The sequence below is a fragment of the Collimonas fungivorans genome (genome assembly GCF_028292705.1).
Lineage (GTDB): Bacteria > Pseudomonadota > Gammaproteobacteria > Burkholderiales > Burkholderiaceae_D > Collimonas > Collimonas fungivorans_B.
This window is the reverse complement of record NZ_JAQGLV010000159.1, coordinates 1-48,754: the sequence shown is the minus strand read 5'-3', so window position 1 is coordinate 48,754 and position 48,754 is coordinate 1. Positions and strand designations below refer to the sequence as shown.

General features: G+C 60.8%; 42 protein-coding genes. 24 read left to right on the top strand and 18 right to left on the bottom strand.

Annotated elements, in window-relative coordinates; translation table 11 throughout:
• The 3 genes from polA to JWQ61_RS08485 form a co-directional block, all read left to right on the top strand.
• The coding region (polA, locus tag JWQ61_RS08495; RefSeq protein ID WP_304360139.1) for a DNA polymerase I at positions 1-1,461 on the top strand (1,461 nt) is incomplete at its 5' end.
• A gap of 63 nt (positions 1,462-1,524) precedes the next feature.
• The gene (locus JWQ61_RS08490; protein ID WP_304360138.1) at positions 1,525-2,439 is read left to right on the top strand and encodes a dienelactone hydrolase family protein; all 915 of its coding nucleotides are present in this window, start codon (positions 1,525-1,527) and stop codon (positions 2,437-2,439) included.
• A 189-nt stretch (positions 2,440-2,628) separates the two neighbouring features.
• Positions 2,629-3,390: a ZIP family metal transporter gene (locus JWQ61_RS08485; protein WP_257722415.1), complete on the top strand. Its 762-nt coding sequence runs from the start codon at positions 2,629-2,631 to the stop codon at positions 3,388-3,390.
• Positions 3,391-3,398: 8 nt separating this feature from the next.
• On the opposite strand, the gene JWQ61_RS08480 is transcribed toward JWQ61_RS08485, so the two are convergent.
• The 3 genes from JWQ61_RS08480 to JWQ61_RS08470 all read right to left on the bottom strand — a co-directional run bounded on the left by JWQ61_RS08480 (position 3,399) and on the right by JWQ61_RS08470 (position 6,508).
• Positions 3,399-4,265: a sulfurtransferase gene (locus JWQ61_RS08480; RefSeq protein ID WP_304360137.1), complete on the bottom strand. Its 867-nt coding sequence runs from the start codon at positions 4,263-4,265 to the stop codon at positions 3,399-3,401.
• 68 nt (positions 4,266-4,333) lie between these two features.
• Positions 4,334-5,248, bottom strand: a complete 915-nt coding sequence (locus JWQ61_RS08475; RefSeq protein ID WP_304360136.1) for a DMT family transporter — start codon at positions 5,246-5,248, stop codon at positions 4,334-4,336.
• A gap of 156 nt (positions 5,249-5,404) precedes the next feature.
• The gene (locus JWQ61_RS08470; RefSeq protein ID WP_014004720.1) at positions 5,405-6,508 is read right to left on the bottom strand and encodes an aromatic ring-hydroxylating dioxygenase subunit alpha; all 1,104 of its coding nucleotides are present in this window, start codon (positions 6,506-6,508) and stop codon (positions 5,405-5,407) included.
• Between the two features lie 223 nt (positions 6,509-6,731).
• Between JWQ61_RS08470 and JWQ61_RS08465 the strand changes: the two genes are divergently transcribed.
• The 4 genes from JWQ61_RS08465 (at position 6,732) to folE2 (ending at position 10,811) form a co-directional block, all read left to right on the top strand.
• The gene (locus JWQ61_RS08465; protein ID WP_061538930.1) at positions 6,732-6,998 is read left to right on the top strand and encodes an exodeoxyribonuclease VII small subunit; all 267 of its coding nucleotides are present in this window, start codon (positions 6,732-6,734) and stop codon (positions 6,996-6,998) included.
• A gap of 95 nt (positions 6,999-7,093) precedes the next feature.
• Entirely contained in the window at positions 7,094-7,954 is an 861-nt protein-coding gene (locus tag JWQ61_RS08460; protein WP_304360135.1) for a polyprenyl synthetase family protein, read from the top strand.
• A gap of 16 nt (positions 7,955-7,970) precedes the next feature.
• Positions 7,971-9,842 (top strand): 1-deoxy-D-xylulose-5-phosphate synthase, encoded by a 1,872-nt coding sequence (dxs, locus tag JWQ61_RS08455; protein ID WP_304360134.1) that lies wholly within the window; start codon positions 7,971-7,973, stop codon positions 9,840-9,842.
• A gap of 165 nt (positions 9,843-10,007) precedes the next feature.
• Positions 10,008-10,811, top strand: a complete 804-nt coding sequence (folE2, locus tag JWQ61_RS08450) for a GTP cyclohydrolase FolE2 (protein ID WP_304360133.1) — start codon at positions 10,008-10,010, stop codon at positions 10,809-10,811.
• A 56-nt stretch (positions 10,812-10,867) separates the two neighbouring features.
• Here the strand turns inward: folE2 and JWQ61_RS08445 are convergent, their stop codons facing one another.
• A complete protein-coding gene (locus JWQ61_RS08445; RefSeq protein ID WP_304360132.1) occupies positions 10,868-11,425 on the bottom strand; it encodes a cob(I)yrinic acid a,c-diamide adenosyltransferase in 558 nt (185 codons plus the stop codon).
• 110 nt (positions 11,426-11,535) lie between these two features.
• Between JWQ61_RS08445 and JWQ61_RS08440 the strand changes: the two genes are divergently transcribed.
• The 5 genes from JWQ61_RS08440 to glcF all read left to right on the top strand — a co-directional run bounded on the left by JWQ61_RS08440 (position 11,536) and on the right by glcF (position 17,870).
• The gene (locus JWQ61_RS08440) at positions 11,536-12,945 is read left to right on the top strand and encodes an FAD-binding oxidoreductase (protein WP_304360131.1); all 1,410 of its coding nucleotides are present in this window, start codon (positions 11,536-11,538) and stop codon (positions 12,943-12,945) included.
• Positions 12,946-12,968: 23 nt separating this feature from the next.
• Entirely contained in the window at positions 12,969-13,856 is an 888-nt protein-coding gene (locus JWQ61_RS08435) for a LysR substrate-binding domain-containing protein (protein WP_304360140.1), read from the top strand.
• Positions 13,857-14,011: 155 nt separating this feature from the next.
• Positions 14,012-15,511 (top strand): FAD-linked oxidase C-terminal domain-containing protein, encoded by a 1,500-nt coding sequence (locus tag JWQ61_RS08430; RefSeq protein ID WP_304360130.1) that lies wholly within the window; start codon positions 14,012-14,014, stop codon positions 15,509-15,511.
• A gap of 16 nt (positions 15,512-15,527) precedes the next feature.
• A complete protein-coding gene (gene glcE, locus JWQ61_RS08425; protein ID WP_304360129.1) occupies positions 15,528-16,601 on the top strand; it encodes a glycolate oxidase subunit GlcE in 1,074 nt (357 codons plus the stop codon).
• Between the two features lie 33 nt (positions 16,602-16,634).
• Entirely contained in the window at positions 16,635-17,870 is a 1,236-nt protein-coding gene (glcF, locus tag JWQ61_RS08420; protein WP_304360128.1) for a glycolate oxidase subunit GlcF, read from the top strand.
• 31 nt (positions 17,871-17,901) lie between these two features.
• Here the strand turns inward: glcF and JWQ61_RS08415 are convergent, their stop codons facing one another.
• From JWQ61_RS08415 to JWQ61_RS08390, 6 genes are all read right to left on the bottom strand, one after another.
• Positions 17,902-19,083: a porin gene (locus JWQ61_RS08415; protein WP_304360127.1), complete on the bottom strand. Its 1,182-nt coding sequence runs from the start codon at positions 19,081-19,083 to the stop codon at positions 17,902-17,904.
• 28 nt (positions 19,084-19,111) lie between these two features.
• Positions 19,112-21,526, bottom strand: a complete 2,415-nt coding sequence (locus tag JWQ61_RS08410; RefSeq protein WP_304360126.1) for a glycoside hydrolase family 31 protein — start codon at positions 21,524-21,526, stop codon at positions 19,112-19,114.
• A 20-nt stretch (positions 21,527-21,546) separates the two neighbouring features.
• Entirely contained in the window at positions 21,547-22,818 is a 1,272-nt protein-coding gene (locus tag JWQ61_RS08405; protein WP_304360125.1) for an MFS transporter, read from the bottom strand.
• Between the two features lie 61 nt (positions 22,819-22,879).
• Complete coding sequence (locus JWQ61_RS08400) at positions 22,880-23,833, bottom strand: aldose 1-epimerase (RefSeq protein ID WP_304360124.1); 954 nt, start codon at positions 23,831-23,833, stop codon at positions 22,880-22,882.
• 19 nt (positions 23,834-23,852) lie between these two features.
• Positions 23,853-25,208 carry a glucarate dehydratase gene (gene gudD, locus JWQ61_RS08395; protein ID WP_304360123.1) on the bottom strand — a complete coding sequence of 452 codons (1,356 nt, stop codon included), beginning with the start codon at positions 25,206-25,208 and terminating at the stop codon, positions 23,853-23,855.
• A gap of 140 nt (positions 25,209-25,348) precedes the next feature.
• A complete protein-coding gene (locus JWQ61_RS08390) occupies positions 25,349-26,422 on the bottom strand; it encodes a LacI family DNA-binding transcriptional regulator (RefSeq protein WP_304360122.1) in 1,074 nt (357 codons plus the stop codon).
• A gap of 139 nt (positions 26,423-26,561) precedes the next feature.
• Here JWQ61_RS08390 and JWQ61_RS08385 point away from each other — a divergent pair, with 139 nt between their 5' ends.
• From JWQ61_RS08385 to JWQ61_RS08370, 4 genes are all read left to right on the top strand, one after another.
• Positions 26,562-27,359, top strand: a complete 798-nt coding sequence (locus JWQ61_RS08385) for a DeoR/GlpR family DNA-binding transcription regulator (protein ID WP_304360121.1) — start codon at positions 26,562-26,564, stop codon at positions 27,357-27,359.
• Between the two features lie 250 nt (positions 27,360-27,609).
• A complete protein-coding gene (glpD, locus tag JWQ61_RS08380) occupies positions 27,610-29,145 on the top strand; it encodes a glycerol-3-phosphate dehydrogenase (protein ID WP_304360120.1) in 1,536 nt (511 codons plus the stop codon).
• Between the two features lie 114 nt (positions 29,146-29,259).
• The gene (gene glpK / locus JWQ61_RS08375; protein ID WP_041741227.1) at positions 29,260-30,756 is read left to right on the top strand and encodes a glycerol kinase GlpK; all 1,497 of its coding nucleotides are present in this window, start codon (positions 29,260-29,262) and stop codon (positions 30,754-30,756) included.
• Positions 30,757-30,851: 95 nt separating this feature from the next.
• Entirely contained in the window at positions 30,852-31,565 is a 714-nt protein-coding gene (locus tag JWQ61_RS08370; RefSeq protein WP_041742976.1) for an MIP/aquaporin family protein, read from the top strand.
• Positions 31,566-31,647: 82 nt separating this feature from the next.
• Here the strand turns inward: JWQ61_RS08370 and JWQ61_RS08365 are convergent, their stop codons facing one another.
• The 3 genes from JWQ61_RS08365 to JWQ61_RS08355 are packed head-to-tail and all read right to left on the bottom strand — an operon-like array spanning position 31,648 to position 34,350.
• Positions 31,648-32,142 carry a glutathione peroxidase gene (locus JWQ61_RS08365; RefSeq protein WP_061538948.1) on the bottom strand — a complete coding sequence of 165 codons (495 nt, stop codon included), beginning with the start codon at positions 32,140-32,142 and terminating at the stop codon, positions 31,648-31,650.
• The gene (locus JWQ61_RS08360) at positions 32,139-33,275 is read right to left on the bottom strand and encodes a PilT/PilU family type 4a pilus ATPase (protein WP_304360119.1); all 1,137 of its coding nucleotides are present in this window, start codon (positions 33,273-33,275) and stop codon (positions 32,139-32,141) included. Before JWQ61_RS08360 ends, JWQ61_RS08365 begins: the two co-directional genes overlap by 4 nt.
• A 31-nt stretch (positions 33,276-33,306) precedes the next feature.
• Positions 33,307-34,350: a type IV pilus twitching motility protein PilT gene (locus JWQ61_RS08355; protein ID WP_092396626.1), complete on the bottom strand. Its 1,044-nt coding sequence runs from the start codon at positions 34,348-34,350 to the stop codon at positions 33,307-33,309.
• Positions 34,351-34,472: 122 nt separating this feature from the next.
• On the opposite strand from JWQ61_RS08355, the gene JWQ61_RS08350 reads away from it, so the two are divergent.
• Both JWQ61_RS08350 and proC read left to right on the top strand, forming a co-directional pair.
• A complete protein-coding gene (locus JWQ61_RS08350; RefSeq protein WP_304360118.1) occupies positions 34,473-35,213 on the top strand; it encodes a YggS family pyridoxal phosphate-dependent enzyme in 741 nt (246 codons plus the stop codon).
• The gene (gene proC, locus JWQ61_RS08345) at positions 35,203-36,027 is read left to right on the top strand and encodes a pyrroline-5-carboxylate reductase (protein ID WP_304360117.1); all 825 of its coding nucleotides are present in this window, start codon (positions 35,203-35,205) and stop codon (positions 36,025-36,027) included. Before JWQ61_RS08350 ends, proC begins: the two co-directional genes overlap by 11 nt.
• 96 nt (positions 36,028-36,123) lie before the next feature.
• Here proC and JWQ61_RS08340 read toward each other — a convergent pair whose 3' ends face one another.
• The 4 genes from JWQ61_RS08340 to recG form a co-directional block, all read right to left on the bottom strand.
• A complete protein-coding gene (locus JWQ61_RS08340) occupies positions 36,124-36,447 on the bottom strand; it encodes a YqjD family protein (RefSeq protein WP_304360116.1) in 324 nt (107 codons plus the stop codon).
• A 70-nt stretch (positions 36,448-36,517) separates the two neighbouring features.
• The gene (gene ubiA, locus JWQ61_RS08335) at positions 36,518-37,372 is read right to left on the bottom strand and encodes a 4-hydroxybenzoate octaprenyltransferase (RefSeq protein WP_304360115.1); all 855 of its coding nucleotides are present in this window, start codon (positions 37,370-37,372) and stop codon (positions 36,518-36,520) included.
• Positions 37,373-37,474: 102 nt separating this feature from the next.
• A complete protein-coding gene (locus JWQ61_RS08330; protein ID WP_041742977.1) occupies positions 37,475-38,422 on the bottom strand; it encodes a LysR substrate-binding domain-containing protein in 948 nt (315 codons plus the stop codon).
• 82 nt (positions 38,423-38,504) lie between these two features.
• Complete coding sequence (gene recG / locus JWQ61_RS08325; protein WP_304360114.1) at positions 38,505-40,634, bottom strand: ATP-dependent DNA helicase RecG; 2,130 nt, start codon at positions 40,632-40,634, stop codon at positions 38,505-38,507.
• 193 nt (positions 40,635-40,827) lie between these two features.
• Between recG and queA the strand changes: the two genes are divergently transcribed.
• The 5 genes from queA to secF all read left to right on the top strand — a co-directional run bounded on the left by queA (position 40,828) and on the right by secF (position 46,662).
• Entirely contained in the window at positions 40,828-41,847 is a 1,020-nt protein-coding gene (gene queA, locus JWQ61_RS08320; RefSeq protein ID WP_304360113.1) for a tRNA preQ1(34) S-adenosylmethionine ribosyltransferase-isomerase QueA, read from the top strand.
• 26 nt (positions 41,848-41,873) lie between these two features.
• Positions 41,874-43,001: a tRNA guanosine(34) transglycosylase Tgt gene (gene tgt / locus JWQ61_RS08315; protein ID WP_304360112.1), complete on the top strand. Its 1,128-nt coding sequence runs from the start codon at positions 41,874-41,876 to the stop codon at positions 42,999-43,001.
• Positions 43,002-43,212: 211 nt separating this feature from the next.
• Positions 43,213-43,566: a preprotein translocase subunit YajC gene (gene yajC / locus JWQ61_RS08310; RefSeq protein ID WP_304360111.1), complete on the top strand. Its 354-nt coding sequence runs from the start codon at positions 43,213-43,215 to the stop codon at positions 43,564-43,566.
• Positions 43,567-43,773: 207 nt separating this feature from the next.
• Complete coding sequence (gene secD, locus JWQ61_RS08305) at positions 43,774-45,639, top strand: protein translocase subunit SecD (protein ID WP_304360110.1); 1,866 nt, start codon at positions 43,774-43,776, stop codon at positions 45,637-45,639.
• 78 nt (positions 45,640-45,717) lie between these two features.
• Entirely contained in the window at positions 45,718-46,662 is a 945-nt protein-coding gene (gene secF / locus JWQ61_RS08300) for a protein translocase subunit SecF (protein WP_304360109.1), read from the top strand.
• 66 nt (positions 46,663-46,728) lie between these two features.
• Here the strand turns inward: secF and purB are convergent, their stop codons facing one another.
• Entirely contained in the window at positions 46,729-48,096 is a 1,368-nt protein-coding gene (gene purB, locus JWQ61_RS08295) for an adenylosuccinate lyase (RefSeq protein ID WP_304360108.1), read from the bottom strand.
• 263 nt (positions 48,097-48,359) lie between these two features.
• Between purB and JWQ61_RS08290 the strand changes: the two genes are divergently transcribed.
• A partial coding sequence (locus JWQ61_RS08290) for a glutathione S-transferase N-terminal domain-containing protein (protein WP_304360107.1) occupies positions 48,360-48,754 on the top strand: 395 nt, incomplete at its 3' end.

Here is a 48,754-nt window from a genome sequence, read left to right as displayed (position 1 = left end):
ACCCTGCTCGAATCGTATGTGTTCGAATCGCACCGCAGCCACGACATGGACAGCCTGGCGCTGCGCCACCTGAACCACCAGACCATCACCTTCCAGGAAGTGTGCGGCAAGGGCGCTTCGCAAATCGGTTTCGACGAAGTCGAGATCGGCCGCGCCACCGAATACGCGGCCGAGGATGCCGACATTACGCTGCAGCTGCACCTGACCATGTGGCCGCACATCGCCGACGACGCCAAGCTCAGGTTCATCTACGAAAAAATCGAAGTGCCGACTTCGGTAGTGCTGCAAAAGATCGAGCGCAACGGCGTGCTGATCGACGCCAGCCTGCTGGCGACGCAATCGAACGAGCTGGGCAAGCGCATGCTGGAGATCGAGCAGCTGGCTTACGAACTGGCCGGCCAGCCGTTCAACCTGAGCTCGCCCAAGCAGCTGGGCGAAATCCTGTTCGACAAGCTCAAGCTGCCGGTGGTCAAGAAGACGCCGTCCGGATCGCCATCCACCGATGAAGAAGTGCTGCAGAAACTGGCGGAGGATTATCCGCTGCCGAAAGTGCTGCTCGACTATCGCAGCCTGTCCAAGCTGAAATCGACCTATACCGACAAGCTGCCGAAGATGGTCAACCCGAATACCGGCCGCGTGCATACCAACTATGCGCAAGCGGTGGCGGTGACCGGGCGGCTGGCGTCCAACGATCCCAACTTGCAGAATATCCCGATCCGCACCGCCGAAGGCCGGCGTATCCGTGAAGCGTTTGTGGCGCCGCCGGACAGCGTGATTGTGTCGGCCGACTATTCGCAAATCGAACTGCGTATCATGGCTCACATATCGGGTGATGAAAACATGCTGCGCGCCTTTGCCGAAGGCGTGGACATTCACCGTGCAACCGCCGCCGAGATTTTCGGCACGCCGGCAGCCGAGGTCAACAGCGAGCAGCGGCGTTATGCCAAGGTCATCAACTTCGGCCTGATCTACGGCATGAGCGCATTCGGCCTGGCCGGCAATCTCGGCATCGAACGCGCCGCCGCCCAGATGTACATCGAAAAATATTTCATGCGTTTTGCCGGCGTCAAGCAGTTCATGGACATGACGCGGGTGGAAGCCAAGTCGCAAGGTTACGTCGAGACCGTGTTTGGCCGCCGCCTGTGGCTGCCGGAAATCAATTCACCCAACGGCCAGCGCCGTCAGGGCGCCGAACGCGCCGCGATCAATGCGCCGATGCAGGGCACGGCGGCTGACCTGATCAAATTGTCGATGATCGCAGTACAGGGCTGGATCGAAACAGAACGGTTAAAATCCAAGATGGTCATGCAGGTGCACGATGAGCTGGTGCTCGAAGTGCCGCAGGACGAACTGGCGCTGGTGCGGGAAAAGCTGCCGCAGCTGATGGCTGGCGTGGCTGAACTAAAAGTGCCGCTGATTGCCGAAGTCGGAGTGGGCAAGAATTGGGACGAGGCGCATTGAGGACGGCGTGTCGCTTAGCGTTGCCGGTGCGATAGCTGAAGGTTAATTTTAAAGGAGAGCTTGATGCCGAATTTGAAAGAAGAGTTCGATAGCCTGGTGGCCAAAACCAGCTTGTCGGACGGCGTGGACCGCCGTACTTTCATGAAAACCGCCTTGGGCACCGGCTTCGCCGCCGCCGTGCTGCCGGTGACGGCGCAGACCATGATCAAGACCGATACCGAGGGCCTCACGGCCGGAGCGCTGGAGATCGAAGAAAACGGCTTGAGCGTGCCGATCTACCGCGCGCAGCCGGAGGGCAAAACCAATTTGCCGGTGGTGCTGGTGGTCTCGGAGATTTTCGGGGTGCACGAGCATATCGCCGATATCGCAAGGCGTTTCGCCAAGCTCGGTTACCTGGCGATTGCGCCGAATCTGTTCAAGCGCCAGGGTGATCCGGCCGCTTTTGCATCCATCCCGGAACTGTACGTCAACGTGATTTCCAAAGTGCCGGACGACCAGGTGCTGGGCGATCTCGATGCCTGCGTGGCCTGGGCCAAGAAAAATGGCGGTAATGCCAACAAGCTGGCGGTTACCGGTTTTTGCTGGGGCGGCCGCATCACCTGGCTGTACGCCAGCCACAACCCCAAGGTCAAGGCTGCCGCGGCATGGTACGGCGGCCTGGTCAGGGGCAAGGACCCCGAAGGCAAGACAGAGGCCGAGATCAAGGCATTGACGCCGAAGCAGCCGGTCGACATCGCGTCGACCCTGAAAGTGCCGGTGCTGGGTTTGTACGGCGCCAAGGACCAGGGCATTACGCAGGACCATGTGGCGCAGATGAAGGCGGCGCTGGCCAAGGGCAGCAGCAAGTCGGAAATCGTGGTGTATCCGAATTCCGGCCATGCGTTCAACGCCGATTACCGGCCCAGTTATGTCGAAGCGGATGCAAAAGATGGCTGGAAGCGCGTTTTGGCCTGGTTCAAGGAACACGGCGTGAGCTGACGCCTGTGTGTTTGCCTGCGCTTGTATCTGGACGCCTGCCGTCCAGATACAAGGATATTTGCTAGCAGCCCCCGAGCCCCGATAAGCAGTTAAATTTGCTGAAATGCAGCAGCTGTGCTTTAATTTGCAACCTTGTTGCATGTAAAGCTGTTTGCCGGAGCAAAAAAAATTAATTCCACACTTGTTTCAATCCTCCTGGCGACCATGATCGCCGGCCTTTTCAGCATTACCGCCGCTGCCGTTTTTTCGTTCGCGCTGCTGTCCAAGATGGTTGAGCGCATGGTCAGCCTGTCGGTCGGCATCATGCTGGCGACTTCCCTGCTGCACGCCTTGCCGGAAGCCTTCGAATCGAAGGCCGACAACCATACGCTGTTCGCCGTGCTGCTGGGCGGCCTGCTGGCGTTTTTTGTGCTGGAAAAATTCGCCATCCTGCGCCATTCGCACCATCACGAGGACGACGGCCACGGCCATCACCACGGGCATGACAAGAAAGAGGCGGGCAAAGCCGGCTGGATGATCCTGGTGGGCGACGGCTTGCACAATTTTACCGACGGCATCCTGATCGCCGCGGCCTTCCTGGCCGATCCGCACCTGGGCCTGATCACCGGCCTGGCCATCATCGTGCATGAGATCCCGCAGGAAATCGGCGATTTCATCGTGCTGCTCAATGCCGGTTTTTCGCGCACCCGCGCTTACGTGTATAACCTGATCTGTAGCCTGATGGCGGTGGTGGGCGGCCTGCTCGGCTACTTTACGCTGGAGCGCGGCATGGAATGGATTCCCTACGTGCTGGTATTTGCCTCGTCAGGTTTTATCTACATTGCCGTCAGCGACCTGATGCCGCAGATGCAGCGCCGCGCAACCCTGCGCGAAACCATTCCGCAGATCCTGCTGATCGGGGCGGGCGTCGCCATCGTGCTGTTCCTGACGCGCCACGCCCACCATCACTAAAGACCCGCTTATACGCCCTTGGCCATCGGCCGCTTCGGGTCTGAGCACCACTCGCTCCACGAGCCCGGATACAAGGCAGCGCCGTGCAAGCCGGCGATTTCCAGCGCTAGCAGGTTGTGGCAGGCGGTGACGCCTGAACCGCATTGCATGATTGCGGCTTGCGGCTCGCTGATCAGGGCGCCGAATTCCTCGTGCAATTGATGGCCCGGCTTGAAGCGGCCGTCCGCCAGCAGATTGTCTTTGAAGAAACGATTCTTGGCGCCCGGAATATGGCCGCCAACCGGATCGATGGTTTCATTTTCTCCGCGAAAGCGGTCCGGCGCGCGGGCGTCGAGGATAGTCCGCCTTGGGTTGGTCAGGTTGTGCAGGATGTCATGCGCATCGACGCTGGTGGTCAGCGGCGGCTTGGCGCTGATGCTGCCGGCTGCGGGAGCCGGCTCGGCCGTCGACAAACTGCCTGCGGCCGCTTGCCAGGCCGCCAGGCCGCCGTCCAGCACCGCCGCCGAACTGTGGCCGATGGAGCGCAGCAGCCACCACAGGCGGGCCGCATACATGCCGCCCTGGGCGTCGTAGGCGACGACCTGGGTATCGTCGCTGATGCCCCATTGCCGCAGCGTTGCCAGCAGCGCATCTGTTTCAGGCAAGGGATGGCGGCCCTTGAAGCTGCCGTCGGCTGCCTGCTTGGCGCCGGACAGGTCGCGGTCGAGGTTGGCAAAACGGGCTCCAGGAATGTGGCCTGCATCGTATGCCGTCCTGCCGGCAGCGGCATCCACCAGGTCGTGGCGGCAATCGAGGATGACCCAGTTGGGGTTTTGCGCATTCTGCAGCAGGTTCGCGGCAGAAATCAGCGTCTGGTAGGGATGGGCTTGAGACATGGCATTCCTTTTATCAAGTGTGTGTCAGGTGATGCAGGGCAACGCTCGGCAGCTCATCAAGGACCGGTTTAGCTGGCCACCGTTTTTTCCTCATGCAAGGAGCTGAGCGGACGCGCCTTCTTTTGATTATAAAACGTTGCCAGCAAACCGCTGATAAGGATTACAGCAGTGCCAAGCCAGCCGCGCCAGTCCATCTGGTCGTGCCAGATGAGGATGCCCCAGATGCTGGAAAAGACGATGCCGGTGTATTGCAGGTTCGCGGTCAATAGCGGATTGCCAAGGCGGTAGGCGCGCGTCATGGCCATCTGGGCCAGGGTGGCCGACAGGCTCAGCGTAATCAGCAAGGCCAGGCCTTGCGCGCTATGCGGGTGCCAGAGCGGGACGCCGCCGCCGGACAGCAAGATGCTGCCCGCCAGGCCGGCGAGGGCGCTGGTGCCTGAAAAATAGAAGACCACCCGGTATTCCGGCTCGCCCAGCTTGCCCAGGCGCCGCACTTGCAGGTAAGCCACGGCCGAGAGCAGGCCGGAGGCCAGCGCGATCATGCCGCCGGTGGTCTGCTCGGCGTCGAACGATGGCCGCAGCAACAGCATCACGCCGATGAAACTGAGCAGGATGGTGAACGCCATGCCCCATTCGAAGCGGCTGTTGCCGCGCCACCAGGCGGCGCCGAACAGGATTGCCGCCAGCCATATCGAGGACGTGTAGTTGAGGGTGGTGGCGGTAGCCACTGGCAGCAGGCTGAAGGAATAGAACCACATCGACAGCGCAATCACGCCGATCACGCCGCGCCACAGGTGCTGGCGCGGCATGGGGGTCTTGAGGGTGCCGCCTTTCAGCAGGATCAGGACGACGATGAACAGCATGCCGATCAGGCCGCGGCTCAGCACGATTTCGGCGATGGAGTAATGATCGGCGGCGAGCTTGACGCAGACTCCCATGATTGAAAACATGAGGCTAGCGAACAGCATCCAGAGTGATTGCATGGGGCGGGAATGAAGTAGAAGAGCGGTGCTGCTATTCTGACTGATTCTGGTCGCAGTGCATGCCGGCGGCGCTAAATAATGGCAAAGGGCCGGGGTTGGCGCGCTTCAGCCTGCGCACCAACCCCGGCCCCCGTTATCTATCTGATCCGGGAATGCTCAGGCCAGGCCATCCTGGCTCCGGTACCACTCGTGGAAATGCTGCATGCCGTCTTCCATCGGCGACTGGTAAGGGCCGACTTCATTGACGCCGCGCTCCATCAGGATGCGCCGTCCGGCATCCATGCGCAGTGCAATTTCATCATCTTCGACGCAGGTTTCCATGTATGCGGCACGTTCCGCCTCGACCATTTCGCGTTCGAACAGCGCAATTTCCTCGGGGTAGTAGAACTCGACCACGTTGGTGGTCTTTTGCGGGCCGCGCGGCCACAGCGTCGACACCACCAGCACGTGGGGATACCATTCCACCATGATGTTGGGATACAGGGTCAGCCAGATCGCGCCGAACTTCGGCGGTTCGCCGTTGCTGAACTTGAGCACTTGCTCCTGCCACTTCTTGTATGCCGGCGAGCCGGATTTCGCCAGCCCGTGGTTGACGCCCACGGTCTGCACGCTGTAATCCTTGCCGAATTGCCATTCCAGGTCGTCGCAGCTGACAAAGCTGCCGAGGCCCGGATGGAACGGCTCGACGTGATAGTCCTCCAGGTAAACCTCGATAAAGGTTTTCCAGTTGTAGTCGCATTCGTGGACTTCGACATGGTCGAACAGGTAGCCGCTGAAATCGAGATCCTTGGCCACGCCCAGCTGCGCCAGTTTCTCGCCGACATGGAAGGCGTTTTGTTCAAACAGCAAGCCGTTCCAGTTTTGCAAGGGCGTCCTGGACAGGTTCATGCATGGCGTCTCGCCGAAATGCGGCGCGCCTATCAGTTCACCCTTGAGGTCGTAGGTCCAGCGATGGAGCGGGCAGACGATGTTGCGGGCATTGCCGCGGCCGTCGAACATTTTTGCCTGCCGATGGCGGCAGACATTGGATACCAGCTCAATCCCCTGGGGATTGCGCACCAGCATGCGGCCCTCGTTTTCAGAAGCCAGCGTGGCGTAATCGCCGACGTTGGGCACCATCAGTTCATGGCCGACGTAACGCGGGCCATTCTGAAACAATTGCTGGATTTCGCGCTTTAACAGCGCTTCGTCAAAGTAGACGTTGACCGGAAGTTGCGCATCGGAGCGCGCGAGCTTGGTTATAGAAGCCAGATCGGACATCCCTCCACCCCCAAATGTGTTGTATCAACCTAAGAGAGAAAGAATCCGCAAAAACCTGTGTTCAAATAATATGAAACGGAAATTTTGGACAGAACCGAGGATTATCCCATAAAAATGCCAATTTTGGCGCTGTTTTACGCTTTTTATCCAGATAAAGCCCTCGAATTTCAACGGCTTATAGAGCTTTGCTCTAAAATAGCGAACTAAACTATTTATAGCCACTATGCCAAAAAATCCGATTTCCGCCAGCAGCCCTGCCTCGTTCGAACAAGCGATGGCCGAGCTGGAGCAACTGGTCGCCCAAATGGAAGCTGGCGAGTTGCCGCTGGAAGCATCCGTCGCCGCCTATAAACGAGGATCGGAGCTGGTCAAGTTTTGCGCCGTGCAACTCGAAAAGGTCGACAGCCAGGTCAAAGTGCTGGAAGGCGACATGCTCAAACCCTTTGCCGGTGAAGCCTTGAAAGACCATAGCAGCGGGGCCGACGAATGACCGCAGCGCAATTGTCAAACCCGACACCAAACCCGGCATCAAGCCTGGCCCCGGAGCTGGCTTTCGCCGCCTGGATGCGTCAGGTGCAGCTTGATATGGAAGTTGCTCTTGGGCAGTTTTTGCCGGCCGAAACCAGTATCCCGGCCAGGCTGCACCAGGCCATGCGCTATGCCGTGCTGGATGGCGGCAAACGGGTCCGTCCCTTGCTGGTATTTGCCGCCGGGGAACTGTTTGCAACGCCGCTCACCATTGCCCAGCGCGCCGCCGCCGCAGTCGAAATGATCCACGCTTATTCGCTGGTGCACGACGACATGCCCTGCATGGACGATGACGCCTTGCGCCGCGGCAAACCTACCGTGCATGTGCAATACGATGAAGCGACCGCCTTGCTGGTGGGCGACGCCTTGCAGTCGCAGGCATTCGTGGTGCTGGCCGAAGCCGGCGCGGAAATCGGCGCGGAAATTGATTCGGCGCGCCAGATCGTCATGCTGCGCCTGCTGGCGCAAGCCTCCGGTTCGCTCGGCATGTGCGGCGGCCAGGCGATCGACCTGGCCAGCGTCGGCCTCAACCTGTCGCTGGCAGAGCTGGAACAGATGCACAAGCTGAAAACCGGCGCCTTGTTGCGCGCTTCGGTATTGCTGGGAGCATGGGGCGGCAAGGCCTTGGCGCCGGCTGAAATCCAGGCGCTGGAAGCCTATGGCACCGCCATCGGCCTGGCGTTCCAGGTGGTGGACGATATCCTTGACGCCACCGCGGATTCCGCGACGCTGGGGAAAACCGCCGGCAAGGATGCCGCCGACAACAAGCCGACTTATGTCTCGATCCTGGGTTTGCCGGAATCGCAGGCGCTGGCAGAAAAATTACGCAACGACGCCCACCAGGCGCTTGCGATCTTTGGGAACAAGGCACGCCGCCTGCGCGAGCTGGCGGATTTGATCGTGCAACGCAAGGCTTAGAACAGAAGGCTTAGATATGGAACTACTCAACACAATCGACAGCCCGGCAGACCTGCGCAAACTGACGCGGGCGCAACTCAGGCCGCTGGCCGACGAGCTGCGCGAATTTGTCATCGAATCGGTGGCGCAGACCGGCGGCCACCTGTCGTCCAACCTGGGCACGGTGGAACTGACAATCGCGCTGCACTACGTTTTCAACACGCCGGAAGACCGCGTGGTGTGGGATGTCGGCCACCAGACCTATCCGCACAAGATCCTGACCGGCCGCCGCGACCGCATGCACACGCTGCGCCAGCACGATGGCATTTCCGGTTTCCCGCGCCGTAGCGAGAGCGAATACGACACCTTCGGCACCGCCCATTCATCGACCTCGATTTCCGCCGTGCTGGGCATGGCGCTGGCCGCCAAGACCAAAGGCGAAACCGACCGCCACGCGATTGCCGTGATCGGCGACGGCGCCATGACTGCCGGCATGGTGTTCGAAGCCATGAACAATGCGGGCGTGTATGACGACATCAACATGCTGGTGATCCTGAACGACAACGACATGTCGATCTCGCCGCCGGTCGGCGCCCTCAACCGCTACCTGGCGCGCCTGATGTCGGGGCAGTTCTATGCGCAAGCCAAGAACGTCGGCAAGTCGATACTGCCAGGCCCGATGCGGCAACTGGCCAAGCGTTTCGAAGAACACGCCAAAGGCATGGTGGTGCCTGCCACCATGTTTGAAGAATTCGGTTTCAACTACATCGGCCCGATCGACGGCCACGACCTGGAATCGCTGATCCCGACCTTGCAAAACCTGAAGAACCTGAAGGGGCCGCAGTTCCTGCACGTGGTGACCAAGAAGGGCCAGGGCTACAAGCTGGCGGAAGCCGACCCGGTGCTGTATCACGGCCCCGGCAAGTTCAACCCGGCCGAAGGCATCAAGCCGGCCACGGTCAGCAAGATGACCTACACCCAGGTATTCGGCGACTGGCTGTGCGACATGGCGGCGCAAGACGACAAGCTGATCGGCATCACCCCGGCGATGTCGGGCGGATCCGGCCTGGATACTTTCGCCCAGCGCTTTCCGCAACGTTTCTACGACGTCGGCATCGCCGAGCAGCATGCGGTCACTTTCGCCGCTGGCCTGGCTTGCGAAGGGCTGAAACCGGTAGTGGCGATCTACTCGACTTTCCTGCAGCGCGCCTACGACCAGCTGATCCATGACGTGGCGCTGCAGAACCTGGACGTGACCTTTGCGCTCGACCGTTCCGGCCTGGTCGGCGCCGACGGCGCTACCCATGCCGGCAACTACGACATGGCGTACCTGCGCTGCATCCCTAACATGGTGGTGATGGCGGCATCCGACGAAAACGAATGCCGCCAGATGCTGTCGACCGCGTATCACTACAACGGCCCGGCGGCGGTGCGTTATCCGCGCGGGGCCGGCATCGGCGCCGCCATCGTTCCGGAATTGACCACATTGCCTTTGGGTAAAGGCGAAATCAGGCGGCAAGGGCAGAGCGTAGCGATCCTGGCTTTCGGTTCGATGCTGGCGCCAAGCGTGGCAGCGGGCGAACTGCTCGACGCCACGGTTGTCAACATGCGTTTCATCAAGCCGCTGGACGTCGACCTGGTGCTGGAGCTGGCGCAAAGCCACGATGCGCTGGTCACGGTAGAGGAAGGTTCCATCATGGGCGGCGCCGGCTCTGCGGTAGCGGAAGCGCTGGCGGCGGCAGGATGCGTCAAGCCGCTCTTGAATTTGGGCTTGCCGGACCGATTTATAGACCATGGCGACGTCGGCCAGCTGCTGGCGCAATGCGGCCTGAATGCGGAAGGTATCGCTGCATCGATACGCCAGCGCTTCGGCAAGGACCAGCCGCGCCTGGTCGTCAACCAGAATTAAGCAGGCCTGGCCGCCTGCCGTTCTCAAGCAATTCCAGCCAGGACGCTGCCGCCGAGGCGGCAGCGCTCAAGCCACCAATATCCAATCATCCCGGTTCGCCTGCCGAGCAAGCAGGCGCAGCGGGACCAGATCGCTCCCATGCGATCTTTCATTCAAAGGTTAAGCATGAATACTCGTGACCACAATCTGACGATTCCAGACGTGCAAAGCAGCGTCGACACCCGCCACCTGGCGATCCAGCGCGTTGGCGTAAAAGGCGTGCGTTATCCGGTGACCGTGCGCACCGCGGCCACCGCGCAGCCGACCATCGGCAGCTGGAACATGTACGTGCATCTGCCGGAACAGCAGAAGGGCACCCACATGTCGCGCTTCATCGCCTTGCTGGAAGGCCTGCAAGGGCCGCTGGATGTTGCTTCGTTCGGCGACCTGATGCGCAAGATGGTGACCCTGCTGGACGCCGAACGCGGCCGCATCGAGCTGACTTTCCCGTATTTCATCAACAAGACAGCGCCGGTCTCCGGCGTGCAGAGCCTGATGGATTACGAAGTGGGCCTGACCGGCGAGATCAGCCAGGGCCAGCTGGAAATCACGTTGAAAGTGCTGGTGCCGGTGACCAGCCTGTGCCCTTGCTCGAAGCAGATTTCTGCCTACGGCGCACACAACCAGCGCTCGCACATCACCGTCAACGCAGTGCTGGACGGCGAGATCCAGGTCGACGAGCTGATCGCGAAGATCGAAGCGCAGGCGTCATGCGAACTGTTCGGCCTGCTGAAGCGCCCGGACGAAAAATACGTGACCGAGCGCGCTTATGAAAATCCGAAGTTCGTCGAAGACCTGGTGCGCGACGTCGCGGTGGCCCTGAACAACGAGCCGCGGGTGCTGGCCTATGTGCTGGAAGCGGAAAACTTCGAGTCTATCCACAACCATTCGGCGTATGCATTGATCGAACACGACAAGCGGAGCAAATAAGCGCGATTGATCCAAAGCGGGCGGGATGATGTCGATTGCGGCCTCATCCCGTTCTTTTACGTATCGCGCAAGCGGTCCTTCTGCCACAGCACATCGCTGCCGCCATCCGCGCGGTTCAGCACCCGCGACAGCACGAACAGCAAGTCCGACAGGCGGTTCACATACTGCCGCACTGCCTCATTCACCGTTTCACTCTTGCCCAGGCTGACGATGCTGCGTTCTGCGCGCCGGCAGACCGTGCGGCAGACATGCGCCAGCGCCGCCGGGCGGTTGCCGCCCGGCAGGATGAAATCCTTGAGCGGCGGCAGGTCGGCATTGTATTTTTCCAGCAGGTCGTCGAGCCGGGCCACCTGCGCCGCGCTGACCAGCGCATAACCGGGAATGCACAGTTCGCCGCCGAGATCGAACAGATCGTGTTGTATCGATAGCAATGCTTCGCGCAGTCCCACGGCCAGTTGTTCGCACAGCAGCAGGCCCAGTTGCGAATTCAGCTCGTCGACATCGCCGATGGCCTGGATGCGCAGGCTGTCCTTGTCGGTGCGGCTGCCGTCGCCGAGGCCGGTCGTGCCTTTGTCGCCGGTGCGCGTGGCGATCTTCGAGAGTCGGTTGCCCATGTTTTTCTGCTTTTTTCCGGTTGGTTCGGGGTGGAATGCGGGTGCTTGTACTTTACACCAGCAGAGCGCGGTCCCGCAGAGTAAAATTCAGAGGATAAGGAGACCTTCCAATGAATCACATAGCCGATCTCGCCGCCCTGAAGAAACCGTTGCCCGACGCCTTGCTTGCCACCCTCGGCGCCCTGTTTGGCGAACGTTTCTCGACCGCCGTGGCGATGCGCGAACATCATGGCCGCGATGCCTCTTCGTATGACCCCATGCTGCCGGATGCCGTGGTATTCGTCGAATCGACCGAAGAGGTGGCCGCGCTGGTCAAGCTGTGCAGCGAATATGTGGTCCCGGTGATTCCTTTCGGCAGCGGCACTTCGCTGGAAGGCCATGTGCTGGCGCTGCAAGGCGGGATTTCCATCGACCTGTCGCGCATGAACCGCTTGCTGGCGATCCATGCCGAGGACCTGACGGCGACGGTGCAGACCGGCGTCACCCGCAAGCAGCTGAACCACGAGATCAAGGACAGCGGCCTGTTCTTTCCCATCGATCCCGGCGCCGATGCCTCGATCGGCGGCATGGCGGCGACCCGCGCTTCCGGCACCAACGCCGTACGCTACGGCAGCATGCGCGAGAACACGCTGGCGCTGACGGTGGTGACCGCCGACGGCCGCATCATCAAGACCGGCACCCGCGCCAAAAAATCGGCGGCAGGCTACGACCTGACGCGCATCTTCGTCGGCAGCGAAGGCACGCTGGGCGTGATCACCGAAGTGACCGTCAAGCTCTATCCGCAACCGGAAGCCATTTCCGCCGCGGTCTGTTCGTTCCAGAACATCGCCGACGCCGTCAACGCCGTGATCCAGACCATACAGCTGGGCGTGCCGGTGGCCAGGGTAGAGCTGCTGGATGAAAACGGCGTGCGCGCCATCAATGCGCATTCCAAGCTGGCGCTGCCGGAACAACCGCTGCTGCTGTTTGAATTCCACGGCAGCGAGAATGGCGTCAAGGAACAGGCGGAGCTGGTGCAGGCGGTGGTGGCTGAACATCACGCTGTAGGTTTCGAATGGGCGACCCGGCCGGAAGACCGTTCGCGCTTATGGACCGCGCGTCACAACGCCTATTTCGCCTTGCTGCAATTGCGCCCCGGCAGCCGCGCGATTTCCACCGATTGCTGCGTGCCGATCTCGCGCCTGGCGGAATGCATCCTCGAGACCAAGGCCGATTGCGAGGCCAACGGCATGGTGTATTCGATCATCGGCCATGTCGGCGACGGCAATTTCCATGTGCAGATGCTGGTCGATCCCGACGATGCCGCCGACATTGCGCGCGCCGAGGGCGTCAATGCGCGCATGGTCAGCCGCGCCATCGGCATGGACGGCACTTGCACCGGCGAGCATGGCGTCGGCCTGCACAAGATCGATTTCCTGATTGAAGAGCATGGGGTGGAAGCGATCGCCACCATGCGTGCGCTGAAACATGCATTTGATCCGAAGAACATCATGAATCCCGGGAAAATAATCCGGTGGTAAGTCCAATGTCGAATAAGACCCCATTGGTCAATCGCCTGCCGCCTGTGCATGCCTTGTCCGCGTTTGAAGCCGCCGCCCGCCATCGGTCATTTGCACTGGCGGCGGACGAGCTGTGCATTACGCCGTCGGCGCTGTCGCACCGCATCCGTTTGCTGGAAGATTTCGTCGGCGAGCGCCTGTTCTCGCGCGAAGGCAGGACGGTCACCTTGTCCGAATTCGGCCACCGTTACCTGGAAGTGGTGCGCAGCGCCTTGCGCACCTTGACTGAGTTCCCGCTGCCGCAGCGTAACGCCCAGGTGCAGCCGCGCGTCAAGATCACCGCGCCGCCGACTTTTGCCCGCCAGCTGCTGATTCCGCACCTGCACGGGTTTGCCAGCCGGCACCCCGAGATCGTGGTCGAGATATTCCTGTCGGTGCCGCTCTACGACCTGAGTCTGACCGAGAGCGACCTGGAAGTGCGTTTCGGCGCCGGCAAGTATCCCAACACCACCACCGAGAAACTGTTCGAAGAACCTACCTTTGCCGTCGCCAGCCCCGCATACCTGAAGAAAGTCGGTCCGCTGCACCAGCCTGCCGACCTGCGCAAGGCAAGCCTGCTGCGTTCGGCCCTGGAGCCTTGGCAGCCATGGTTCCAGGCGGCCGGCCTGGACTGGCCCGAGCCGTCCTCCGGCTTGCGCGCCGACGACCTCGGCCTGTTGCTGGAACTGGTGCGCCATGGCCATGGCGTCGGCCTGACCCGCAAGCATTTTGCACAGCAAATGATTGCGCAAGGGGAAGTGGTGCAACTGTTCGACATCAGCCTGACTTCGCCGCCCCATGCCTACTACCTGGTGTACCAGCAAAAACCGCAGGAACGGCCGGAAGTGACGACTTTCATCGAATGGATGAAGGATACTTTCAGCCGCATTTGAGCTGCATTGCCGGCCGCCTGAAAATATTTCACCTGCGCGGCGCAAGCTTTTCAGGCGGATATCCGAGGAAGTTGTTCTGTAAAAAACACAATATCGTTATACTCGATAACAGAAAACACACCCTCCGATAGCCAGCCTGCCAATGGGAAAATAGAATGAACGCGGAAACAGCAGCGCCCGCCGAGTCCACCTTTAGCCCGGCCCGCCAACAGCAGGTAGTCAGTGCTTTACGGGCGCTGCTGCCGGCACACGCGCTGTTATCCAATATCGAAGATACCCGGCCCTACGAATGCGATGGCCTGGCCGCCTATCGGCAGACACCGATGGTAGTGGCGCTGCCCGAGAACGAGGAACAGGTGGTGGCCATCCTCAAGGCTTGCCGCGATCTCAAAGTGCCTATCGTGCCGCGCGGCGCAGGCACCGGGCTGTCCGGCGGCGCCATGCCGATCGCCGACGGCGTGGTCTTGTCCACCGCCAAATTTACCCGCATCGTCAAGCTTGATCCGTATGCACGGACTGCGGTGGTGCAGCCGGGCGTGCGCAACCTGGCCATTTCCGAAGCGGCGGCCGCGCATGGCCTGTATTACGCGCCGGACCCGTCGTCGCAGATCGCCTGCACCATCGGCGGCAACGTGGCGGAGAATTCGGGCGGCGTGCACTGCCTGAAATACGGTCTTACCGTGCATAACGTATTGCGTGTGCGGATGGTGACCATTGAAGGCGAGGTGGTCGAACTCGGCAACGCTGCGCTGGATGCGCCCGGCCTCGACTTGCTGGCGGTTTTCATCGGCTCTGAAGGCATGCTGGGTGTGGTCACCGAGGTCACGGTCAAGTTGATTCCCAAACCGCAGGCGGCGCGCGTCATCATGGCTTCGTTCGACGACGTGGTGAAGAGCGGCAACGCGGTCGCCAACGTGATCGCCGCCGGCATCATCCCGGCTGGCCTGGAGATGATGGACCGCACCAGTTCGCGCATGGTGGAACCCTTCGTCAAGGCCGGCTACGATATCGACGCCGCCGCCATCCTGTTATGCGAATCGGACGGCACCGCAGAAGAGGTGGAAGAAGAAATCGGCCGCATGAGCGCAGTGCTCAACGCCAGCGGCGCCACCCGCATCGAAGTCTCGACCTCCGAGGCGGAGCGCCTGCGTTTCTGGTCTGGCCGCAAGAATGCCTTTCCGGCAGCCGGCCGCATTTCACCCGATTATTACTGCATGGACGGCACCATCCCGCGCAAGAACCTGGCCCAGGTGCTGCTGGGCATCGAACAGATGGAAAACAAATACGGCCTGCGCTGCGCCAATGTGTTCCATGCCGGCGACGGCAACCTGCATCCGCTGATTCTGTTCGATGCCAATGTGCCGGGCGAATTCCATCGCGCGGAAGAGTTCGGCGCCGAGATCCTTGAACTGTGCGTTGCCGTCGGCGGCACTATCACGGGCGAACACGGCGTCGGCATCGAAAAGATCAACTCGATGTGCGTGCAGTTTTCACCGCTGGAGCGCGAGGCTTTCTTTAATGTCAAACGCGCCTTCGATACTGCATTCCTGTTGAACCCGGACAAGGCGATTCCCACTTTGCAGCGTTGCGCCGAGTACGGCAAGATGCATGTGCAGCGCGGCCAGCTGAAATTTGCGGAACTCCCCCGCTTCTAGAGCAGACCAGAACAATATGGATCCAGAATTATTCAAGCAGCAGGCCAAGGGGCAGATTCTCGCTGCTGCGGCAGAGCGCCGGCAGCTGGAAATCCGCGGCGGCGGCAGCAAGCGCTGGTACGGCCAGCAGGTGCAGGGTGAACTGCTGGATACGCGCGGTTACAGCGGCGTCATCGATTATGAGCCGACCGAACTGGTGATTACCGCGCGCTGCGGCACGCCGCTGGCCGAAATCGAAACGCTGCTGGCGCAGCACAACCAGATGCTGCCATTCGAACCGCCGCATTTCGGCAGCGCCGCTACGCTGGGCGGCATGGTCGCCAGCGGCTTGTCCGGCCCGTCGCGGCAGGCGGTCGGCGCATTGCGCGACTTCGTGCTGGGCGCGGTGCTGATGGACGGCAAAGGCGATATCCTGCATTTCGGCGGCCAGGTCATGAAGAATGTGGCGGGATACGATGTATCGCGTCTGCTGGCCGGCTCGCTTGGCACCCTTGGTTTGATTCTCGAAGTTTCGCTGAAAGTATTGCCGCGCCCACTCGCCAGCAGCAGTCGCCGGTTTACGATGGGCGAAGCCGAGGCGATACGCAGCCTCAACCAGTGGGGCGGCTTGCCCTTGCCGATTTCCGCCAGTTGCTGGCAAGATGGCCAGCTGACGCTGCGCCTGTCCGGCGCGCAGGCCGCGGTGAGCGCTGCCGAAAAGAACCTTGGTGGTGAAGCGGTCGCCGATGCGGACGATTTCTGGCAGGCGCTGCGTGAGCAGACTCACGCCTTTTTTGCACTGGCGGCCGCACAGAAACCCTTGTGGCGGCTGGCGCTGCCGTCGACCGCAGCGCCGCTGGCATTGCCCGGCGCCACGCTGGTCGAGTGGGGCGGGGCGCAGCGCTGGCTGTTCACCGACACCGACGCGCAGGCGATCCGGAGCGCGGCTGCCGCCGCCGGCGGCCATGCCACCCTGTACCGTGGAGGTGACAAAGATGCCGGCGTATTTCATCCGCTGGCGCCGGCGCTGGCGCAGATTCACCGGCGCTTGAAAGCCAGTTTCGATCCGGCGGCGATTTTTAATGTCGGCCGCATGTATCAGGATTTCTAGTCCGAACCTTAACCAAGCTCTAGCCAGCAAGCCATGCAAACCAATCTAGCCGACTTCATCAAGAATACACGCGCAGGCAAGGAGGCCGATGCGATCCTGCGCGCCTGCGTGCATTGCGGATTCTGTACAGCTACCTGCCCGACGTATCAGCTGCTGGGCGATGAACTGGATGGCCCGCGCGGCCGCATTTATCTGATCAAGCAGGTGCTGGAAGGAACCAAGGCCACCGTCAAGACCCAGTCCCACCTGGACCGCTGCCTGACCTGCCGCAATTGCGAATCGACCTGTCCGTCCGGGGTCGAATACGGCCGCCTGCTCGATATCGGCCGCAAGGTGGTGGAAGACCAGGTGCCGCGGCCCATCGCGCAGCAGCTGACGCGCAAGTTATTGAAAGAATTCTTGCCGCGCCCCTGGCTGTTCAAGCCGGCCATGGCGGCTGGCCAATTGCTGCGGCCTCTGCTGCCGCGCAAACTGAAAAACAAGGTTCCGGAAAAGCAGCAAGCGGGAATTTTCCCCCGCCGCGAGCATGCGCGCAAGATGCTGCTGCTGGATGGCTGCGTACAGCCCGCGATGTCGCCCAATATCAACCACGCGGCGGCACGGGTTTTTGATGCGCTCGAAGTGCAGTTGCTGGTGGCGCCCAAGGCCGGCTGCTGCGGCGCCATCCGTTATCACCTGAACGACCAGGCCGGCGGCCTGGACGACATGCGGCGCAATATCGACGCCTGGTGGCCGTATGTGATCGGCAGCAATGGACAGGGCGTCGAGGCGATCGTCATGACTGCCTCCGGCTGCGGCGTCACGGTCAAGGAATACGGCCATCTGCTGGCAGCCGATCCGCTTTATGCCGTCAAGGCCAAGGCCATTTCAGCGCTGACCAAGGACCTGAGCGAAATCTTGCCGGCGTTCGAAGCGGAGCTGCAGGAAAAATTGCGGGGTAAATTTCCCCAGCGCGTGGCTTACCATCCGCCCTGCACCTTGCAGCACGGCCAGCAGATCCGCGGCAAGGTGGAAGGCCTGTTGCGCAGCGTCGGCGTCGATGTGCAGCTGTGCGCCGACAGTCATTTGTGCTGCGGTTCGGCCGGCACTTATTCCGTATTGCAGCCGGAACTGTCGTATCGCCTGCGCGACAACAAGCTGAACAGCCTGCAGGCGACCCAGCCGGACATGATCGTCTCCGCCAATATCGGCTGCCTGACCCATCTGCAGTCAGGCACGCAGACCCCGGTCAGGCACTGGATAGAACTGCTGGACCAGGCGCTGGCCTGACGCTCCGTAGAGGAGCGTCGGCGCAGCCCCGTTAAAACTGATGGCGGATGCCGACTGCCGCGACAAACTGCTTGCCGTTGGAAGACGGCGTGCCATTTTGCGAATCGCCGACCACCGCGACGGCGTCGACCGCTGTCACCCCATCTTTGCCCAAGGTCTGGCCGTACGCCTTTTGATAGGTTTCCAGGAAGTAGAGCGCGGTGCGTTTAGAAAAATCGTAGGTCTGCTCCAGGGACAGCTGCTGATAGCGGGCCGGGTTGCTTATGCCGTTGGCGGCCGTTTCGCGCGTATAGCTGTAGCCGGCTGCGACCGTGATGGCCGGCGTCAGTTTGTAGCTTGAAATCAGGCCTGCCGTGTTGAAACTGGCCTGGTGGGTAAACAAGGAATCCGCTCCGGGCGCCATCTGGACATTGGAAAAATTCAGGCCCAGCATCAGCTTGCCCGATGCCTGGTACCGCGCGGCCGCGGCGATCATCTGCACCGACTTGGCGGAGGCATAACCGGCGTTGACGGGAGACTGGGCATAGCTGCCTGACGTGACGTTCGGATCCCAGGGCGCAAAACCTTTCAGATTGTTGTTGGTCAGCTTCAGGTATCCCAGTGCGACGCTAAACGCGTTGATGTTGTAGAGCAGCGCCGCGCTCACGGTATTGCCGGATCCCATGGCGCCGGCATTTTCGCCGAAACCGTACAAGGCGCTGCCCTGGAAACCGGCTATCACCGGTGTCGCATAGACCAGGGAATTGTTGATGCGTATCGTCGTGTCGAGGCCGTCCAGGTCGCCTGGATGGGCGCCGGTGGCGCCTGTCAGCACGCCGGTCGGTCCCAGCCCGCCGACGTAACGCCAATACGGCGTGTACTGGCGCCCGAGCGTGAATGTGCCGTAGCCGCTGTTGCTCAATCCGATAAAGGACTGGCGGTTGAACGCCTTGCTGGGATCGCTTTGGGCGCCGTTGTCGATGTTGAATCCCTGCTCCAGCGTGAAGATGGCTTTGCTGCCGCCGCCCAGGTCCTCGCTGCCGCTGAAACCCAGTTTGCTGGCATTCAGGTTGCCGCTGTTCATATAGGTGTTGGCGTGACCGCGCTGGCTGCTGGAGTAGATGATCGCAGCGTCGGCGGTGCCATAGATGGTGACGCCGTTTTGCGCCCGGACTTGGCTCGCGCCGGCCAGCGAGGCGGCTGCTGTCAGCAGCGCCAGTGTTTTGTGTTTCATGTGTCTCCCGTATAGTTATTGGACTGCGTTAGAACTTGGGCTTGGTGATTTTTATCTGGACTTCACGATAGCCATCGACGATGGCGTCGCTGATGACGATGGCATCTGCCGCCAGCCGGCGGGTTTCGTGCTGCGGCAGGAGCAGGACCACGACGTCGGACGCCGGCTGCACGCCGCTGCATCCGACCGTGATTTCCAGGGCGGTTGCCTGGCTCTGCACATGGATTTTCCACAGGCTGCTCCGGCCGTTCTTGTAGGCATGGCTGGCGCCGTCATCGTCGAAAAATTCGGCGGCGAAACTGCCGTCGGCCTGGTGCGGAAAGACCATGAAACCTTGCTGGTGCGCGGGCCGGTTGAAATGCTGTTCGGCGACATTGACGGCGATGGAGCTGCCGGCCCTGGCCAGCAGCGGCGGCCGGTCGCCGATGGCGGGCAGTACAATTTCCTGTCCGCCATGATGATGCGCGCCGCTCCAGAAATCGTACCAGTCTGCGCCTGCCGGAAGATATACGGCGCGGCTGTGCTGGCCCGGTTCTACCACGGCAGCCAGCAGCAGGCTGGGGCCGACCAGCATGTCGTCGTTTTCCGCGAAGCATTGCGGATCGTCGGGAAACGCCAGGAAGGTCGGCTTGATCATCGGTTCGTAGTGCTGATGGTAGCGCCACAGCAGATCGTAGAAATACGGCGTCAGGCGGGCGCGCAGCTTGAGCAGGTTGCGGATGGCGCCGGTGATTTCCGGATACATCCAGGCTTCGTTGACGGTCCTGTCGTCGTTCCACGAGTGGATCGAAAAGCGCGGCATGAAAATGCCGAACTGGACCCAACGCAGCAACAGCTCCGGGCCTGGCGCCGGACCGCTGAAGCCGCCCACATCATGGCCGGTGTTGGAGATGCCGGACAAAGCCAGGCCGATGCCCATCTTGATGTTGTACTTGAGCGTCTGCCATGAAGTGTGATTGTCACCGGACCAGGTCTGCACATAGCGCTGCATGCCGGCCGCGCCGGAACGCGAAACCAGGTAGGGCCGCTGTTGCGGCGCGAAGGCGGTTTGCGCTTCCTGCGAAGCGGCCATCATCAGCAAGGTTTGCAAGCCCTTGGCTTCGACCGCTTTGAACGGCTTGCCGAAGCCGTTGACGGTGGCTTGCGGATTGAGCACCTGGAATTCGTTGTTGTCGTTCCAGGTGCTGGTGATGCCGTATTCCAGCAGGGAACTGGTCACCGCCTGCTTCCACCAGTCGATGGTGTCGGGATTGGTGAAATCCAGGTAGGCGCCGATTTCATCCCAGAACTGCACCAGCTCCGGCTCGCCGTCCTGGTCGTTGATGAACAGGCCAAGATCGCGTGCTTCGGCAAAACACGGATGGTCCTGCAGCAGGCAAGGCTTGATGTTGGCGCACAGGCGCACGCCATGCTTCAGGTAGTGTTGTGCAAATTCCCGGGGATCGGGGAATTTCTCGCGGTTCCAGTTGAAGACGTACCGTTTGTCGCCGATCGAGGTATAGCCGGACGACAGGTGGAACGATTCGCACAGCATGTCGTGCTGCTCGCAGTTTTCCAGGAATTCATTCATCTTTTCCTGGGCGTTCGGCGCATCGGTATACGTCATGGTAGAACCGGAATAACCCAGGCCCCATTTCGGTGTGAACGCCGGCTGGCCGGTCATCCAGGTATAGCGCCGCACCACCTGCTCCATGTCGTCGCCGGCGATGAAGTAATAATCCAGGTCGCCATGGTCGGCGACGAAATAGCGGTAGTGGCCGTGGTAGTTGTCCAGCTCGCAACCCATGTCCAGCTTGCCTTCCGACAGCGTGTCGTAGAACAGGCCGAAGGCGGTTTTTTGCCGCTTGTTCCAGGTCAGGTAGAACGGGATGTGCTTGTACAAGGCGTCCGTGCTGCTGGCGTTATAGCCCATCGCGTCGATGGTTTTCAGGGAATAGCTGCGGCCGTGGCGGTTGGTGTCGCCGCTGCGTTCGCCGAGGCCGAAATACATTTCATCGCCGGCGTCGCGCTTGAGGTAGTGATAGACCTTGTCGTCCCAGTAGCCGAAATTGACATGTTGCGTGGCGCGGTCCTGTGCGGCGTTTTGCCAGACGCCGTCCTTGCAGGTTTTCCAGCTGCAGGACAGGCCCTTGAGCTGCACCGTCAGCCGGATTTTCCCGGTCTCGATCTGCAGGGCGCCGCCATGTTCTTCTGCGGTGTAGGCCGGCTGCGCGAACCCTGCCAGCGAGAAGCGGTCGCGTCCGGCCAGCGGCAGCTGCAGGTCGCCCGGCGCAATCGCCCAGGTGCGCGGGAAGCGCAGGCTGGCGTCGGGCAGCACCATGACGCGGATGATGTCTTGTTCCAGCACGAAGATGTGGGCGGCCTGGCCGCCGGATCCTTTGAGCGTCAGCATGGCGCCCTTGCGAGCGGCGAGGTGAAACTCGGGTATTTGTTTGACTGACATGAGAATCTCCAGTTTCTGGTTCAGTTGCCGGCAACGCTGCTGTCTTTGTAGCCGCGATACAGCAGGAACAGGATCGTCACGCCCACCACGTCAAACATGCCTAGCGCGGCGAACAGCGGGGTATAGCCGATAGTTTCTGCCAGCTGCCCGATCAGCAGTGAGAACGAGAGTCCGCCGATCCAGCTGATCATGCCGGTCAGGCCGTTGGCCGTGCCGACTTCGCGGGTGTTGAAGACGTCGGTGGTCATGGTGTTGACCAGGCCGGAAATCATCTGATGAGAAAAGCCGCCTATGCAAAACAGGGCGATCGCCACGTAGGGACTTTCCACGTAACCGACAAAACCGACGCTGGTCATCAGCAGCGCGCCGGTGGCGATGCCGGCGATGCGCGAGCTGACCAGCTTGAATTTGAAATGCTTCATCAGGAACGGCGACAGGTAACCGCCCAGGATGCCGCCCATGTCGGCGGCGAAGAACGGCATCCAGCCGAAGATGGCGAATTCTTTCAGGTTCATGCCGCGCACCGAAATAAAGTACAGCGGAATCCAGAAATTGAAGGTTTGCCAGGCTGGTTCTGCCAGGAAGCGGGTGATGGCGATCCCCCAGAAGCGGCGCGTGCTGACGATCGCCCGCACCGACGGCTTGGCGTGGGCCTGACTTTCGGCAATGCTTTCCTGGCCGGAGAGGATATAAGCGCGTTCCGTATCGGACAGGTTGGGATGGTCCTTAGGGGCGCGGTAAAAGAAGAACCACAAGCCGGCAAAGATGAAACCCAGCGCGCCGGTCGCGATAAATGCCGATTGCCAGCCGTGTTTGTACAGCAGCCAAGCCACCAGCACCGGTGCGATCACCGCGCCCATCGAGGTGCCGGCGTTGAAGTAACCCACGGCCACCGAGCGTTCCTGTTTGGGAAACCATTCCGATACTGCTTTTACTCCGGCAGGAATCGCGACGGCTTCGGTCAGGCCGAGCAGGCCGCGAAAAAACGCCAGCGATATCCAGCCGGTGGCAAAACCGTGCAGCATGCCGACCACCGACCAGGCGGCGGCAAACAGCGCAAAGCCCACTTTCAAGCCGAGAAAATCGATGATGTAGCCGCATACCGGCTGCATGATGGTGTAAGCCACCTGGAAAGCCGCCACCACGTACGAATATTCCTTGGTGCTGAACGCCAGGTCGTGTTTCAGCGTATCCGCCAGCACGCCCAGCGAGTTGCGTGAGATGTAGTTAAGTATGGTGCCAAAACATACGAGGGCAATAATCCACCAGCGCAGACCTTTGATGCGTTTCATTGTTTTGTCTCGGTTAGTTTTTATTTGTGTGATTGATGTGTGACTAAGCGCCAGCCGGGCGCTACGGGGATTCCGGAATCCCCGGACCGGAAAAATCCATCCGCAGATCGCAGCTGAACGTGTGGCCCGGAGACAAGGTCTGCAAGCCGGTATTGCTGAAGCCGGACTGCGCCAGGTTGACTGCGTTGGCGACATGGGTCACCGGCTCGATGCAGAAGTAGTCGCCTGCCTTGGGCGCGTGCAGCACCAGGTGCGACAGCACGGGCGAGGCGGAGATCGCGATCTGGTGCTGGCGGCCGTCGCCGATCGTGGCGCGCCGGTTCCAGCCGCCGTAGTACAGCGTCAGTTCTTCCTCTTGCGTGATGCCGCGCGGGCTGCCGTAGTCTTGCTGCAGAGGGACGTCGCCGACGCCGGTGGCGACATGTCCGGCATCGGCTTGCCATAGCTGTCGCGCAGCAAAGGAAACCTGGCTGGCAAAGCGCCGCGGGAAATACGGGTGGAAACCTGCGCCGAGCGGCATGGGAGGAAGCGCCGCATCGCTGGTGTTGGTGACCTCCATCTTCATCGTGAGCGCGCCGGCCGCCAGGCTTATCGTCTGTTTTGCCTGGAAGCGCCAGGGCCAGCCGCTGTCGCTGGCGGCATGGACATACAGCATGGCGGCGCTGCTGCCGTCGCAATCCAGCAGTTGCCACTCGGCGCGGTGGCCAAAGCCATGCATGGCGTGCGCTTCTCCCGGGTGCAGCGGCAGGCTGATGTCCAGGCCCGCCCAGGAAAATGCGCCGCCGCGGATGCGGTTGGAGAACGGCAGCAGCGGGTAGATGCCGGCCTTGGGCCAGGCGCTGGCCTGGAAGCCGTGGCGGCGGCAGTGTTCCGGCATGGGGACGATCCAGTTGATCGCATGGCCGTCTTGCGACGAGCTGAGAGAAGTGACGCGGCCGCCGGCGGAAGGCGACAGCGTCAATTGCCAGCCGTCGTTGCCGAGGCTGATTTCCGGCGAGAGCAGGAGTGTTTTCATTGGGCGCTCGTCGGGGACTTTAGCGCAGCAGGCAAGGCTTCTTGTTGTCGAATTTCCAGCCGGGGATCAGGTATTGCATGGCCACGGCGTCGTCGCGCGCACCCAGCCCCATGCCGCGGTAGAGCTGATGCGCCGCTTCCAGTTCCACCAGGTCGAGCTCGATGCCAAGGCCCGGTTTTTTCGGCACTTCAACCATGCCGCCGGCGATCCGCAACGGCTCTTTGGTCAGGCGCTGGCCGTCTTGCCAGATCCAGTGCGTGTCGATGGCGGTGATGTCGCCCGGCGCCGCGGCGGCGACGTGGGTGAACATCGCCAGCGAGATATCGAAGTGGTTGTTGGAATGCGAACCCCAGGTCAGCCCCCATTCGCGGCACATCTGCGCCACCCGCACCGAACCCTGCATGGTCCAGAAGTGCGGATCGGCCAGCGGGATGTCCACCGATTGCAGCTGGATCGCATGGCCCATCTCGCGCCAGTCGGTTGCGATCATGTTGGTGGCGGTCTGCAAACCGGTGGCGCGGCGGAATTCCGCCATTACTTCGCGTCCCGAAAAGCCGTCCTCGGCGCCGCAAGGATCTTCGGCATAGGCCAGCACCGTGTGCTGGTCGCGGCACAGGCGGATGGCATCCTTGAGCAGCCAGCCGCCGTTCGGATCGAGCGTGATGCGGGCCGCCGGGAAACGTTCGGCCAGCGCCGTCACCGCTTCGATTTCATCTTCGCCGCGCAGCACGCCGCCCTTCAGTTTGAAATCGTTGAAGCCGTAGCGTTGGTACGCGGCTTCGGCCAGCGCCACCACTGCCTGTGCGTTCAGGGCCGGTTCATGGCGCAGCCGCAGCCAGTCGTCGGCGGCGTCCGGCGCGCTGGCGTAGGGCAGGTCGGTGGCGTTGCGGTCGCCGACGTAGAACAGGTAACCGAGCATTTTCACCGCATCGCGCTGCTGGCCTTCGCCCAGCAATGCCGCTACCGGCACGCCGAGGAATTTTCCCAGCAGGTCAAGCAAGGCGGCCTCGAGCGCCGTCACCGCATGGATCGCGATGCGCAGGTCGAAGGTTTGCAGGCCGCGGCCGCCGGCGTCGCGGTCGCCGAACGCCGTGCGCGCGCTGTTGAGGATGGCCTGGTAGCTGCCTATGGATTTCCCCAGCAGCAGCGGGCGCGCATCTTCCAGCGTCTGCCGGATGCGTTCGCCGCCCGGTACTTCGCCCACGCCGGTATTGCCGGCGCTGTCGCTGAGGATCACGATGTTGCGCGTGAAATAGGGACCATGCGCGCCGCTCAGGTTGAGCAGCATGCTGTCGCGGCCGGCCACCGGCACTACGCGCATGTCGACGATATGAGGAGTGCCTGGAACGGGAAGGCTAGTGTTCGAATCTGTCATGAAGGGCTGCCTGTGGCTATGTATGTTGTGATTGTTTATTATTTTAATTGCTATAAATGGGACCGCTACCAAATCGTGTTCGAGCAAATGGTAGCGGTCCCATTTTGGGCTGTCAACGGATTTTTTTGGGGTATGGCGGATTAAACGCTGGCGCGCTCTATGATGGTGAAGCCGAGATCGCAGATCGGTTCGGCCACGCTTTTGCCTTCGGAGCGGTCGATGATGAAACGCGCTGCGGTGCTGCCGATGGCGGTGCCGTCGATGCGGACCGTGGTCAGCGGCGGATGCAGGTCGCGCGAAAAGCTGAGGTCGCCCAGGCCGATCACGGCCAGCTGGCTGGGGATGGCGATGCCGCTGGCTTGGGCCTCTATCATCACGCCTAGGGCCAGCAGGTCGGAGCTGCAAAACACGGCATCGATATCGGGCGCACGCAGCAATAATTCCCGCAGTCCGCTGCGGCCGTTGCCAAGCGTGGTGGGCGCCGTCACCAGGCAGGCCGGCACATCGGTTTCCTGCGGCCGCGCCATGCCGAGCCGGACCGCAGCCTCGGAAAACGCCGCGGCGCGGCGCCGGCTGCGTTCATCGTCGCCGCTGATGGCGGCTACCCGCTTTTTGCCTTTGCCGTGTAGGTATTGCGCGACTGCGGCGCCGATCTTTTCATGGGAGAAACCGACCAGCATGTCGACCGGGGTCGGCGTCAGGTCCCAGGTTTCCACCACCGGGATGCCGCTCGCCAGCAAGCGCCGGCGCGCCTGCGGCGAACGGGTGATGCCGGTCAGCACGATGCCGTCCGGGCGGCGGCCGATGATGGCGTCGAGCAGGGCGTCTTCGCGCGAATTTTCATAACCGCTCTGGCCCAGCATCACCTGGTAGCCGGCGCCGGCCAGGGTGTCGGTCAGCGCTTCCACGGTTTCCAGGAACATCGGGCCGGACAGGGTCGGCACCACGGCCGCCACCAGGCGGCTTTTCTGCGACGCCAGCGCGCCGGCCAGCAGGTTCGGCACATAGCCGGTCTGCAGCACGGCGGCCTGTACTTTTTGCAAAACCTTGGCGGAGACGGCGTCCGGCGTATTCAGCGCGCGCGACGCGGTAATGGGGGCGACGCCCGCCAGTTTGGCGACGTCGCGCAGGGTGAAGCCGCCGGTTTTACGACCGCCTTTGCGGCGCGCGGTGACGTCGGCGACGACCGCATTCATCAAGGATTCTTTTTCCATGCTGAAATTCTAACATTATAAAATGATACCGTTACCATTTTGCCGGGGCCGTGCGACAAAATGCGATTTGCATTCTCCCCATGCGGCGCAAATCCCATCATAATAAAAGCCTTTGAAAAATCCGCACAGGACAGGGTTCATGCCAGAGATATCAACGCTAAAGCTTAACAGTCGCCAGCAGGAGCTGTTGAGTTATGTGCAACGTGACGGGTTTGTGACGGTAGAACATCTGGCGACGCGTTTCAAGATCACCCAGCAGACGATACGGCGCGACATCAACCTGCTGGCGGAGCTGAACCTGCTGCAGCGCTATCATGGCGGCGTCGGCCTGCCTTCCAGCGCCGAGAATATCGCTTACGGCGCCCGGCAAGGTTTGTATTCCGAGGAGAAGCGCCGCATCGCCGCGCTGGTGGTCGAGCATATTCCCGACCAGGCCACGCTGTTCATCAATCTCGGCACCACCAACGAGGAAGTCGCCAAGGCGCTGAGCCGGCGCCGCAACCTGCGCGTCATCACCAACAACCTGAACGTGGCCGCCATCATGAGCGGTTATCCAGGCTGCGAGGTGATCATCACCGGCGGCGTGGTGCGCGCGCGCGACCTCGGCATCACCGGCGAAGAAACCATCGATTTCATCCGCCGCTTCAAGGTCGATTTCGGCATCATCGGCATCTCCAGCATCGAAGCCGACGGTACTTTGCGCGATTTCGACTATCGCGAGGTGCGGGTGTCGGAAGCGATCATCGAGCATTCGCGCACTGTATTCCTGGTGGCTGACCACTCGAAGTTCTGGCGGCCGGCGCTGGTGCGGCTCGGCGACATTTCGAAAATCAATGCGCTGTTTACCGACAAGCCGGTGCCGGAAGCCATGGCCGGCATTTTCGAAGAAGCGAAAATCGATATATTCGTCGCCGACGACAGCGCATCGGCAGCCTAGCAATAATCCCGCGGCGCCGTTCGTGCGCTGCAATCTCCCCTTGGCCGTGAACCTGTGGATAGTGCTTATCTATCCACAATTAAGTTTATTCCTATCGAATAATTGCTTTTAATAAATATAAACGATTATCAATGTTCGAATTCGAACAATATACTTTCGAATATAAATATTTTATGATGTGCGGTGACATTACAAGCTTGCGTGCGGTACTAGCGGGCTTGTCCGATGAGCAAGTTGCCGACACAAGGAGATGGCTGTGGCATCAAGTGAAATTGTAGATTTGCTGGTGGTGGGCGGCGGCGTCAACGGCGCCGGGATTGCGCGCGACGCTGCCGGGCGCGGACTGAGCGTGTTGCTTTGCGAACAGGATGACCTTGCTTCACACACTTCATCGGCCAGCACCAAGCTGATACACGGCGGCTTGCGCTATCTCGAACACTACGAATTCGGCCTGGTGCGCAAAGCGCTGCAAGAGCGCGAACTGCTGCTGCGCCTGGCGCCGCATATCATTGCGCCGCTGCGCTTCGTGATGCCGCATGTATCGAGCCTGCGGCCGGCCTGGATGATACGCGCGGGTTTGTTTTTATACGACAACTTGAGCAAACGCGAATTGCTGCCAGGGTCGCGCTCCATCGATTTCCGCAAGCATCCGGCCGGCGCGCCGCTGAAAAAGACCTTGAGCAAAGGTTTCGTGTATTCCGACGCCTCGGTGCAGGATGCGCGCCTGGTGGTGCTCAATGCGATGGACGCCAAGGAACGCGGCGCCACCATCCTCACCAAGACCCGCCTGATCGAAGCCAGGCAAGGCACGCAATACTGGGACGCCACCCTGCTGTCGACCGTGAGCGGCGAGACTACCAAGATCAAGGCGCGCTGCGTGGTCAACGCTGCCGGGCCGTGGGTCGCCAGCCTGCTGAACAGCGCCTTGAATACACCGGCGCAGCACCACATCCGCCTGGTCAAAGGCAGCCATATCGTCACCAAACGCCTGTTCGACCACGATCACGCCTATATCTTCCAGAATCCGGACAAGCGCATCGTGTTTGCGATTCCGTATGAAACCGACTTTACCCTGATCGGCACCACCGATGTCGAATACAGCGGCAATCCAGGCAAGGTCGAGATCTCGGATGAAGAAACCGCCTACCTGTGCGAATCGGTGAGCCGCTATTTCGAAACCGCGGTGACGCCGCAGCAAGTGGTCTGGTCGTATGCCGGCGTGCGGCCGCTGCTGGAGGAAGAAGTCGCCAATCCTTCCGCGGTGACCCGCGACTACCGTCTGGAATTACGCAACGAGCAAGGACTGGCGCCGGTGCTGTCGGTATTCGGCGGCAAGATCACCACTTACCGGCGCCTGGCGGAAGAAGCCATGGAGCATCTGCAGCCGCTGTTCGGTTACATGAAATCGCACTGGACCGCGCACGAAGCGCTGCCGGGCGGCGATATCGCCAATGCCGACTTCGCCGATTTCCAGCGCATTTTCCAGCAGCGCCATACCTGGCTGTCGGCCAGCCTGGCGGCGCGTTATGCACGCACTTACGGCACGCGCGCGGCGCGCCTGCTGGATGGCATTCACGACATGGCCGGGCTGGGCGAGCTGTTCGGCGCTGACCTGCATGAGGCGGAAGTACGCTATCTGATGCGCTACGAATGGGCATTGACCGCCGACGATATCCTGTGGCGCCGTTCCAAGCTGGGATTGCGTTTCGACGCCGCCGGCGTCGCGCGTTTGCAGGCCTGGCTGGAGGCGCAGCAAGTATCGGCGCCGGCAGCCATGCTGGCCTGAAGTTTTACCCGGCGGGCAATTGCGCCGGAAGATAAAAAGACGGACCCGGTTTCACCGCCGGATCAAAGTCGCCCGGTCCGCGCAGGCGGATTCACCAACCTTGGAGTAGACAAGTTGAAAGACAAATACATTTTAGCCCTGGATCAGGGGACCACAAGCTCGCGCGCCATCCTGTTTGACCGTCAAGGCAATATCGTTTCTTCAGCGCAGAAAGAATTCCGCCAGATCTATCCGCAGCCGGGCTGGGTCGAGCACGATCCGCAGGAAATCTGGTCGACCCAGGTTGGCGTCGCCGCCGAGGCCTCGACCAACATCGGCCTGAACGGCACCTCGATCGCCGCCATCGGCATCACCAACCAGCGTGAAACCACCGTGGTCTGGGATCGCGAAACCGGCAAGGCGGTGTACAACGCCATCGTCTGGCAAGACCGCCGCACGGCGGCATTCTGCGACCAGCTGAAAGCCGACGGCCTGGCCGAAACCATCCGTGAAAAGACCGGTTTGCTGGTCGACTCTTATTTTTCCGGCACTAAGATCCGCTGGATCCTGAACAACGTCGAAGGCGCGCAGCAGCTGGCGGACCAGGGACGCCTGGCGTTCGGTACTATCGATACCTGGCTGGTCTGGAACATGACCCGCGGCAAGCTGCACCTGACCGATGTCACCAACGCATCGCGCACCATGCTGTTCAATATCCACACCATGGAATGGGATGACGAACTGCTCAAGATCATGGGCGTGCCGCGCAGCATGCTGCCGGAAGTCCGCTCTTCCAGCGAAGTCTACGGCCACACCGAAGTCTCCGGTTTCGGTTCCGAAATCCCGCTGGCCGGGATTGCCGGCGACCAGCAGGCAGCCCTGTTCGGCCAGATGTGCACCGAGCCCGGCATGGTCAAGAATACCTACGGCACCGGCTGCTTCATGGTGATGAACACCGGCACCAAGCCGATCATTTCGAAGAACAACCTGCTGACCACGGTCGCCTGGAAAATCGGCAATGAAGTCAACTACGCGCTGGAAGGCAGCATCTTCATCGGCGGCGCCGTGGTGCAGTGGCTGCGCGACGGCCTTGGCATCATCAAGACCTCGACTGAAATCGAAGCGCTGGCGCGCAGCGTCAAGAGCAGCGACGGCGTCTACCTGGTGCCTGCGTTTGCCGGCCTCGGCGCGCCGCACTGGAACCCGCACGCACGCGGCACCATCTTCGGCATTACCCGCGGCACCACCTCGGCGCACTATGCGCGCGCGGCGCTGGACAGCATCGCCTATCAAACCATGGATGTATTGAAAGCCATGGAAGCCGACGCCGGCATCGTGATCCCGGAACTGCGGGTCGACGGCGGCGCTACCGCCAACAACCTGCTGATGCAGTTCCAGTCAGACATCCTTGGGGTCGACGTGGTGCGTCCTAAAGTGACGGAAACCACGGCGCTGGGCGCGGCCTACCTGGCTGGGCTGGCGGTCGGCTACTGGAGCAGCACCGACGACGTGCGCGGCCAGTGGCAGCTCGACCAGCGCTTCAAGCCGGCGCTGCCGGCGGATGAAGTGAAAACCAGCATCAAGGGCTGGCAGCGGGCGATTGCAGCGGCGACGGTCTGGGCAGATTCCTGAGGACCAGCCGGTAGCCCCACTGTTGGATAAAAACAGAATGAAACGCAGGCCCGAACCTGCGTTCCTCTCACTTCCCATTTCCGAAAGAGTTGATCATGACTCCCTTTTTAGCTGAATTCGTAGGCACCGCCCTGATTGTCCTGCTTGGCAACGGCGTAGTTGCCAACGTTCTTTTAAGTAAAACCCATGGCCATGGCAGCGGCCTGATCGTGATCACGGTCGGCTGGGCGATGGCGGTGTTTGTCGGTGTGTTCGTGGCGGCATCCTCCAGCGGCGCCCACCTGAATCCGGCCGTGACCCTGGCGCTGGCGGTGGCCGGCAAGTTTGCCTGGGGCAGCGTGCCCGGTTATATCCTGTCGCAGATGCTGGGCGGCATGATGGGCGCTTTCCTGGTGTGGCTGGTTTACCGCAATCATTTTGCCGAGACTACCGACGGCAACCTGAAGCTGGCAGCGTTCTGCACCGCGCCGGCAATCCGCAATACCTTCGGCAACGTGGTGTCGGAAGTGGTCGGCACCTTCGTGCTGGTCTACTGCGTGCTGAATATCGCTTCGCCGAAGATGGGGCTGGGCGCGCTGGATGCCTTGCCGGTGGCCTTGCTGGTGATGAGCATCGGCGTTTCGCTGGGCGGCACCACGGGTTACGCGATCAACCCGGCGCGCGACCTCGGGCCGCGCCTGATGCATGCATTGCTGCCGATTCCCGGCAAACGCGACAGCGACTGGGGTTATGCCTTGGTGCCTGTAGTGGGTTCGATCTGCGGCGGCGTGCTGGCGGCGCTGGTGTACGGTTTGCAGATGGCGCACTGAGCTGCGCGCATTGAGTTGCAATGAATGATGTATCCGGATCGGCTGGCCGCAAGGCCGAAAACCGATCTGGGATGTTCCTGCCTTATTTCCCCAGCAATTTCTCGATATCCGCCGCCAAGGCTTCCGGCTTGGTCTGCGGCGCAAAACGGTCGACTACGCCGCCGTCCTTGTTCACCAGGAACTTGGTGAAATTCCATTTGATTCCCTCGCTGCCCAGCAAGCCCGGCGCCGCGTTCTTCAGGTACTGGTAGAGCGGGGCTGCGTGATCGCCGTTGACGTCGATCTTCTCGAACAGGGGAAAGGTGACGCCGTAGTTTTTCTCGCAGAAAGCGCCGATTTCGTCGGCGGTTCCCGGTTCCTGGGCGCCGAACTGGTTGCACGGAAAACCGAGCACTTCGAAGCCCTGCTCGTGGTACTTCTGGTAAATTTCTTCCAGCCCCTTGTACTGCGGCGTGAAACCGCAGTTGCTGGCGGTGTTGACGATCAGCAGCACCTTGCCGCGAAAGGCCGCCAGCGACTCGGGCGTGCCGTCCAGTTGCTTGACGGTGAAATCGTAAATGCTGGTGTCGTTGCTCATACTATCCCCAGGTGCTCAGTGCCGGCAGACAGGTCGCGGTCTTTTGCATCCTTGCCGCGCAGCTTGATGGAAAGCCGCAGGTCGTTGACCGAATCGGCGTTGCGCAAAGCGTCTTCGTAACTGATTTTATCCTCTTCGTACAAATCGAACAGGGCCTGGTCGAAAGTCTGCATGCCGAGCTCGCGCGACTTCTTCATGATTTCCTTGATTTCATGGACGTCGCCCTTGAAGATCAGGTCGGAAATCAGAGGGGAATTGAGCAGGATTTCCACCGCCACGCAGCGTCCCTTGACGGTTTTCAGCGGCACCAGGCGTTGCGAGACGATGCCCTTCAGGTTCAGCGACAAATCCATCAGCAGCTGCGGCCGGCGTTCTTCCGGGAAAAAGTTGATGATGCGGTCGAGCGCCTGGTTGGCGCTGTTGGCGTGCAGGGTGGCCAGGCACAAGTGGCCGGTTTCGGCGAAGGCGATGGCGTAGTCCATGGTTTCGCGGTCGCGGATTTCGCCGATCAGGATCACGTCCGGCGCCTGGCGCAGGGTGTTTTTCAGCGCCACGCCCCAGCTGTCGGTATCCACGCCGACTTCGCGCTGGGTCACGATGCAGTTCTTGTGCGGGTGGATGTATTCGACCGGGTCTTCGATGGTGATGATGTGGCCGTAGCTGTTTTCATTGCGATAGCCGACCATCGCCGCCAGCGTGGTCGATTTGCCGGAACCGGTAGCGCCGACCATGATCACCAGGCCGCGCTTGGTCATGGCGACCTCTTTCAGCGTAGGCGGCAGGCCTAGGTCTTCGAATTTCGGGATGTCGGTGGTGATGGTCCGCAGCACCATGCCGACCCGGCCTTGCTGGATGAACGCCGAAGCACGGAAGCGCCCCAGTCCGGCCGGGCTGATGGCGAAGTTGCATTCCTTGGTTTCTTCGAAATCGGCGGCCTGCTTGTCGCTCATGATGGCGCGCGCCAGTTCCAGGGTATGGACCGAAGTCAGCGCCTGGTTCGACACCGGCGTGATCTTGCCGTCGATCTTGAATGCCGGCGGGAAGTCTGCGGTAATGAACAAATCGGAGCCGCGCTTGCTGACCATCAGGCGCAGCAAGTCGTGCATGAATTTGGTGGCTTGATCTCTTTCCATGATTCTTTTCCTAATAAATTTGCAGACCAGCTTAACCTGGGAAATTGTCCGGTGTCTTGGCCGCTGCACGTGCGCTAGCCAGCGAGATCACATTGCGCTTGACCAGTTCGGTCAGGTTGCTGTCCAGGGTTTGCATGCCCATGTTGCTGCCGGTCTGGATCGCCGAATACATCTGCGCAATCTTGCTTTCGCGGATCAGGTTGCGGATCGCCGGCGTGCCCAGCATGATTTCATGGGCGGCGACGCGGCCGGAGCCGTCCTTGGTTTTCAGCAGGCTTTGCGAAATCACCGCTTGCAGCGATTCCGACAACATCGCGCGCACCATTTCCTTTTCTTCGCCGGGGAACACGTCGACGATACGGTCGATGGTCTTGGCGGCAGAGGAGGTGTGCAGGGTGCCGAACACCAGGTGGCCGGTTTCGGCGGCGGTCAGCGCCAGGCGGATGGTTTCCAGATCGCGCAATTCGCCGACCAGGATGACGTCAGGATCTTCCCGCAAGGCCGAGCGCAGCGCATTGCTGAAAGAATGGGTGTGCGGGCCGACTTCGCGCTGGTTGATCAGGCACTTGTTCGACTGATGCACGAATTCGATCGGATCTTCGATGGTCAGGATATGCGCGTATTCGTTTTCATTGACATGGTTGACCATGGCCGCCAGCGTGGTCGATTTGCCGGAGCCGGTCGGGCCGGTGACCAGCACCAGGCCGCGCGGCTTGAGCGACAGTTCGGCAAAGATGCGCGGCGCGTTGAGCTGTTCCAGGGTCAGGACTGTCGACGGAATCGTCCGCAGCACGGCAGCGGCGCCGCGGTCCTGGTTGAAGGCATTGACGCGGAAACGCGCCAGGCCGGGGATTTCAAACGAAAAGTCGCATTCCAGATGTTCTTCGTACGCCTTGCGCTGGCCGTCGTTCATGATGTCATAGATCATGGAGTGCACGTCCTTGTGCTCCAGCGGCGGCAGGTTGATGCGGCGCACATCGCCATGAACCCGGATCATCGGCGGCAAGCCTGCGGATAAATGCAAATCGGATGCCTTATTCTTCACCGAAAAAGCCAGAAGTTCGGAAATGTCCATTTATAATCCCTGTGCTGTATTTTGTTTGTTGAAAGGCATTTTTCTGCCCAGGCGCTGCTTGCCAAAACCGCCTGGCCATGCAATTTAGTAGTTCTTTACGGCAATTTTCAAACTCTCCGATTATGTCCTTAATGTCGCACAAGTTGCAAGCCGTCCATAGCAGTATTCATGCCACGGCCATTGCGGTGTCGCGCCGACCTGACAGTGTGGCGCTGCTGGCGGTGTCAAAAACCTTCGGCGCCGATGCGGTGCTGGAAGCGGTCGCCGCCGGCCAGCGCGCCTTTGGCGAAAACTATCTGCAGGAGGCGCTGGCGAAAATGGCTGAGGTCGAGCTGGCGCTGAAGTCTGGGCAGGAGGGCGATGTCTTGCTGGAATGGCATTTTATCGGCCCGATCCAGAGCAACAAGACGCGTGCCATCGCCGAGCATTTCGACTGGGTGCACACGGTAGACCGCGAAAAGATCGCCCAGCGCCTGTCGCAGCAGCGGCCGCCGCAGCTGGCGCCGCTGAACATCTGCCTGCAGGTGAACATCAGCGGCGAGGCCAGCAAGAGCGGTTTGGCGCCGCCGGAGGTAAAGGATGTGGCGCGCGCTATTGCGGGATTGCCGGGGCTGAACTTGCGCGGCTTGATGGCGATACCGGAGCCGACCGACGACCTGCAGAAACAGCACGCGGCATTTCGCCGGACCAGGGAATTGCTGGAACAGCTGCAACAGGATCTGGGCATACAGGCTGGACAGCAGCTGGATACTTTGTCGATGGGCATGTCGGCCGACATGGCGGCGGCGATTGAAGAGGGCGCCACCATCGTGCGCGTAGGCAGCGCAATTTTTGGACAACGGGAACGGAACCATGAAAAGTAAACTGAATATCAGCTTCATCGGCGGCGGCAATATGGCGGCGGCCCTGATCGGCGGCCTGGCCGGCAAGGTGACCGACGGCGCCAACATCCATGTGGTCGACCTGAATCCGGAGGCTTTGCAGAACCTGGCGCAGCGTTTCGGCGTCAGTACCGCAACCGGCATCGATGCCGCGATCGCGGCCAGCGAAGTGATCGTGCTGGCGGTCAAGCCGCAGCAGATGAAGGAAGTCGTGGCCAAATTGCGGCCGCATGTCACCGGCCAGCTGGTGTTGTCGATCGCCGCCGGCATCCGCGCTGTCGACCTGGCGCGCTGGCTGGGCGGCCACGACGCCATCGTGCGCTGCATGCCGAATACGCCAGCGCTGATCGGCCTGGGGATTACCGGCATGGTCGCCACTGCGGGCGTGTCGGCGGCGCAACGCGATACCGCCGACCTGATCTTGCGCGCGGTGGGCAGCACAGTGTGGCTGGATGACGAGGCAAAGATCGATGCGGTGACGGCGGTATCCGGCAGCGGCCCGGCTTATGTGTTTTATTTTATTGAGGCGATGCAGCAGGCAGCCCAGGAACTCGGCCTGACCGCGCAACAGGGTATCGAACTGGCCAAGGCCACTTTCGTCGGTGCAGCGCAGCTGGCGGCGCAGTCGCCGGAGCCGGTGTCCTTGCTGCGCGAACGCGTCACTTCCAAGGGCGGCACCACTTATGCTGCGTTGAGCAGCATGGAAGCGGCAGATGTGAAGGGCGCGATCATCACCGCCGTCAAATCGGCAGCAGTCCGCGGCCAGGAGCTGGGTGACGAGTTCGGACGCGACTAGCATCGAGTCCGGCAGCACCGATAAAAAAAACAGCGGCATCGCATAACGATTGCCGCTGTTTTTCATTGCAAGCCCTGTTCGGGCTCCTGCCGGATTTTATTTGTTGCGGCCGATCGCCAGGCCCGCCAGCAAGCCGATGACGGCTGCCACGCTGACCGCTTTCCAAGGATTGTCGCCGACATATTCATCAGTCACATGGGCGGCGTGCTTGGTGTGCTCCACTGCTTTTTTGGTGGCTTTCGGCAGTTCGGTTTTAGCCGTTTCCAGGGCCGCTTTCAGTTTTTCGCGCGCCGAGTTGTATTTTTTCTCTGCATGGTCATGGGTATCGTCGAGCAGGGTTTCTGCTTCCTTGATCACGGATTTGAGCTCGCCAGCCAGATTGTCGCGCATATCTTTTACGTTATCGGTAGTAGTAGCCATGTTTGCCTCTTCAATGTGGATTGCGGGGAAAGATGTTGCTCAATATATCACGATAAATCATGTCTGAATGTTATCTCAGCGCGTAGTCCAGGGCGATGCCGCCAAATACCGCCGCTCCCAGCCAGTTATTGTGGCGGAAAGCGGTAAAGCAACCGGCGCGTTCGCGTGTGCGGATCAGGCGGTAATGATAGACGGCGCAAGCGGCAGCCAGCAGCATGCCGGCGCTGAACCAGCCGCGCAAACCGAATTGCCAGCCTACAGCAAATACTAATCCCAAACTGAGCGCGTAACAAAGCATGATTGCCAGCACGTCGTAGTGGCCGAAGGTAATCGCCGAGGTCTTGATGCCGATCCTGAGGTCGTCGTCGCGGTCGACCATGGCGTATTCGGTGTCGTAGGCGACCGCCCAGAATACATTGGCGACCAACAGCAGCCAGGCCGCCGCCGGCACGGCACCCTGCACGGCGGCGAAACCCATGGGGATGCCGAAGCCGAAAGCGATTCCGAGGTAGGCTTGCGGAATCGCGAAAAAGCGCTTGAAGTAGGGATAGCTGCCGGCCACGATCACGGCGATCACCGACAATTCCTTGGTCAGCGTGTTCAGCGGCAGGATCAGCAGCAAGGACAGCAGCGTCAGCACAACGGCCACCATCACCGCTTCCCAGGCGGCGATCTTGCCGCTGGTCAGCGGCCGCTCGGCGGTGCGTTTGACGTGCTTGTCGAAATCGCGGTCGGCGAAATCGTTGATCGCGCAGCCGGCCGAGCGCATCAGGGCGGTGCCAAGGATGAAGATCGCGACCAGGCTCCAGGCCGGTTTGCCGCCGGCGGCCAGCCACAGGGCGGCCAGGGTCGGCCACAGCAGCAGCAGGATGCCGATGGGCTTGTCCATGCGGATCAGCTGGAAATAGAGTTTGAGACGATTCATTGCGGTTTGGATGTCAGGCGGCAGCGGGGAAAACGGGCGGATGGAAGAACGGCGGCGGCCGGAAACGGCTTCCGCCCCGGCCAGGTCAAGTCAGCTGCTGATTCAGCCTTCGACCGCAAGCGCGTCATGCAGCAGGGTGACGCCTTTCAGCCCACAATCCAGCACGGCTTTCTGCACTGCTTCGATGGCGGCATGGCGGGTGAAGCTCTTGCGCCAGACGATCACCACCCGGCGCGACGGCTCCGGGTCGGTAAACGGCACATAACGCAGCATGCCGTCCTTGGCGTCGAGATCGGGCACCGAAGCCAGCGGCAGCACCGTGATGCCGATGCCGGAAGCTACCATATGGCGTATGGTCTCCAGCGACGAACCTTCGAAGGTGCGGGCGATGCCGTCGCCGGCAGTCGAGAAGCGCGACATTTCGGGGCACACTTCCAGCACCTGGTCGCGGAAGCAATGGCCGTTGCCGAGCAACAGCATGGTTTCCGATTTGAGATCCTGGGCGCTGATGCTGCTGCGATTGGCCCAGGCATGGTGCTTGGGCAGCGCCACCACGAACGGTTCGTCGTACAGCGGCTGCACCATCAGGCCATGTTCGGGGAACGGCAGGGCGATGATGGCGGCGTCCAGTTCGCCCTGGCGCAGCAGCTCCAGCAGGCGCACGGTGAAATTTTCCTGCAGCACCAGCGGCATCTGCGGCACTTGCTCGATCATGGTTTTCACTAGCGGCGGCAGCAGGTAGGGGCCGACGGTATAGATGATGCCGAGGCGCAGCGGGCCGGCCAGCGGATCCTTGTTCTGGTTGGCGATTTCGCGGATGGTGGCGGTCTGCTCCAGCACCCGTTCGGCCTGGGCCACGATCTGCGCGCCCAGCGGCGTCACTGAAATTTCAGTGCCGCCGCGTTCGAAGATCACCACGCCCAGTTCGTCTTCCAGCTTCTTGATCGCCACGGAGAGGGTCGGCTGCGCTACGAAGCAAGCTTCCGCAGCATGGCCAAAATGCTTTACGCGGGCTACCGCGACGATGTATTTGAGTTCGGTCAGAGTCATGTTGTTATCTTCGCATATTTTTTTGATGGAGATTGTATCTCCATGTTTCAGTGTCATTTTTGCAAAATAGCCATCATGCCGCTCAAACCTTCAGGAAATCCTCGCGGCCGCCCAGCCAGCGCGCCAGGTGGGTGCTGACGGTGGCCTGGTTGGCCGGGGTCGGATCCTGCAGCAGCGTGTGCGCCAGGTCGCGCGCGCGGTCGACCAGCCACTGGTCGGTGGCCAGGTCGGCAAAACGCAGCATGGCCTGGCCGGACTGGCGCGCCCCGAGGAATTCGCCGGGGCCGCGGATTTCCAGGTCGCGCCGGGCGATTTCGAAACCGTCGGTGGTTTCGCGCATGGTCATCAGGCGCTGCTTGGCGATATAGCCGAGCGGGCTTTGGTATAACAACAAGCATACGCTGGCGGCAGAACCGCGTCCAACCCGCCCGCGCAGCTGGTGCAGCTGCGACAGCCCGAAGCGTTCCGCATGCTCGATCACCATCAGCGAAGCGTTGGGCACGTCGACCCCGACTTCGATCACGGTGGTGGCGACCAGCACATGGCAGGCGCCGGCGCTGAAGGCGTCCATCACTTCCTGTTTCTCGGCTTGCTTGAGGCGGCCATGGACCAGGCCGATCCGCAGGTCGGGCAGCGCCTCCACCAACATGGCGTAGGTTTCGGTTGCCGTTTGCAGCTGCAGGGCTTCCGACTCCTCGATCAGCGGGCAGACCCAGTAAGCCTGGCGGCCGTCCTGCACCGCTGCATGGACCCGTGCGATCACTTCGTCGCGCCGCGACTGGTCGACTGCGCGGGTGACGATAGGCGTGCGGCCGGGCGGCAGCTCATCGATCACCGAGATTTCCAGGTCGGCGTAATAGGTCATCGCCAGGGTGCGCGGAATCGGCGTGGCGCTCATCATCAGTTGATGCGGCACCACTGCCGCTGTGTTTTGCGCAGCCTCGTTGCCGCCGTTTTCGGACACGGTCTTCATGGTCTTGTTACGCAGCGCCAGGCGCTGGCCGACGCCGAAGCGATGCTGTTCGTCGACAATCACCAGGCCCAGTTTGGCAAACTGCACGCTGTCCTGGATCAGGGCATGGGTGCCGATCACCAGTTGCGCCTCGCCCGATTCGATCATGGCCAGGGCCGCCAGCTTTTCTTTCTTTTTCAGGCTGCCGGTGAGCCAGGCGACACGCACGCCCAGCGGCTCCATCCAGGCCGCGATCTTGCGGAAATGCTGGTCGGCCAGGATCTCGGTCGGCGCCATCAGCACCGCCTGGTAGCCGCTGTCGATGGCTTGCGCCGCGGCGAGGGCGGCGACCACGGTCTTGCCGCTGCCGACATCGCCTTGCAGCAGCCGCTGCATGGGAAACGAGGCGTGCAGGTCGGCGCTGATTTCAGCCACCACCCGCTGCTGGGCCTTGGTCAGGGTGAACGGTAGCGTATTGAGGAAGGCCGCCGACAATTTGCCGATGACCGGCAGCGCCCGCGCATTCTTGGCGCGCCGCGCGACCTGGGCGCGTTTCAGTGACAGCTGCTGGGCCAGCAGTTCGTCGAACTTCATGCGCACCCAGGCCGGATGGGAACGGTCTTCCAGCGCATGTTCATCGACTTCCGGCGGCGGGTTGTGCAGCAGGCGCACCGCATTTTCGAAGGGCATCAGCTGCTGCGCCGCCAGTTGCGCCGGCGACAAGGTATCGCGCCACTCGATGTTGTGCATGGCGTCGGCGATCGCCTTGCGCAGGAAAATCTGCGACAAACCCTCGCCGGCCGGATAAACCGGGGTCAGCACATCCGGCAGCGGAGCGCCCTCCAGCACTACCTTATAATTGGGATGGACCACCTCGGCGCCGAAAAAGCCGTGGCGGATTTCGCCGCGTGCGCGCACCCGGGTGCCGACCGCCAGCTGCTTGGTCTGGCTGCCGTAGAAATTCAGGAAACGCATCACCAGCTGGCCGCTGTCGTCGGCGATGGTGACCACCAGCTGCCGCCGCGGCCGGTACTGGATATCGCAGGCGGTGACGACGCCTTCGACTTGCGCTACGCTGGCGCCCATCATGCCGGCTTGCTGGATGGCGACAACCTCGGTCTCATCTTCATAGCGCAGCGGCAGGTGCAAGACCAGGTCGATATCCGTGCGCAAACCCAGCTTTTCCAGCTTGCTGGCGCGCGTGTTCGCAACCGGGGCAGGAGGGGCAGCAGCGGCAGGTTTTCGCTTCGGAGCAGGCATATCAGGCGGTTAATGGTGGCTTTTGGGGTAGCTTTGAGGCCACAGGGCGTAAAATAGCGGGTTTGCTCATAAAAAAGCATAGCGTTGCTGCATTCCGGTTGTGTACGGATTTCAGCGTTTGCCATTGTAAAGCCTATGGCCGTATTGGCAAGTTGAGCCTGATTTCCTTATTTATTTCCTTACTTATTCGCGCATGCATTCTCTCTCCGATTACGATTTCGAGCTGCCTCCCGAGCTGATCGCGCAAACCCCGCTGTCCGAGCGCAGCGCCTCGCGCCTGCTGCACATAGACGGCGATCGCCTGATCGACCGCCAATTTACCGACATCGTCGATCAGCTCGACTCTGGCGACCTGCTGGTGTTCAACGACACCCGGGTGCTCAAGGCGCGCTTCTTCGGCGTCAAGGAAACCGGCGGCAAGGTCGAGGTGCTGGTCGAGCGCGTGGTCGACAACCGCACCGTGCATGCGCAGGTGCGCGCCTCGAAATCGCCGCCGGCCGGCACCCGGATCTGCCTGGCCGAAGCATTCGATGTGGTGGTGGGCGAGCGCGTCGGCGAGTTTTATACGCTGGTGTTCCCGGCCGATGTATTCGAGCTGATCGATGCCCACGGCCGTTTGCCGTTGCCGCCGTATATCGAGCACGATGCCGACGCCTTCGACGAAACCCGTTATCAAACCGTCTACGCCAAGCACGCCGGCGCGGTGGCGGCGCCGACTGCCGGCCTGCATTTCGACCAAGCTTTGCTGGAACGCCTGCAACAAAAAGGTATTGGGTTTGCCTACGTTACGCTGCATGTCGGCGCCGGCACCTTCCAGCCGGTGCGCAGCGAGAACCTGGCGGAACACAAGATGCACAGCGAGTGGTACACCATCACCGAAGCCACGGTGGACGCGGTGCGCGCCACCAAGGCTGCGGGCGGCAAGGTGGTCGCGGTCGGCACCACCAGCTTGCGGGCGCTGGAATCGGCCTCGCAGTCCGGGGTTTTGCAGGCGGGCAGCGCCGATACCGCCTTGTTCATCACTCCCGGCTATGTTTTCAAGACCGTGGAGCGCCTGATCACCAACTTCCATCTGCCGAAATCGACCTTGCTGATGCTGGTCTCGGCTTTTGCCGGCTACGACTGCATCCGCGCCGCCTACGCCCATGCCATCGCGCAGCGTTATCGCTTCTTCAGCTACGGCGATGCGATGCTGCTTACCTATAACGCCTGATCCTGATTATTGACTGATTGAAACCCATGCTTGAATTCACGCTGCTGAAAACCGAAGGAAAGGCCCGCCGCGGCCGCCTCAAACTTAACCACGGTACGGTTGAAACGCCGATTTTCATGCCGGTCGGCACTTACGGCTCGGTGAAGGCGATGTCGCCGCTGGAGCTGGTGGAGATCGAAGCCCAGATCATCCTCGGCAACACCTTCCACCTGTGGCTGCGGCCCGGCACCGAGGTGATCGACAAATTCCGCGGCCTGCACAAGTTCATGGCTTGGGACAAGCCGATCCTGACCGATTCCGGCGGCTTCCAGGTGTTTTCGCTGGGCGCGATGCGCAAGATTACCGAGGAAGGTGTGAAATTTTCTTCGCCGATCAACGGCGATAAACTGTTCCTCTCGCCCGAGGTGTCGATGCAAATCCAGAAATCGCTGAATTCCGACATCGTGATGCAGTTCGACGAATGCACGCCGTATGAAATCGACGGCCGGCCCGCTACCAGCGAGGAGGCGGCGCAGTCGATGCGGATGTCGCTGCGCTGGGCCAAGCGTTCCAAGAACGAATTCGACCAGCTGGAAAACCCGAATGCGCTGTTCGGCATCGTCCAGGGCGGTATGTTCGAAAACCTGCGCGACGAGTCGCTCGCCGGCCTCGAAGACATCGGCTTCCACGGCATTGCCATTGGCGGCCTGTCGGTGGGCGAGCCCAAGGAAGAAATGATGCGCGTGCTGGAACACATCGGTCCGCGCCTGCCGGCCGACAAGCCGCATTACCTGATGGGCGTCGGTACGCCGGAAGACTTGGTCGCTGGCGTCGAAAACGGCGTCGACATGTTCGATTGCGTGATGCCGACCCGTAACGCCCGCAACGGCTGGCTGTTTACCCGCTTCGGCGACCTGAAGATCAAGAACGCCCGCTACAAGGATGACGAAAAGCCATTGGATGAGACCTGCGGCTGCTACGCCTGCCGCAACTTCTCGCGTGCTTACTTGCATCATTTACATCGCACCGGTGAAATCCTTGGCGCGCGCCTGAATACGATACACAATCTGCATTACTACCTGGACTTGATGAAAAATATCCGGGCAGCGCTGGATGTCGGGCAATTCAGCGTATTCGTGACCCAGTTCCACCTGGACCGGGCGCGCGGTGTCTAGGATTTATCCTGATAAAAGTATGCATTTTGCAACTATTTGCCGATAAACCGGTCTATGCCCACTGGCCTTATCCGCCTGCTGACACTATAAAGGCGGCGGATCGGGCTGATTTCCCGGCAATAAATAGCGCCGGGGCGCGGCTGGACGGTTGTATGCCGTTACCCAATGCTAGAATGCTGGGCTATTTTCAAACTATTACCTGGAGCAACTCGTGTCAATTATTTCCAGCGCTTACGCGCAAACTGCACCTGCGGCTACTGCCGCTGCCGGCCCATTTGGCTTGAGCGGCAACCTGACCAGCTTTTTGCCTATCATCCTGATGTTCGTGGTGTTGTACTTCCTGATGATCCGTCCGCAAATGAAGCGTCAGAAAGAACAGAAATCCATGATGGAAGCGCTGGCCAAGGGCGATGAAGTAGTGACAGCCGGCGGCATGCTGGGCAAGATCACCAAGGTTGCCGACGGCTACATCACCCTGGAAATCGCCAGCGGCACTGAAGTCGTGGTGCAAAAGGGTTCGGTCACCACATTGCTGCCGAAGGGCACAATCAAGACGGCACTGTAATCCAGGCGCCTGACTGATGGAACGAGAGCATCCGGATGGGTGCTCTCTTCAAATGTAAAGCCCGGAATAAAAAAGAGCCTGGCGGCGCAATGCCACAAGCGCAGCACTACAAGCGCAGCACTACAGGTCATTGCACGCAGGGCATCGGCTGCATAACCATGCAAGCAAGAGACTCCCTCCGAGACTCACACAGAACGCTGAATCAATATGAATCGCTATCCTCTCTGGAAATATATCCTGATCGTCATCGCGCTGCTGTTCGGCGTGCTGTACACCATACCGAATCTGTTTGGCGAATCGCCCGCGGTACAGGTGAGCAGCGGCAAATCGACCTTGAAGATCGACAGCTCGCTGGCTGACCGGGTGTCGCAAGTGCTGCAGCAAGGCAATTTGCTGACCGACAGCGTCACTTTCGAGAACGCCGGCGCCCAAGGTACGGTGCGCGCCCGTTTCCACGATACCGACACCCAGTTCAAGGCCAAGGCTTTGCTGGAACAGACCCTGAATACCGATCCGACCGATCCGGTCTATGTGGTGGCCTTCAACCTGGTGCCGAATACGCCGCACTGGCTGCAAGCCATCCACGCATTCCCGATGTACCTGGGGCTCGATTTGCGCGGCGGCGTGCACTTCTTGATGCAGGTCGACACCAAGGCGGTGATCAACAAGCGCCTGCAGGGTTTGCAAGCCAGCGCCCGCACCGAACTGCGCGACAAGGATATCCGCTACAGCGGCATCAACCGCAATGGCGATACGATAGAAATCAGTTTCCGCGACCAGGATACGCTGAACAAGGCGCGCAACATATTGGCGCCGCAACTGTCCGAGATGTCGATCCAGGCAGTGCCGCCGGTGGCCGGCGCCGACCCGATGCTGACCGCATCGCTGAAGCCTGAAGCACTGAAGCAGATCGTCGACAACGGCGTCACGCAAAACATCACAACCTTGTCGAAACGGGTCAATGAACTGGGCGTCAGCGAGCCGATCATCCAGCGCCAGGGCGCCGACCGCATCGTGGTGCAGATGCCGGGCGTGCAAGACGTTTCGCGCGCCAAGGACATCATCGGCCGTACCGCGACGCTGGAAGTGCGGATGGTGGATGAATCGGTAACCCGCGGCACGGAAGCCACCGCTGCGGTGCCTTTCGGTTCCGAACTGTTCAAGGTCGGCAAGAATGCGCCGGTAGTGCTGTACAAGGACCCTGTGCTGACCGGCGACTATATCTCCAGCGCTGCCGTCAGTTTCGACCAGAACCAGCAGCCTGCGGTCAGCATCGACCTTAACGGCGACGGCGGCCGCAAGATGCGCGATGCTACCCGCGGCAAGGTCGGCAAGGCGATGGCGATCGTGCTGTTTGAAAAAGGCAAGGGCGAAGTCCTGACCGTGGCGACGATCCAGAGCGAACTGGGTTCGCGCTTCCAGATCACCGGCATGGGTTCGCCTGAAGCGGCGGCCGACCTGGCGCTGCTGCTGCGCGCCGGCTCGCTGGCGGCGCCGATGACCATCATCGAAGAACGCACCATCGGCCCGCAACTGGGCGCCGAAAATATCAAGAAGGGTTTTGACTCGACCATGTACGGTTTCGCCGTCATCGCCGTGTTCATGATCGTCTACTACATGCTGTTCGGCCTGTTCAGCGTGCTGGCGCTGTCGGTCAACCTGCTGCTGCTGATCGCGGTGCTGTCGACCTTGCAGGCGACGCTGACCTTGCCGGGTATCGCCGCGATTGCGCTGACCCTCGGTATTGCGATCGACGCCAACGTGCTGGTGAACGAACGCATCCGCGAAGAACTGCGTAACGGCAATTCGCCGCAGGCAGCGATCTCGATCGGTTTCGACCGCGCCTGGGCCACGATCCTGGACTCCAACGTGACGACGCTGATCGCCGGCCTGGCGCTGCTGATTTTCGGTTCCGGCGCCATCCGCGGTTTTGCGGTGGTGCATTGCCTGGGCATCCTGACTTCGATCTTCTCGGCAGTGTTCGTTTCGCGCGGTTTCGCCAACCTCTGGTACGGCCGCAAGAAGAAACTGACCAGCCTGTCGATCGGCCAGATCTGGAAGCCGAACGCCTGAGTTGCAACCAGACCCAGGCAAGCTGACATCGAATAACGTTGTGGCCGCGACCATGCGGCCACGCAAAAAAGGAATGTGATGGAACTTTTCCGTATCAAGAAAGATATTCCGTTCATGCGCCATGCATTGATATTCAATGCAATCTCGGCGCTGACGTTTGTATTGGCCGTATTCTTCCTGTTCTCGAAAGGCCTGCATCTGTCGATCGAGTTTACCGGCGGTACGGTAATCGAAGTCGCCTACAGCAAGCCGGCCAATATCGAGGGCATACGCAAGACGGTCGAAGGCATCGGTTATACCGATAACCAGGTCACCAATTTCGGCACCGCCCAGGATGTGATGATTCGCCTGCCGGCAAAAAAAGGTGAAAACTCCAATGCCCAAAGCGCAACCGTACTGAAAGCCTTGCAGCAGCAGGACCCCGACGTGCAGCTCAAGCGCACCGAGTTTGTCGGGCCGCAGGTGGGCGACGAACTGGCGCACGACGGCTTGATGGCGCTGCTGTTCGTGGTGATCGGCATCGTCATCTACCTGGCCATCCGCTTCGAATGGAAATACGCGGTGGCGGCGATTATCGCCAACTTGCATGACGTGGTGATCATCCTCGGCTTCTTCGCCTTCTTCCAATGGGAATTCTCGCTGACCGTACTGGCGGCGATCCTGGCGGTGCTGGGCTATTCGGTCAATGAATCGGTGGTGGTGTTCGACCGCGTGCGTGAAACTTTCCGCGATCGCCGCTTCGGCAAGCTGGCGGTTTCCGATGTCATGAACCATGCGATCACCAGCACGATTTCCCGTACCATCATCACCCACGGCAGTACTGAAATCATGGTGCTGTCGATGTTCGTGTTCGGCGGTCCGGCGCTGCATTATTTCGCGCTGGCGCTGACCATCGGCATCCTGTTCGGTATCTACTCTTCGGTGTTCGTGGCGGCGGCGGTGGCAATGTGGCTGGGCGTCAAGCGTGAAGACATGATCAAGCCGATCAAGGAAAAAGACGAGACTGACGGCGCCGTGGTGTAAGGCGTTGCGGTTATAAAAAAACCAGCCTTCGGGCTGGTTTTTTTTGGTCTGGCGGAAAGCCGTGCTTCAGATTTTCTTGGCCAGCAATGCCGCATGCCCGATGTAGTTGGACGGCGTCATGGCCAGCAGGTGGTCCTTGGCGTCCTGCGGGATTTCCAGCTTGAGGATGAACTCGCGCAATGCCTCCTTGGAGATGCCTTTGCCGCGCGTCAGTTCTTTCAGCTGCTCGTACGGATTCTCGATGCCGTAGCGGCGCATCACGGTCTGCACCGGCTCGGCCAGCACTTCCCAGGTAGCGTCCAGGTCTTCCGCCAGGCGGCCGGGATTGACTTCCAGCTTGTTCAGGCCGCGCAGGCAGCTGTCGTAAGCCAGGATCGCATAACCGAGGCCGACGCCGATATTGCGCAGCACGGTGGAATCGGTCAGGTCGCGCTGCCAGCGCGACAGCGGCAGTTTTTCCGACATGTGCTTGAGCACGGCGTTGGCCATGCCCAGGTTGCCTTCGGAATTCTCGAAATCGATAGGATTGACCTTATGCGGCATGGTCGAGGAACCGATTTCGCCGGCCTTGGTGCTCTGCTTGAAAAAGCCGAGCGAAATGTAGCCCCAGATATCGCGGTTCAGGTCGAGCAGGATGGTGTTGCTGCGGCTGATCGCATCGAACAGTTCAGCCATGTAGTCGTGCGGTTCGATCTGGATGGTATAGGGATTGAACACCAGGCCCAGCCGTTGTTCGATCACGTTCTTCGAGAAATTTTCCCAGTCGAAGTCGGGATAGGCCGACAGGTGGGCATTGTAGTTGCCGACCGCGCCATTCATCTTGCCCAGGATTTCCACGGCGGCGATGCGTTTCACAGCGCGTTGCAGGCGCGCCACGACGTTAGCCATTTCCTTGCCAAGCGTGGTCGGGCTGGCCGGCTGGCCATGGGTGCGCGACATCATCGGCAGGTCGGCGTTGGCGTGCGCCAGTTCGGTCAGCTTGGCGATCACTTGCTGCAGGGCCGGCAGCAGCACGGTATCGCGCGCCGCTTTCAGCATCATGCCGTGCGAAGTGTTGTTGATGTCTTCCGAGGTGCAGGCGAAGTGGATGAATTCAGACGCTGCGACCAGTTCCGGCACATCCTTGACTTGCTCCTTGAGCCAGTACTCGACCGCCTTGACGTCATGGTTGGTGACGGCTTCGATGGCCTTGATGCGTTCTGCATCGGCTTCGCTGAAGTCGCTGGCCAGCTTGTCGAGCAGCGCGGTGGCGCTGGCGGAAAAGGGTTTGATCTCGGCGAAGCCCGCATTCGACAGGGCTTGCAGCCAGGCAATTTCAACCTTGACCCGGTGGTGCATGAAACCGGCTTCGGACAGAATAGGGCGCAGCTTGTCGGTTTTGGCGGCGTAGCGGCCATCCAGCGGGGACAGGGCGGAAAGCGTGGAGAGAGACATGATAATGATGACTATAGAGGTGAATGAAGATAGGGGCGGATGCCTGTTGTTTCTATTTTGCAAGTACGCAGCGGGCTTAAGCGCGCTATGAAATTCTGGCAACAAATTTGGGCAACAACGCAAGGCAATAACCAGCCAAACCGAATTTTACCATTTGCAACGTGGTAAATATGCCGCTTTGCGTTCGGGCCTGGGCGGCGATGGACAAAGTGGCGGGAGGCGAATGCTATAATCAGCCAACATTTTTTTACCATAAGTGACATATGAAGCTGATCGGTTCCCTCGGTAGTCCTTTCGTCCGCAAGGTACGCGTAGTGATGGCGGAAAAGAAACTGGACTACGATTTTGTGCTGGAAGATGTCTGGGCCGCCGACACCAAGATTCACACTTCGAATCCCTTGGGCAAGGTGCCTTGCCTGGTGATGGAAGACGGCGGCGCCATGTTCGATTCGCACGTGATCGTCGAATATCTCGACACCCTGACGCCGGTTGGTAAACTGATCCCGATCAACAGCCGCGAGCGCTCCGAAGTGAAATGCTGGGAAGCGCTGGCCGACGGCGTGCTGGACGCCGGCGTGCTGATCCGCCTGGAAAGCACGCAACGCGCTGAAGGCGAGCGCAGCCAGGCCTGGATAGACCGCCAGCAGCGCAAGATCGA

Bases quoted from the DNA above. Each gene is read 5' to 3' on its own strand.
- recG (WP_304360114.1), bottom strand. From the start codon at position 40,634: ATGCCTGCTCCGAAGCGAAAACCTGCCGCTGCTGCCCCTCCTGCCCCG.
- JWQ61_RS08405 (WP_304360125.1), bottom strand. From the start codon at position 22,818: ATGAAACGCATCAAAGGTCTGCGCTGGTGGATTATTGCCCTCGTATGT.
- JWQ61_RS08400 (WP_304360124.1), bottom strand. From the start codon at position 23,833: ATGAAAACACTCCTGCTCTCGCCGGAAATCAGCCTCGGCAACGACGGC.
- JWQ61_RS08445 (WP_304360132.1), bottom strand. From the start codon at position 11,425: ATGGGCAACCGACTCTCGAAGATCGCCACGCGCACCGGCGACAAAGGC.
- JWQ61_RS08440 (WP_304360131.1), top strand. From the start codon at position 11,536: ATGAATCACATAGCCGATCTCGCCGCCCTGAAGAAACCGTTGCCCGAC.
- JWQ61_RS08385 (WP_304360121.1), top strand. From the start codon at position 26,562: ATGCCAGAGATATCAACGCTAAAGCTTAACAGTCGCCAGCAGGAGCTG.
- JWQ61_RS08355 (WP_092396626.1), bottom strand. From the start codon at position 34,350: ATGGACATTTCCGAACTTCTGGCTTTTTCGGTGAAGAATAAGGCATCC.
- JWQ61_RS08340 (WP_304360116.1), bottom strand. From the start codon at position 36,447: ATGGCTACTACTACCGATAACGTAAAAGATATGCGCGACAATCTGGCT.
- glpD (WP_304360120.1), top strand. From the start codon at position 27,610: ATGGCTGTGGCATCAAGTGAAATTGTAGATTTGCTGGTGGTGGGCGGC.
- JWQ61_RS08360 (WP_304360119.1), bottom strand. From the start codon at position 33,275: ATGGAAAGAGATCAAGCCACCAAATTCATGCACGACTTGCTGCGCCTG.
- queA (WP_304360113.1), top strand. From the start codon at position 40,828: ATGCATTCTCTCTCCGATTACGATTTCGAGCTGCCTCCCGAGCTGATC.
- JWQ61_RS08415 (WP_304360127.1), bottom strand. From the start codon at position 19,083: ATGAAACACAAAACACTGGCGCTGCTGACAGCAGCCGCCTCGCTGGCC.
- JWQ61_RS08480 (WP_304360137.1), bottom strand. From the start codon at position 4,265: ATGTCTCAAGCCCATCCCTACCAGACGCTGATTTCTGCCGCGAACCTG.
- JWQ61_RS08370 (WP_041742976.1), top strand. From the start codon at position 30,852: ATGACTCCCTTTTTAGCTGAATTCGTAGGCACCGCCCTGATTGTCCTG.
- gudD (WP_304360123.1), bottom strand. From the start codon at position 25,208: ATGACAGATTCGAACACTAGCCTTCCCGTTCCAGGCACTCCTCATATC.
- JWQ61_RS08490 (WP_304360138.1), top strand. From the start codon at position 1,525: ATGCCGAATTTGAAAGAAGAGTTCGATAGCCTGGTGGCCAAAACCAGC.
- JWQ61_RS08460 (WP_304360135.1), top strand. From the start codon at position 7,094: ATGGAAGTTGCTCTTGGGCAGTTTTTGCCGGCCGAAACCAGTATCCCG.
- glcF (WP_304360128.1), top strand. From the start codon at position 16,635: ATGCAAACCAATCTAGCCGACTTCATCAAGAATACACGCGCAGGCAAG.
- secD (WP_304360110.1), top strand. From the start codon at position 43,774: ATGAATCGCTATCCTCTCTGGAAATATATCCTGATCGTCATCGCGCTG.
- JWQ61_RS08475 (WP_304360136.1), bottom strand. From the start codon at position 5,248: ATGCAATCACTCTGGATGCTGTTCGCTAGCCTCATGTTTTCAATCATG.
- proC (WP_304360117.1), top strand. From the start codon at position 35,203: ATGAAAAGTAAACTGAATATCAGCTTCATCGGCGGCGGCAATATGGCG.
- JWQ61_RS08430 (WP_304360130.1), top strand. From the start codon at position 14,012: ATGAACGCGGAAACAGCAGCGCCCGCCGAGTCCACCTTTAGCCCGGCC.
- folE2 (WP_304360133.1), top strand. From the start codon at position 10,008: ATGAATACTCGTGACCACAATCTGACGATTCCAGACGTGCAAAGCAGC.
- JWQ61_RS08390 (WP_304360122.1), bottom strand. From the start codon at position 26,422: ATGGAAAAAGAATCCTTGATGAATGCGGTCGTCGCCGACGTCACCGCG.
- JWQ61_RS08365 (WP_061538948.1), bottom strand. From the start codon at position 32,142: ATGAGCAACGACACCAGCATTTACGATTTCACCGTCAAGCAACTGGAC.
- tgt (WP_304360112.1), top strand. From the start codon at position 41,874: ATGCTTGAATTCACGCTGCTGAAAACCGAAGGAAAGGCCCGCCGCGGC.
- purB (WP_304360108.1), bottom strand. From the start codon at position 48,096: ATGTCTCTCTCCACGCTTTCCGCCCTGTCCCCGCTGGATGGCCGCTAC.
- JWQ61_RS08470 (WP_014004720.1), bottom strand. From the start codon at position 6,508: ATGTCCGATCTGGCTTCTATAACCAAGCTCGCGCGCTCCGATGCGCAA.
- secF (WP_304360109.1), top strand. From the start codon at position 45,718: ATGGAACTTTTCCGTATCAAGAAAGATATTCCGTTCATGCGCCATGCA.
- glcE (WP_304360129.1), top strand. From the start codon at position 15,528: ATGGATCCAGAATTATTCAAGCAGCAGGCCAAGGGGCAGATTCTCGCT.
- JWQ61_RS08350 (WP_304360118.1), top strand. From the start codon at position 34,473: ATGTCCTTAATGTCGCACAAGTTGCAAGCCGTCCATAGCAGTATTCAT.
- JWQ61_RS08330 (WP_041742977.1), bottom strand. From the start codon at position 38,422: ATGACTCTGACCGAACTCAAATACATCGTCGCGGTAGCCCGCGTAAAG.
- dxs (WP_304360134.1), top strand. From the start codon at position 7,971: ATGGAACTACTCAACACAATCGACAGCCCGGCAGACCTGCGCAAACTG.
- JWQ61_RS08465 (WP_061538930.1), top strand. From the start codon at position 6,732: ATGCCAAAAAATCCGATTTCCGCCAGCAGCCCTGCCTCGTTCGAACAA.
- ubiA (WP_304360115.1), bottom strand. From the start codon at position 37,372: ATGAATCGTCTCAAACTCTATTTCCAGCTGATCCGCATGGACAAGCCC.
- JWQ61_RS08410 (WP_304360126.1), bottom strand. From the start codon at position 21,526: ATGTCAGTCAAACAAATACCCGAGTTTCACCTCGCCGCTCGCAAGGGC.